Below are 57,536 nucleotides of genomic sequence, written 5' to 3'. Positions count from 1 at the left end.
GATTGATACAGCGGCGCTTTACTACAACGAGGAGGAAGTTGGCGAGGCGGTGCGCAATGCGAGTGTGCGACGAGATGAGCTATTCATTACGACGAAAGTGTGGAATGACGACCAAGGTTATGACGAAACGCTTCGAGCATTCGAAGTGTCGCTGAAAAAGCTCGATATGGAGTACGTCGATTTATATTTAACGCACTGGCCAGTTGAAGGGAAATTTACCGAAACGTACCGAGCGATTGAGCGTCTATATGATGAGAAATTAATTCGTGCAACGGGCGTATCGAATCACCACGTGCCGCATTTACAGCAGCTACTTGCAAAGGCGAACGTTCCGCCAATGGTCAATCAAATTGAGCTGCACCCTTATTTAACGCAGCAGCCACTTCGAGCGTTTTGTGAAGAAGAAGGCATTGCAGTAACGTCTTGGTCGCCGCTCGGTCGTGCCAACGTGCTAGGCGACGAAACGCTTCAGCAACTAGGCGAGCAATACGGCAAATCAGCAGCGCAAATCATTATTCGCTGGCACTTACAGCACGGCTTAGTCGTCATTCCGAAGTCTGTCACACCGTCGCGCATTGCCGAAAACTTCGACGTGTTTAATTTTGAATTAAGTGATGCACATATGGCGCAAATTGATGCGTTAAATCGCAACGAGCGCTTCGGGCAAAATCCAGATCACTTTAACTTTGACCATTTAAAATAAGGGGGACTACACATGATACCGACAATAACACTTGCAAATGGTGTACATATGCCGCAGTTAGGGTTTGGGGTTTTTCGTATGAAGGAGCACACAGCAGCATACGAGGCGACGCTTCAAGCATTGCAGCTAGGCTACCGCGCGATTGATACGGCGGCGATTTATGAAAATGAGGAAGCAGTTGGACAGGCGATTCGCGATTCAGGCATTGCGCGCGAGGAGCTGTTTATTACGACGAAAGTATGGAACGCAGACCAAGGCTATGACGAAACGTTGCGCGCATTTGACGTGTCGCAAAAAAAGCTAGGGCTTGAGTACGTCGATTTATATTTAACGCATTGGCCAAAGCCTCAGCTCGTTCACACGTACCGAGCAATTGAGCGTTTATACGACGAAAAGTTAATTTGTGCAACGGGCGTGTCGAACCACCATGAGCATCATTTAGAGCAAATTTTTGCCGTTGCAAACGTTGCGCCAATGGTTAATCAAATTGAATGTCATCCGTCGTTATCTCAAGATGCGTTACGTGCATTTTGTAAGGAGAAAAACATCGCGGTTACTGCGTGGGCGCCACTCGGTACGGGCATCGTATTTACACATCCGATTGTGAAGCAGCTTGCGGCAAAGTACGGCAAGACACCGGCGCAAATTGTGCTACGCTGGCATATTGAAATGGGCAACATCGCCATTCCGAAGTCGGCAAATAAAGAGCGTGCAGCGGAAAATTTACGCATTTTTGACTTTGCACTGCAAGTTGATGAAGTAGCAGCACTAACGGCGTTAAATACGTTCCACCGCACAGGCGCTGATCCAGATAACTTTGATTTTTAGTCAGTGTATCGTATGTGATTTCCGCTAAAGCTGGTTGTTTTTAGCCGCAATACGCTTCTGTGAATGAACATGCTTGTGAAAATAATATAAATTTACAGGTCTGTTGATACGCCACTTTTATACAGCTGAATCGGTTGTTTTTAGCAGCAAAACTGACATGAATGCAGCATCGTAGTGGCATGGAGCGTACGGCGAGACTCCTAGGGGAAAAGCTCGCGTCGAAAGACCCCGCAAACACGAGGAACGAGTGTTGAGGAAGCTCGAGGAAGGTGATAAATGCCACTACACGAGTCATCAACTTCATGATCAACATCGTGTTTGCCTACGCGCCTGCGGAAAGCCTGCTTCGATGTGGAAAGCAGCCCGATGTGATGACAAAGAACGTTATTTCGTTCCTCGCTATTATTTATACTGAATTTTGGAGTTTTTAGCCACGTCCTAATTAACACGCTTAATAAATTTATTTCAAATTTGTTATTTTTACGCTTCAAACACGGCATTTACGGGAAATAAGTAGTGAGGTGATACACATGCGACGAAGTATAATTCATTGGTTAAGATTAATAGCTGGTATGCTATGTATTTTTCCACTTTTGTACGATGTTGTCATAGTGCGCTTTTTTGAGCATGAGACGCGAATTGTTGCTGTGTTAAAAGCAGAGCCTTTCTCCCTTGGTGGCGAGTTTATTATGAACATCACATTTTTACTGTTTGTTGCGGGAGCAGGGATTTGTTATTTTGCGATGAAGGAGCTGCTACTATAGCGGTATAACATAAAAGACGATCGAGTTATGAGAGGGCACTGAAAAAGTCGATTTACGCTACATTTTTTAGTATAAATCGACGTTTATTATATGTGAAAACGCGGAATTCAAAGTTTATTACAATGAATTTCCGCGTTTTTTAGGACGTGTCTAAAAACTTTATAATTTTGCATAAAGGAGCGCTATAAACGAAAGAATGGGTTTATTCGTAGCGTTAGTCGATTTATGAGTGGCAACTGGATGCATAGTAGGTATGTTGATACGCCACTTGTATACAGCGAAGTCGGTTGTTTTAAAAGTTCGAAATCCATATGACATTGTCATGGCAGAGAGCGGGCGCCGAGCCCCAGGAACGCAAGCCGCAATACGTGCCCTGCCAATTTAATGGCTAATCAACACGCGTGTTCAATGTATATAGTTTTTCAGCAGCATTGCGTCATTAGCTCGCCTTTTTCGTTCGTTAGTTTGTGCGTGGCTCGTCTTTTACGGTAATGCGTTCGTTTAAAAACGGGTGATCGAACTCAAGCTGAATGGCGTGTAATGCGTACGTGCCTTCCTTTGTTTCGCGCGCGCCATATAGCGTGTCGCCTACGATTGGGTGACCTAAATATTCAAGGTGCACACGAATTTGGTGCGTGCGTCCCGTTTCAAGCACTAAGTTGACAACGCATGTACTTTTATAGCGTTGAATGACTTCGTAATGTGTGACTGCGTGCTGACCGCTATATGATACGACGCGACGGTTCGGGTGGTGGCGATCTTTGCCGATGTTTTCGCTAATCGTGCCAGATTCACCGCGAATATTGCCTTGCACTTCTGCTTGGTACGTACGAATGATTGATTTCTCTTCAATCATGCGGTCCATAATCGATTTTGCGAGCGGATGCTTTGCGACAAGCAGCAACCCTTCTGTTCCTTTATCTAAGCGGTGAACGTGCTCTGCGTAAACGCCACCATTTGCTTGAATGTGCGCCATGACATGGTTCATCGCTGTGTGCGTGTCGCGGTCGTCGTTCGGGTGCGTGCTCATTCCTTTTGGCTTTGAAATGATTAAGCAATGGTCGTCCTCATACATAATGTCGATCATGCACTCGGCAGTTGGCTTGTAGTTAGAAGCCGGTGTTTCGAATGCGACTTCGATCACTGTACCAACGTCGAGTGGTGTTTTCCATTGGATGAGCTCGCCGCCGACTGAAATTGCTTTTGCCATGCGTAGCTCGTGTACCGTTTTCTTTCCTAAGCGCCATTGGTCACGCAGTAGTTCGTCGACCGTTAAGCCTTGTTGTGGGATTGTATAGTTAAACATAGTTTCCTCCATATAAAAATGGGTGCCCAAACGAATTGGACGCCCATTTTTTCATTTGTTTTATTGTACCATAGCTTCGATAAATTCACGCGCGCTTGCTTCTGGTGCGTTACCGATTAAGCGGTTTACTTCCTTACCGTCCTTGAAGTAGATGAGCGTTGGCGTTGAGTTTACGTCATATTGTGACCATAAATCGAACTCTAGTAAGTTTAACTGATGGATTTCAACACCAGCTTCTTCTGCAAGTGGCATTAATACGGGTGTAAACGCTTGGCAATGTACGCATGTTGGACTGAAGAAGTATGCGAATGTACCTTCGCCAGAGTTAATTTTTTCTTCTAATTGATCAGGTAAAATGATATTTTGGTAGTTTTCATCGCCTAATTGGTCAATTGTTGCTTGATTTAAATCGTTTGTTCCGTACGGGTTGTTTTCGAGCTTCGTTTCGTTTGCTTTGTTTTGCAATAACATGATGGCAATAAATAGCACAACGATAATACCAGCGATGATATATAGCTTGTTCATATTCGAATTTTTCTTTTTGGCTGCTGCTTTACGCTTAGCGGCCGCTTTATTAGTTGCCACGAAATGTTTCCTCCATTTCAAAATAAGAAATAACCATACTGATTATATAAAATTTACAGTTATAAGTAAATGAAAGCGTATTAAAATGGTTGGAAAAAGAGCTGTCCGAAAAGTGAGGCACTTTCGGACAGCTCGCGTAGTTATATTATTCACCTGGAATAGAGTTGTATGACTCTTTATTCGTAAAGCTAGGCCCTGCATCTGTATGGTCGAGTACAGCGCCATCTCCTGTATGATGCTTTGCGACTGCTTTACTCGCATCACTTTCATAATTGGCACGATTTAATTGCGCATCGGCTAGCTCGTTCGGTGCTTTCGGATTGTATTTACTCATATATATTCCTCCTTCAATTGATCGTTACAATAGTGTATATACCCAAAATGATTTGTCGAAAACATTGTTTCAGCCAAAAGTATGAGCGGGCTTTTCGTAAAAAAACGTGTATCATAAAGAGCAGAAGGGGGCGACACGATGCATATAAATGATCCGTCTCATACGACATTATTAAAGGAAATTGCGGAGTTTTTAAACGAGGAAACCGAAATTGATGCGATGCTGCATGGTGCGCTTACGAAGCTGCTACAAGGCACGAAATTTGAAACAGGCTGGATTTTTTTCATTAACGAACGCGGACGCTCAAAGCTTGTGACGCATGTGAACTTACCGGAGGCGCTCGCACATAATAGCTGTCATCATTTAAATAAAGGAGGCTGCTGGTGTGTGTCGCGCTATCGTATGAACGAGTTGCAAAAGGCGTCAAACATTATAGAATGCCAGCGACTAGAAGCGGCCATCGATGCGAACGTTGGTGACCATCACGACATTACGCACCATGCGACTGTGCCGCTGCAATCTGGTTATGAGCGCTTCGGACTGTTAAATGTAGCGACACCGAACACTGTATTTTTTAGCGAGGAGGAGCTAGAGCTATTAGAGTCAGTGGCGTTTCAAATGGGCTCGGCGATCAAGCGCATTTTACTGACGAAGCAGGAGCAGGAAATGGCGCTTGTGCAGGAGCGCAATCGTTTAGCACGCGACTTGCACGATTCGGTTAATCAATTATTGTTTTCGGTGACGCTCACAGCCCGCGCAGGTGTTGAGCTCGCGCAAGAAGCGGAAGTGAAGGAGTTATTTCAAGATGTGCAAAGCTTGTCACAAGAAGCGTTAACGGAAATGCGTGCGCTTATTTGGCAGCTGCGTCCAAAAGGGCTAGAAGGTGGACTTGTGGACGGCATTAAAGGCTATGCGGAAATGCTCGGTTTAACGCTGCAAACGAACGTCATAGGTGTTATTCAGCTACCATCAAAAGTTGAGGAGGCGCTGTTTCGTGTCATGCAAGAAGGCTTAAACAACATTCGAAAGCATGCAGGCGTACAAAAGGCATACTTTTATTTAACGGTGACGGCAACGGATGTGCTATGTATTTTAAAGGATGATGGAAACGGTTTTTCAGCAGCGAGCGAGGTAAATATTCCATCGGTCGGTATGCAGTCGATTCGTACGAGGGTTGCGGCGCTGCAAGGGCAAGTCGAATGGGTGAGCGACATCGGAAAAGGAACGGAGCTATTTGTACGGCTACCGTATTAAAGGGGGAGCGACATGATTCGCGTATTAATTGCAGATGACCACCACGTTGTACGACGCGGCTTAATGGTCTTTTTAAAAACACAAAAAGATATTGAAGTAATTGGCGAGGCGAAAAACGGTGTCGAGGCAGTGGCGTTAGCAGAAAGCTTGCAGCCGGACATCATTTTAATGGATTTAGTCATGCCAGAGCTTGACGGCATTGGCGCAACAAAACGCATTACCGAAAAGTTTCCGAATATGCCAGTGCTCATGCTTACGAGCTTTTCAGACCGTGACCACGTCGTACCAGCGATGGAAGCAGGTGCAGTTGGGTATCAGTTAAAGGACATCGAGCCAGATGATTTAGTGCAAGCGATTCGTCAAATTATGCAAGGAGAGCGCATCGTCCATCCAGAGGTGACGACGCAGCTTGAGAAAAGCGAGGCGGAGGAACATAGTTTAGCACATAAGCTTCATCCGCTCACACCGCGCGAGCAAGACGTACTGGCGGAGCTGACGAAAGGTAAAAGCAACCGTGAAATTGCGGCATCGCTGTTCGTAACGGAGAAAACAGTGAAGACGCATATTTCAAACATTTTCGCGAAGCTTGAAGTGCAAGACCGTACGCAAGCAGCACTATATGCGGTGAAGCACGGGTTAACAGAAGGAAGCGGGCAGTAGAAACGGTTTAGTACATCATACGTTACTAAAATGTGCGCTGGAGCTTTTGGTTAAAGCGTGCGGCGAGACTCCTTAGGAACAGCTCGTGCCGAAACACCCCACAGCGACGCCCGCAAAAAGCAATTGATTCATAGAAAAACGACCATTCGCCGCATGATGCCGCAAATGGTCGTTTCGTTATTTTTGCTCGTTCAGTTCAGAAGCGGCTATACCGTCCTCTGTTATTTTGTCTTCTGGAAGCTTAGACACTTCTAGATATAAAATATGATGACCTTCGACTTCTTTTACAACGAATAAGAAGCCTTGTTCTTCTATTGAAGCACCTTGTATTACATCGAAATGCTTCGTCATGAACCAACCGCCAATTGTGTCGACTTCATCCTCTTCAAGCGTCGTACCGAGCACATCATTTACTTCTGCGATTAATAGTTTCGCATCAAATAAATAATGATTGTCGCTTACTTTACGCACTTCTGGTACTTCATCGTCGTCAAACTCGTCTTGAATATCGCCGACAATTTCCTCGATGATATCTTCAATTGTGACTAAACCAGATGTACCGCCGTATTCATCCATTAAAACTGCCATGTGAATACGCTCGCGTTGAATTTTTAGTAATAAGTCGTCAATTGCCGTCGTTTCAATTACTCGAATAATTGGCTGCATGTACTCAATGACTTTTTTGTCGCCGTTTGTCGTATCTTGTACAAACGCTGTAAGTAGATGCTTCATGTTGACAAGGCCGATGACATGGTCTTTATCGCCATCAATAATCGGGTAACGTGTGTATTGCTCAACACCCATTACTTCAAATACTTCTCTAATTGTTAGGTCCTTTTCAATACCGATGATCTCAGTACGTGGTACCATAATTTCTTTAGCAATACGTTCAGAAAACTCGAAAATACTATTTACATATTCGTATTCAGATTCGTTAATTTCGCCGCCTTTATAGCTATCTGATAACAGCATACGAATTTCTTCCTCTGAATGCGCAACTTCTGATTCACCCATCATTTTTAAGCCGAAAAGACCTGTTAACGCACGTGCAGAACCATTTAATAATTTAATGAATGGATACATAACGTTATGGAATAAAATGAGCGGGCCAGCTAAGTTTAATGTGACAGCTTCGGCTTTTTGAATTGCTAATGTTTTCGGCGCTAATTCTCCGACAACGACGTGAATAAACGTTACAAGTGCAAACGCAATAACAAATGATAGTAACGATGAAATGCTCGGTGTTAAATTTAAGCCGAGTACATCAAATAACGGATGTAAAATGAGCTCAAACGTCGGCTCACCTAACCAACCGAGTCCGAGCGCAGTAATCGTAATACCGAGCTGACATGCGGATAAATATTCGTCTAAGTCAGATGTTACTTTTTTTGCGCGTATTGCTTTTTTATTTCCTTCTGCCACGAGCTGATCGATGCGTGTATGTCGCACCTTCACGATGGCGAATTCTGTTGCAACGAAAAACGCTGTTGCGGCAATTAGGGCAGCAAACGCCGCCAGCCTTATGGTTAGTTCCACTATATCTACGTCCAAATATTATCTTTGCACTCGGCCCAAATGAGGGGAAAGCACAAAGAATACACCTCCTAGTTATGAAAAATAATTTAATGATTCTATCATAAAAGATTTAACTGGAAAATACAAATATTGTTTTCGGTTGAAGACGTCACGCTAAAAAAACATTCATCGTCGCTATGAATAGCAATAGTGGTGAGTCGATGTGCGATCGCAGGTGTGCCGATTTGCCATTTTTATATAGTGAAAGCCATAATGTTTAGAAAATATGAAATAAATGTTGTATATAGGTGGCCGCAATACGCGAACTGCTCATTCATTGGTTAAACAACACGTTTAGTACGAACATTCCCGTTGTAGAAAATTATTGCACGTTCGCATGAATAAAAGCTGAAAATTGAAAAATGATTGACCTGTAAAAATCGCTATGCTAGTATTTAGAAACACGAAATGAAACGGATTGAAGAAAGGAGGCGGACACTATGAACAAATTACGTATGAAGCGTTGCAGCAAATTTCATACTCGTAGTGGCACGTCTTCTTTTTGTTGTAAGTAAGTAAAAGAAGGGGTGCGACGTCATCACCTCTTTCAAAAAGGCATGTGCTCTTTTTTAGAGTGCGTGCCTTTTTTTGTCGTTTTTTCGTGTGAGCGATGAAGAGATGATGCACAGCATAAAGTAAAATAAGAAACTAGGTGAAAATATGTTTGATGTGTTAAAAAAGCTCGGCTGGTTTTTCAAGCAATATCGCAAGCAATATAGCATCGCCATCGTGCTGCTCATCGTCGCAAGCGTCATTGAAATTATTCCGCCGTGGCTGATCGGCGAAGCAATCGATGATATGACGACGAGCGCGTTAACTGAAGCGTCGCTGCGAAATTACGTTATCGCGTTCATCGCCATTATTGTTTCGAGCTATGCGCTCAACTTCATTTGGCAATACCAGCTGTTTGGCGGGGCGATTACGATTGATCGTATTTTACGCAAGCGCTTATTCCAACAATTTTTAAAAATGAAGCCGACGTTTTATGAGAAAAATCGTACGGGTGATTTAATGGCGCGCGCAACGAACGACTTAAACGCCGTGTCGCTAACAGCAGGCTTTGGCATTATGACGCTCGTTGACTCGACGCTGTACATGGCGTTTATCATTGCGGCAATGGCGATTACGATTTCGTGGAAGCTGACGCTATTTGCGATGCTGCCGGTGCCGATTATGGCGTTTATTATTCAGTACTTAGGCAAAATTGTGCATAAACGTTATATCGTGTCGCAGCAAGCATTCGGTGAGCTAAACGATAACGTGCTTGAGTCGGTAGCGGGCGTTCGTGTCGTGCGTGCATACGTGCAAGAGACGCTTGAGCAGCAGCGCTTTTTCGACAAAAGTGAAGAAGTTGTTGAAAAAAATATGGCCGTTGTGAACATTAACGCGCTATTCGTACCGATTACGCGCATCGGCATGGGGCTTTGCTACGTCATTGCGTTCGGCTATGGTGCCGTGCTCGTGTCGCGCGGTGAGCTAACGGTCGGGCAGCTCGTGTCGTTTAACGTCTATTTAGGGCTTGCGACGTGGCCGATGTTTGCGATTGGCGAACTCATTAACGTCATGCAGCAAGGAAACGCCTCACTCGACCGCGTGCAGGAGACGCTATCGTATGAAGAGGACGTGCGAGATGGCAAGCAGCTTACGTTAACGACACCTTCATCGATGAACGTGCAAAAGTATTCGTTCCAATATCCGCTCTCACAAGTGAAAAACTTATCGCGCATTTCACTGCATTTGCAAAAAGGGCAAACGCTCGGAATCGTCGGTAAAACAGGTGCGGGGAAGACGACGTTCGTTCGTCAGCTGCTGCGTGAATATCCGCTCGGCGAAGGACAGTTTATGATTGGCGACGTCGATTTAAGCAAGCAGTCGAAGGAGCAAGTATTAAGTTGGATCGGCTACGTACCACAGGAGCACGTGCTGTTTTCACGTACGATTCGTGAAAACATTTTATTTGGCAAAGAGGATGCGACCGACGAGGAGCTACACGAGGCGATTCGTCTTGCCTATTTTGAAAGCGACTTGCAAAACTTACCGATGGGGCTTGAAACGCTCGTCGGGGAAAAAGGGGTGTCGCTATCGGGTGGGCAAAAGCAGCGCGTATCGATTGCGCGAGCGCTCATTAAAAACCCAGACATTTTACTGCTCGATGATTCGTTATCAGCAGTCGATGCGAAAACAGAGACGAACATCATTCAAAACATTCAGCGAGCGCGTCAAGGGAAAACGACAATCATTACAACGCACCGCTTATCAGGCATTCAGCACGCAGATCACATTATCGTGCTTGATGATGGCAAAATCGTCCAGCAAGGCACGCACGCACAGCTCATTGTGCAAAACGGCTGGTATAAGGAACAATTTGACCGCCAGCAACTAGAGGAGGCGAGCTCATGAGTCCGATGAAACGATTAACTGACTATGCGATGCGCTACAAACGATTTATCATTAGTGGGCTGTTTCTTTTAGCACTTTCAGTAGCGACTGAGCTAGCCGCGCCGTACATCGCAAAGCATATTATTGATAATTACATGACGGTCGGCAAGTTACATGTTCAGCCGCTCGTATTGCTGCTTTCGATTTATTTCACACTCGCGATTGTAACAGGTATATTGCGCTACATTAGCACAGTATGGCTACAGCGCGGGGCAAACCGCATCGTCCAAAATATGCGCATCGAAACGTTTAACAAAATTCAAACGATGCCGATTGCGTATTTTGATAATTCACCAGCAGGCAAAATTGTTGCGCGCGTCACGAACGATACGGAGGCAGTGCGCAACTTATACGTAACGGTGCTATCGCAGTTTGCGGTAAGCTTCCTGTCGATGTTTGGTGTGTACATTGCGCTCTTTACGTTAAACGCACAAGTGGCGGCGATTGCGCTCATTATTATACCGATTTTATATGCGTGGATGGTGCTGTACCGCAAATACGCACAAGCATACAACAACGTCATTCGCACGAAAATTGCCGACTTAAACGGCATGATTAACGAATCGATTAATGGCATGACGATCGTGCAAGCGTTCCGTCGTGAAAAGCAAATGGAGGAGGAATTTACGGAGCTAAACGATACGCATTACGACTATCACCGTAAATTACTCGTGCTCGATTCGGCGACGTCACATAACTTAGTCAACTTTTTACGCGTCACAATGTTTTTAGTGTTCATTTATGTTTTCGGTACGAACTCGATGACGACGAACGATTACGTAACAGCAGGAACGCTCTATGCATTCGTCGATTACGTGACGCGTTTATTCAATCCGATGACGGCGATTGTGAGCCAGTTTTCACAGCTAGAGCGCTCACTCGTTGCGGCAAATCGCGTGTTCGAGCTGCTGGATGAAAAAGGTGAGGACGTAGCGACGACAACAGTTCCACGCTATGACGGCAACGTGTCATTTGAAGACGTGTCGTTTGCGTATAAAGAAAATGAATACGTGCTGAAAAATTTAACGTTTGAAGCAAAGCGCGGCGAGACGATTGCGCTTGTCGGGCATACAGGCTCAGGCAAAAGCTCGATTATGAATTTGCTGTTTCGCTTTTACGATCCGTCAAAAGGGCGCATTACGATTGATGGCATCGATATTACATCATTGCCACGCCAAACGATTCGCGCGCATATGGGCATCGTGCTGCAAGACCCGTATTTATTTACTGGTACGATTGCATCAAACGTTAGCTTAAACGACCCGCGCATTTCACGTGAAGCGGTCGAAGCGGCATTAAAAGCAGTTGGGGCAGGCTCGGTACTAACGAATTTACAGCACGGCATTGATGAGGAAGTCATTGAAAAAGGTAGCACGCTTTCAGCTGGGCAGCGTCAGCTCATTTCGTTTGCGCGCGCACTTGCATTCAATCCGGCGATTTTAATATTAGATGAAGCGACGTCGAATATTGATACGGAAACAGAGGAGCTTATTCAGCACGCGATGGACGTATTAAAGGAAGGGCGCACGACATTTATTATTGCGCATCGTCTTTCTACGATTAAGCATGCGGACAAAATCATCGTGCTCGACCGCGGGGAAATTCAAGAAATCGGCAATCACGAGGAATTGATCGCACGCGGAGGCACGTATGCGAAAATGTATGAAATGCAGGCGAAGTCGCTGAAGCAATAGAAAAAAATGAAAAGCAGTGTTCAACGTCCGGGTAGACTTGAACACTGTTTTTTCATTTACTGCGTCAGTAAATGCATTGTAATTGTCATTTTGCTACGACATGCGTATATTTAGTGTATCGAAATAAAAGGAGAACACGCATGAAAGAATGGTGGCACACAATTCAACGTTTTAATCGCAACATTCGTTTATTTATGTTAGCGAACGTATTTATACAAATTGGCATGGGTGTCTTTTCGGTCATGTATAACTTATATATTCGCGAACTCGGCATGCCCGAAACGATCAACGGCAGCGTCATTGCGATAATGTCACTCGCGACTGCAATCATTCTCGTTCCAGCAGGCATTATTAGCGACAAAATTGGACGCAAATCGGTGCTTGTCGTCGGCACGGTGCTAACGGCATTTACATTAGCAGCACGCAGCGTTGTAAGCGATGACACGTCGATGCTTGTTTTCGCATTTATAACAGGCTTCATTTGGGCGTTCGTACAAGTGTCGGGCATTCCGTTTTTAGCGGAAAATTCCTCATCGAAAGAGCGCGTTCATTTGTTTAGCGTGCACTTCTCGCTCGTTACGGTCGCAAGTGTTGTCGGTAATTTACTCGGCGGCGTATTTGCGGACGGCTTCATGTGGTTAACGTCGATGAATAGCGTCGAAAGCATTCGAGCATCGCTGCTGATCGGTGTCGTGCTATTTGCGCTCGGCGTATTTCCGTTGCTGAAATTACAGCGAGCCGAGGAAAGAGAAACGGTACAGCTCGGCGAACAGAAGCGGCAAGAGACGCAATCAGCTGCGTTTGCCGACAACGTGAAGCTCATCGCATTGTTTGCGTTCGCGCAGCTATTAATCGGCACAGGTTCGGGGCTCGTCATTCCGTATTTAAATTTATATTTTGCGAACCGCTTTGATGCATCGAACTCGTACGTCGGGCTCATTTTAGCGCTCGGCTCGGCGATGACCGCAGTCGCAATGCTTATCGGCCCAGCCGTTGTGAAGCGTGTCGGTAAAGTGAACGCGCTCATTTTATTTCAGCTGCTGTCGATTCCGTTTTTATTTTTAACGGCATTTACGACGTCGCTTTTTTGGGCATCGGTTGGCTTTTTGTTGCGGCAGGCACTGATGAATGCGGGCAACCCGATTCAAAGTGCGATTGCGATGGACATCGTGTCAGACCGCTATAAAGGCTTGGCAAACTCGGTCAATCAAATGGTGTTTAATTTAGGGTGGGCAACGATGGGCTTGCCGGCTGCGTGGCTCGTCACAAACTTCGGCTCGTATTGGGGCTATGCGTATGCGTTTTCGATTACGGGTGGACTGTACTTAACGGCGTCGATTTATTTTTACATCGTGTTTGGGCGACGTTGGCAAAGAAAGCGTGGAGCAATTTAAAAAAGACGGTTCGCGCAGGCGAATCGTCTTTTTGCATTATTCATATACGTGAAACAGCATAAGCTCATGAATCATTTTTTTAACGTTTTCCTCGTTCGGTGGTATGCCATCGATCCAGCGAATGTCACCGTCTTTTTCGTATGCGGCTTTGTAACGCACGCGCTCGTAAAAAAATGTTACGACCCAGCCTGGTAGCTCATCGCTATACATCGGTTTGAAGCTAAAATGTTGAATCATGTTATTCCCTCCATCTCATTATGTACATATTCGTGCAAGGGGTGTTATTTCCTCTTTTTTTCGTCACTCTGTTATAATAATGAAATCTAAATAAGGAAAGGACATGACATATGGTAGATGCACTTATTACAATTTTATTTATGGTCGTCGTCGGCTCAGTCATTGGCGGATTTACGAACCATATTGCAATTAAAATGCTATTTCACCCGTACGAGGCGAAATATATCGGTAAATGGCGTGTACCGTTCACACCAGGGTTAATTCCGAAGCGTCGTGAAGACTTAGCGATTCAGCTAGGGCGTACGGTATCGAACTATTTATTAACACCGGACATGTTCCGTACGAAAATTTTATCGCCAGAAGTTCGCCAAATGGCATCGGACTTTGCGGCGAAAAAGATTGAAGAAACGATTTTCCGCGACGACCGCACGTTAGCACAATGGTTGGACGTAGCAGGATTTTCTCATTTACCGCGCACGGTGGAGGAAAAAGTGGACGCGGTTATTCAATCACAGTTTGCGAGCATTCAAAATACGCTAGCGACAAAAACGCTACGTGAGCTAATTCCAAATGACTTTGAAGCAACACTTGATCAAAAAGTACCGGAGTTTGTTGAGTATTTAGTCGAAAAAGGTGAAGCGTATTTAAAATCATACGACGGGCAAATTACGATTCAAAAAATGTTAAATGACTTTTTACAATCAAAAGGCTCGCTCGGTGGCATGGTGCAAATGTTTTTAGGCGGTGACACGACGTCGCTCGCTGAGACGGTGCAGCGTGAGCTAGTAAATATGATGAAGTCAGACAATATTTACAACATGCTCCATGAAGTGATTCAGCGCGAGTATGAAAAAGTGAAAGATCGACCTGTAACAGACTTTACAGCAGACATCGACTTTAACCGCATTGAAACGTCGGTGAAAGATTATGCGAAAAAGCAGTTAAACTTAGATGAGCGTCTGAACTACACAATCAATCATTACTGGCCACAAGGAAAGGCGTGGGCGACAGACGAGCTTTTACCGAAGTTGCTTGACAGAGGCTTTGCGGAAGCTGAAAATAAAATTGAAGATGTCGTAAAGAAGCTAAACTTACAAGAGGTTGTACGTCAGCAAGTCAATACATTCCCTGTTCAAAAGTTAGAGGATCTTATTTTAGGCATTTCAAAGCGCGAATTTAAAATGATTACGTACTTAGGCTTCGTACTCGGTGGTTTAATCGGGGTTGTCCAAGGGCTATTCGCCGTATTCGTGTAACCACATAATAGAAGGGAATTAACATGATGCAACAATTAACAGCACAACTACAACAAAAAATAAAAGAGACGGAGCAATTCGTCGCATTAGAGCGCGCCATTGAAGCAGTAAAAGAAGACGCACAAGCATTAGCGTTATTTACGAACTTCCGCGACGTGCAAGTGAAGCTACAAGAAAAGCAAATGCAAGGTGAGCAATTACTAGAAGACGAGCTACTATACGCACAGCAAGTAGCACAGCTTGCTCAGCAAAACGAAAAAATTTTATACATGCTTGATACAGAAATGGAATTAAGCCGCATTATCGAGTCGATTACACGCGAATTAGTACAGCCGATTCAAGCGATGTATGAAAGTATGTAATAGTAGTACTAATGGCTAGATACGGCTCGCGTTCTACGTTAAGTTAGGCGACGAGAGCATTGAATGTTATTTATATGAAACACCGTTCGAAATTATTTGTTTCGAGCGGTGTTTTTTATGTGTTAGGGACTTTGTGTGCTCGAAGCAAGAGGCGGACTCCAGCGGGAAAAGCGTGAGACTTGAGACCCCGCAGACACGACGTAGGAGTGTTGAGGAGGCTCAAGCCACGCCCGCGGAAAGCCTGCCTCGATAGCGTATAGCACGCGCGATGCAAAATGCACGCATCACTTTTTACAATTCACGCAAACCATGCTATAGTGAAAATTTGAAAAACGTCTTAAAACTTTTGTAGAAAGCTGGACTGAAACGATGAAAACTATAAACATTCGACAAGCGTTTCCAGAAGATTGGATTCGCGTTTTACACAATATCGCAAACCTTTTTTATGAAGATACAACGATTGTACACGGTGATGCTGAAGCAGACATCGTGTTCGATTTAGCATACGAGCAGCTCGACAACTTTGAAGTGAAAACGTCTGCAACGATGACCGTTGATGGGCAAACGTTCACAAACGCTTACAGTAAGCAGTACGACGAAGTAGGCACGGACAAGGAGCAACGCATTCGCTTAAAGCGCGCGCTATCTCACGTCATGCTTGACTGCTTAGAGCAATATACAGGTGTTACGCAGGAGTGGGGCATTTTAACAGGGGTGCGCCCAACAAAATTGTTCCATAAATACCGTAAAGCCGGCATGCCAGAAGCTGAAATTTTTGCGGCGCTGCAAGCAGACTACCGCATTTCAGATGGCAAAATTGAGCTGATGAAAGAAATCGTTGAGCGTCAGTTAAAGACGATTCCTGATTTAGATACGATCGGACGCGAAATTTCAGTGTATATCGGCATTCCGTTTTGTCCGACAAAATGCGCGTACTGCACGTTCCCAGCGTATGCGATTCAAAGCAACCGCAAAGTCGGGCGCGTTGACACGTTCCTTGACGGCTTGCATATTGAAATTCGTGAAATGGGCAAATGGCTTACAGCAAACAACATGAAAATTACGTCGATTTATTGGGGTGGCGGTACACCGACGTCGATCGAAGCGGATGAAATGGACGCGCTCTATAAAACGATGTTCGAGTCGTTCCCGAACCCGGAGACGATTCGTGAAATTACAGTTGAAGCAGGTCGCCCAGATACGATCACACCGGAAAAAATCGAAGTGCTAAAAAAATGGGGCATTGACCGCATTTCGGTAAACCCACAAAGCTACACGGACGAAACGTTAAAAGCAATCGGTCGCCATCATACAGTGCAGGAGACGATTGATAAGTTTTGGCTGTCACGTAACTCAGGCATGAACAACATTAACATGGACTTAATTATCGGCTTGCCGAATGAAGGGATCGAGGAGTTCGAAAATTCACTTGTCGAGTCGGCGAAAATGCAGCCGGAGTCGTTAACGGTGCATACGTTATCGTTTAAGCGTGCATCGGAAATGACGCGCAACAAAGATAAATATAAAGTTGCAGACCGTGATACCGTTGCCGAAATGATGCGTATGGCACAAGTATGGACGAAAGAAAACGACTACGTACCATACTACTTATACCGCCAAAAAAATATTTTAGGTAACTTAGAAAACGTCGGCTACTCGAAAATAGGTGAGGAATCGATTTACAACATCGTCATTATGGAAGAAGTGCAAACGATTTTAGGGATCGGCTGTGGTGCGTCATCGAAGTTCGTCAACCCAGAGACAGGCAAGATTTGGCAATTCCACAACCCGAAAGACCCTGCGGCGTACATTATGACGTTTGCAGAGTCGATTGATAAAAAAATCGAGCATTTAGATGAGCTGTATAATAAGCAGTTAGTGAAGAAATAGATGCGTGCTTCCGGCGGCTCGCGTTCCTAGGGTGTGGCTTGAGCCTCCTCATCGTTCGTACCTCACGCTTATCCCTAAGGAGTTTCGCCGCAGCGCTCGCATCACGAAATACTATTTAGCAATGATAAGGTATGTGCTACAGTCAATATGACTTCAGTACATACCTTATTTGTCTTTTCATCTTTTAAGCCGCTGTAACGTGCATGTATTTGATACAATAAAAACAAAAAACGAAAGTAGAAAGGACGAGCGCAGCGTGAAAAAGTGGATAGTAGGAGCGGCTGTAGCGGCAACAATGCTTGCGGGCTGTACAAATGTGACGACGAGCGAAGTAGGCGAGGACATGCGCGTGCATTTTTTAGACGTCGGGCAAGGTGACTCGATTTTAATTGAATCACCAAACGACGAGTACATGTTAATTGACGGAGGTGACAAAGGCTCGGGTGACGAAATTGTCGCGTATTTACAGCAGCAAGGCATCGACACGCTTGACGTCGTTGTTGCCACGCACCCGGACGCGGATCATATTGGTGGCTTAATCGACGTGCTTGAAAACGTGACGATTGAGCGCTGGGTTGATTCGGGCAAGGCGCATACGTCGCAAACGTATATTGAAATGTTGTCGCTCATCGATGAGAAGGACATTGATTTTACCGTTGCGCAAATGGGCGAGTACATTCCGTTTGATGATGCGTTAACAGTCGACGTCGTATACGCAGATGAAACATCAAACGATAATAACGAAGCGTCGGTCGTGCTGAAAATGACGTACAATGAGCGCTCATTTTTATTCGCAGCTGATGCTGGCGTGAAAGAAGAAGCGAAAATGTTAAAAAGCGACATTGATGCGGACGTATTAAAGGCAGGGCATCATGGATCGAACACGAGCAGCTCGGAGCAGTTCATCGATGCGGTGTCACCAGAAATTACGGTGCTTAGCTACGGTGAAGGTAACAAATACGGGCACCCACATAAAGAAGTGACGGACTTGCTAGCGAAATACAACTCGCTCGTATATGCGACGGCGGAATCTGGCACAATCGTTATTGAAACGGACGGTGTGAACATGTCGGTCGTTGATGCGGACGTCTTTAGCGGAAGCGGTGCAGCACAAACGAACGATGTGAACGCACAAGTTGCGATTACTGCAAAAGATATGTTAAGCGAATTTGTGACGATTCAAAATAACGGCAAAGCAGCAGTCGACATGACGAATTGGACGCTCGTTTCGGTGCAAGGCGACCAGCGCTTTACGTTCCCAAGCTTCACGTTACAGCCAGGGCAAGCGGTGTATGTGACGAGCGGTGACAATAAGCAAGACGGCGGCGATTATATGCATTGGTCAGGTTGTCAAATGTGGGCAAACGATGGCGACGCCGCACAGCTATTAAATGCAAAAGGGGAGATTGTTCATGCAATCGATTAAATACGTATTAGACCGTTATGAAAATGATTACGGCATTTTTTTAAAGCTGCCGAACGAAACAGACCAACTGCTCGTGCATAAAACAGAAATGATTGGCGAGGCGCATGAAGGGGACATTTGCGCCGTACAGCAGCACGAGGGCAAGTTTCAAATTGATGTGCTCACTGACGACACAGCGCGCGCACGCGAAACGGCACAAAGCTTGCTTGAGAAGCTAAAACAAAAGGGGAAACAGTAAAGTCAGACCGCTAACTTGTCAGAAAATATGATAAACTACGAACAGCGGAGTATATGTGTTAGTGAAAGAAGGCATTCTTCAGAGCGTTATGTTGCTTTTCGCATCGAGGCAGGCTTTCCGCGGGCTTGGCTTGAGCCTCCTCATCGTTCGTACCTCACGATTGCGGGGTCTCAAGTCTCAAGCTTTTCCCGCAGGAGTCCGCCTCTTGCTTCAAGCAACACATATTTCGCTAGCTATTATGTTGAATGAAACAGTAACGAACACATTGTAGTAAATAACATTTTAGGAGCTAAAACAATGAGCATTAATACAGTAATTTTCGACTTAGACGACACGCTTTTATTCGACAAACAAAGCATTCAATCAGCGTTCGACAAAACGTGTGAATACGCAGCGACGAAAGTAGACGTTGACGCAAAAGCGCTAGAGGAAGCAACGCGTGAAGCAGCGCGTGCATTATATAGCAGCTACCCGACGTATGATTATACAGTAATGATTGGCATTAACCCGTTTGAAGGGATGTGGGGAACGTTTGATGACCCGACGCCGCAGTTCCAACAAATGAAAGATATCGTACCAAGCTACCGTCGTGATGCATGGACGCAAGGTTTAGCGAAGCTTGGTATTGACGACGCTGCATTTGGCGCAGAGCTAGGTGAACGTTTCGTTGAGGAGCGCAAAAAGCACCCGTATTTATATGAAGATACATACGAAGTGTTAAACAAGCTAAAAGGCAACTACAAGCTTGTATTACTGACGAACGGTGCACCAAGCTTACAAAACTTAAAGCTTGAAATTACGCCAGAGCTAGTACCGTACTTCGATCACATCATCATTTCAGGTGACTTCGGTAAAGGGAAGCCAGACGCATCAATTTTTGAACACGTTTGCGAAGTAGCGGGCATTACAGCAGAAGAAGGCATCATGGTTGGCGACAACTTAATGACAGACATTTTAGGTTCTTCACGCATTAATATGAAAAACGTATGGATTAACCGCGAAGACAAAGTGAACGACACAGACGTAACACCAGTGTACGAAGTGACGTCGTTAACAGCGTTTTACGAGTTATTAGAGACATTAAAATAATAAAAGGTGAGCAGTCTGCAATTACGCAGCTGCTCATTTTTGTGTACTATGTAAAAAAACCTCCAACGCGAAAAAATCGGCTGGGGGGAATGTATTAACGAGATGTGTAACCTGCGTCTGCGTGAATCACTGTACCTGTAATGTATGATGATAAATCAGATGCTAACCATAACGTTGCTTGAGCAATTTCATCTGGCTGACCGAAGCGGTTTAATAAAGAAAGCTGTGGTGCGTACGTTTCTTCATTTAAGCCAAACTGTTCAATTGCGCCGCGCAGCATCGGTGTATCGATCGCACCTGGTGCAACAGAATTTACGCGAATGTTGTATTGACCATTTTCGACAGCTGCTACTTTCGTTAAGCCGATAACACCGTGCTTCGCTGCTACGTATGCGATTGTGTCAGGCTGTGGACGGAAGCCACTTACTGAAGAAATGTTAATGATTGAGCCACCGTGACCTTGTGCTTTCATTTGTTGAAGCGCGTACTTTTGGCATAGCGCGACACCTTTTAAGTCAACAGCCATTAAGCGATTCCAATAGTTTTCGTCAAACGAATCAGCTGGTTTGTCGTCTGGCGTTAACGCTGCATTGTTAACGATAACGTCTAATTTACCGAACGTATCAACCGCGAATTTTACCATCGCTTGTACTTGCTCGCTATTTGACACATCTACTTTTACGAATGCCGCTTGTCCGCCGTTTGCGTTAATCGCTTCAGCAACAGCTTGCCCTTTTTCTTCGTTAAAATCAGCTACGACAACTTGCGCTTTTGCAGCAGCGAATAATTTGGCAGTTGCTTCACCCATACCCATTGCTGAGCCTGTAACGATTGCAACTTTACCTTCTAAAACTGGAAATGTCATATGTGATGCCTCCTTGTGATATGCTCCTTATTCTATGTCGTGCATCATGTATCGACAATCATCAATGTGTTGCGATCTGTTCGATAACAAACAAATGAGCGCATTTTGTACGTTAAAATTTGGTTCCTCACCGTAAGCTGGGGTTGACGTATAAAAGTTGCTTGAGCCGCGCCCGCGGAAAGCCTACATCGACGTGAAAAGCAACCCCAAGTTATGGTGAAGAGCCTAAAATTTGCAATTCATTTCATCGTAGTCGATACTAGCATGAAGAGGTGATCGTTATCGAGACGTACGTAGACAAGCGCATTATACGCTCTCAAAAAGCAATCAAATCAGCATTTTTACATTGTTTAGCGAAAAAGCCATTTCATGAAATTACGATTTCGGAAATTGTGCGTCTTGCGGAATACAATCGCAGCACATTTTATGCACATTTCGAATCGACAGAGCATTTAGTACAAAGCATTATTGATGAAGCATTACAGCAAATGATTGTCCATATACGAGCGCCGTACGAGCATATGAAGGAAGTCGACATGCGTCAGCTAGATGCAAATGCCATTACGGTGTTTGATTATTTTTTACAAAACGAAACGCTATTTAAAACGTTGCTGAGCAATCATTTACAAGTAGACATTCGTCATAAAATCGCAAGCGCCATTGAAAACTTATTCATTGAACAATATGAATATGAGTTATCGACGAGCGATATCGATGTGAAGTGGTTATACATTTACCGCGCACACGGCTTAGCAGGCATGATTATTCGTTGGATTGAAGAGGATTTTGCAACGCCAGCGCACGTCATGGCGGAGCAAGTGTTAAAGCTCATGACAGTGACGACGTATAAATTTACGGTAACAGAATAATTGTAATGAGCCGATATGGACGATGCGTACAGCTGGTAGGTAAATGAGCAATAGGAAAAGAAAAAAGCCCCGATGATTTCGATTACCGAAATCATCGGGGCTTTCAAAAAATTATAGGCTAATTGCTTTTACTTCGTCAATATTGTCAAGCTCTGTTACGTATTGAATTTCTTCAGTTGTAACGGCGTTGTCGATTGATAATAACATTACTGCTTGTCCACCAACGTCTGCGCGACCAACTTGCATCGTTGCGATGTTGATATCTTTTTCAGCAAGCTTTGTAGCTAAGCGACCGATTGCACCTGGCTTGTCTGTGTTTTTCACGTATAAAATGTTGCCTTCAGGTTTTAAGTCAACGCCGAAGCCTTCCACTTTTACGATGCGAGCGCCTAAGCCGTTTAATAACGTACCAGCGATTGTGTGTACTTCGTTTTCTGTTTTCACTTCAACTGTAATTAAAGATGTGAAACCTTTAGCAGTTGTCGTTTTGTGCTCGTTAATTTTAATGCCGATTTGCTCAGCTAAGTAACGTGCGTTTACGTCGTTTACGTGTGTACCTTGTTTTGTTGAGAATAAACCTTTAATTGCGCTTGCTGTTAATGGGCGCACGTCGTAGTTTGCTACTTCACCAGCGTAAGATACGTTTAATTCTGTTACTGCTTCACCAGTTACTTGTACTAAGAACTTACCTAATTTTTCTGCTAATGCGAAGAATGGCTCAACTTGTGCAAGCTTTTCTTTCGGAATAGAAGGCATGTTTACTGGGTTTGTTACCGTACCAGTGTTGAAGAATTTAATAATATCGTTAGACACGTCAACTGCTACAGACTCTTGTGCTTCGATTGTAGATGCACCTAAGTGTGGAGTAGCGATTACTTGTGGTAACGTTAATAATTTGTTGTCTGTTGCTGGCTCTTCGATGAATACGTCAAGTGCAGCACCTGCTACTTTACCTGAAACGATTGCATCATATAAGTCGTCTTCGTTAATAATACCGCCGCGTGCACAGTTAATTAAGCGAACGCCGTCTTTCATCATTGCGAATTTTTCTTTGTTAAATAAGTTGCGTGTTTCTGGTAATAATGGTGTGTGAACAGTAATGAAGTCTGCTTGCTCGCAAATTTCTTCTACCGTTGCTTTTGTTACACCAAGTTCTTGTGCGCGCTCTTCAGTTAAGAATGGGTCATACGCTAATACGTTCATGCGAGAACCTTTTGCACGGTGAGCTACTTCTACGCCGATACGACCGAAACCAACAACACCTAACGTTTTGTTTTTCAGCTCAACACCAACGTACGTTTTACGATCCCATTTGCCGTTTAATAAAGAGTTGTAAGCTTGTGGAATGTAACGAGCTAAAGATGTCATCATAGCGATTGTATGCTCAGCAGCTGAGTTTGTGTTACCGTCTGGAGCGTTAACAACGATAATACCGCGTTCAGTTGCAGCTGTTAAATCGATGTTATCAACACCAACACCAGCACGACCGATTAATTTTAAGTTTGTTGCAGCAGCGATTACTTCACGTGTTACAGTTGTTTGAGAACGTACTAATAATACGTCTACATCTGCAATTTTAGAAATTAGCTCTTCTTGAGAAAGACCTGTATCGACGATGATGTTTAAATCTAAATCTGTTGCTGCGCGTAATGGTGCGATACCATCTTCGCTTAATGGATCTGCGATGAAAATGTTAATAGCTTTTGTTGCGACTGTCATAATGAATAAACTCCTTTATAATGAAATTAATTTTTTAATGTTACAAAACATGCAAACGTGGCAAAGTGTGTAAGTAGCAAAGTGCTTCGTGTAACGTGGGGATGCCTGTCGTTCTTCCGTCACGTCATTCATGAACGCTGCAATAAAAGTCCCTCTGTCTTTCACTGCATATGTACATATAAAAATAAAAGCCTTCCACTCCTTATAACACAAATACATACCGGTTGTGTCATAAGGGGCGAAAAGCTAAACATTCAGCATTACGCGGTGCCACCCTTGTTCACTGCATTGAAGCAGTCTTCATTCGCTTACGTAACGGGTAAGAGCCGGATTAAGTTACTCAAAGTTCGCCTAATCTATTCAGGAGTGGAACTATATTACGTTTACTGCTGATTTACACCAACCATCAGCTCTCTTAAAGTAAAGAATAATAAGCATGTCTCCGTCGTCATAATTTGCTTGATTAAATTTGTAACTATCATAAAGCCTAATGTTCACCTTTGTCAACGTAATTTTCAAAAAAATGCGTCAAAAAGAACTTTTCAACAAAAAAAGTGCTTAAAAAACGAATTATGAATCGTTTTTTAATACGTATTGTTCGCTTTATTTTTTCGGGTGTATCATTTCAATTTCTCGAAAACACTTCAATTAAGTTGAAAAAGCAGAAAATTTAGAGTTTTCAGCATGTGTATAATAAAATGGAGAAGAAGCTTAAAATATGGAAAAATGTACGAGAACGCGAACATTGGTGTTTTTTCATACGATTCGGTCTAGAGGGGGCGGAAACTTTTTCATCGCATTTACGTGTTCATTTATAGGAAGATTGACGACGTGCTTCATTTTAAGTAAAAAAGGGAAAACAACAAGCGTGCTGTAGCAACATGTTCGCAGTAAAGGGGGAGTGAATGATGATCTTTACGTATGTAGAATGGTTTATTCAAATTGGAATTGTTGGCTTCATCGTATATTTTGTAACTGGGCGTTTAATGGGGGCGCAAGTGAATTTTATTCGCAAAGTCATTTCCGTTGCAGCGAGCGTCATTTTAACGTCCGTTGTGTATTGGTATACATATTTGCGTTTTACAAACTTTAGCGATGAATCGACGCTGCATATTGCGATGGATCCGAGTGCGCTTTTATGGGTCGGCTGTATGCTGTTACTGTCGATGCTATTTTATTTAATTTCAGAGCTTGTCGATCCGCTACAATTAAACGGCTCTGTTGACAACACGCAGCAAAAATCATGGTGGCGACGCATTCGCAATCATTGGCGACATCAAAAGCGACTGCGCTATATTTTGAAAATGGCGGTGACGAACGGCTTGTCGCGCACGATTAAATATGCACGTCAGCCAGAAAGTCAGCGCGAGCTTGCGATTGGCTTGCGCGATACGCTCGAAAAAAGCGGCGGCATGTTCATTAAGTTCGGGCAAGTGTTATCGACGCGCAAGGAGCTATTTTCGCCAGTATTTATCGACGAGCTAGAGAAGCTTCAGCACAACGTCGACCCGCTAGCGCCAGAGAAAGTACATCACATTTTATACAACGAGCTACCGTATGATGTATCGACTGTATTTTCATACATCGACCCGACACCACTTGCGGCGGCATCGATTGGACAAGTGCATAAGGCAGTATTACATAACGGTGAGCGCGTCATTATCAAATTACTGCGGCCGGAAGTAAAGGAAGTGCTGCGTGATGATTTAGGACTGCTTGTTGATTTCTCAACGTGGCTTACGAGCAAATCAGCGTGGGCGGAAAGCTTGAGTTTCCGTGAGCTAGCGCATGGCTTTGCCGAGACGATTCGTGAAGAGATGGATTTCTCGCTTGAAGTGCGCAACATGATGCAAATGGGCAAGTCGCTTGAAAATAACATTTATCACATTCATGTGCCGAAAGTGTATCCGCAATATAGCGCACATAACATTTTAGTAATGGAATATATCGACGGGGAAAGCGTATCAGATGCTGCAAATATTTTCAGTGCGCACGGGACGAACCGCAAAGATTTCGCACGCGACATTTTGTATTCGTTTTTTGAGCAGCTATTGTTTGCTGGCGTTTTTCATGCAGATCCGCACCCAGGTAATATCCATGTCGAGCGTGCATCAGGTGAGCCGGTATTACTCGACTTTGGCTCGGTTGGCCGACTTGCGGTGCAGCAACAGGAAGGCTTGAAGTTATTTTTCATGGGCGTTCAACAAGAGGATGCAGACATTTTGTTCGATGGCATCGTATTACTCGTTGATGACATCGATATTACGAAGCGAGAGAAGATGGAGCAATCGATTTCGCAAGTGTTAATGCGCATCTCGTATTTAGATAACATTCCAGCAGAGGAGCTCGTCGGTATGATTTTTGAAGTCGTGCGCCATTACGGCTTAAAGTTCCGTTCATCTGTTGCGGCGGCACTGCGCTCACTCGTTACACTAGAAGGCACGCTTCACGTCATTGATCCGACGTTTGATTTTTTTGACGAGGCGAAAGCATTTTCAGCAGAATATATGCGTGCATCGATTACGAAGCCATTTCGTGAGCCGATGGAGACGAAAAAGCGTTTAGAGGAAGAATTTTCGACGCTATTGCCACAGCTGCGCAAGCTACCGAGACGTTTAGACCGACTTGTGCAGCTAGTCGAAGCGGGGAAAGTAACGCTACATCATGATTTGTTTTCAGATCCGACGAGTGCGAATTTTGTGCGCATGTTATTTTCACGCATCATTTTGCTTGCAGTCGGCGTGACGTTTGGCATTATTTCGGTCGCATTGCTCGCCATTGCGCAGTTTATCGATGAAATGTATGCGGTATATTTAAATACGGCGTCGTACATGGGGCTATTTTTATGTGCGATTTTACTCGTACGTGTGTCGGTACAGGCGCTGCGAGACGAAAAAGATACGAAATGAAAAAGTCATTCGAGGTGTGCGCCTCGAATGACTTTTTTATGCTTGTACCGTTTGTGCTGCGGCGATTTTTTCAATTTGTGCTTCCACTTGCTCATCGCTCCAGCCGTGCTGCTCAACGAAATAGTTCGGCTTCGCGCGGCGGCATTCATCTGAACAGCTGCGCATGTAAAATGCCTCGTGCTCTTCTTTACAAAGCATCAGCTTATGGCATTTTGGGTTCGCGCAGTTCGTGTAGCGCTCAGTCGGCTCACCTGTGAAGAAATCGCGCCCGACAATCTGCTTATCGACTTTATTAATTTCAACGCTGCGACGCTCATCAAAGACGTACATTTGACCGTCCCACATTTGCCCTTGTACTTCCGCATCTTTGCCGTACGTCGCAATACCACCGTGCAATTGTCCAACTGATTCACCGATGCCTTCACGTTTTAACCAGCCTGAAAACTTTTCACAGCGAATGCCGCCTGTGCAATACGTTAGCACGCGCTTTCCTTCAAATAAGTGCATGTTGTCGCGCACCCATTGCGGCGTATCGCGGAACGTTTCGACTTCTGGCTTCACAGCGCCGCGGAAATGACCTAAATCATATTCGTAATCGTTACGCACGTCTAAAACGATCGTGTTATCGTCTTGCATTTGTTCTAAAAATTGTTTCGGTGATAAGTAGTCACCTGTAATTTCATGTGGGTTTACATCTTCTTCGTGTAAGCCTAAATGCACAATTTCACGACGCGGGCGCACGTGCATTTTTTTAAACGCATGCCCATCTGCTTCGTCAATTTTCCACATAATATCGGCAAATTGCGGGTTGTTGTTCATGTATTCCATATATGCATTTGTTTGTTCAACTGTGCCGGATACAGTGCCGTTAATGCCCTCTGATCCGACTAAAATACGTCCGAGCAGTCCAAGCTCCTTACAAAACGCTAAATGCTCTGCTGCGAACGTTTCTGGGTCTTCAATTGTTGTATATTTATAATAAAGTAATACGCGGTAATCTTTCATTTATTGTCCCTACCTTTATGTGTTGTTCGATTATCTAATATAGCATATTTTGTGTATTTCGGCTTGTTGAAAACGTAATGTGTAAATTTGCTCGATAAAGCAGGGATTTTGTTTTATTTGGCGAAATAAATTGGTAACGGTGATGAAAGCATGTATAAAGCCGTTTCATCATCGCTTCATTTGAATATAAATGGAGCGAACATCGAAAAAGGGGTGGCGACAATGACGTATGAAACATTAGTAGTAGAAAAACAAGACCGCAAAGTGACGGTAACGCTTAATCGACCAGATGCAGTCAATGCGATGAACGGACAAATGCTAGAAGACTTAGCACACTGCTTCGAGGAGCTGTCGCGTGATAAGTCGCTGCAAGTTCTCGTGCTTCGCGGGGCAGGACGTGTATTTTCAGCAGGTGGTGACGTGCGTGCAATGGCGGCAGGTGGCAATTTAATTTCACCGACGATTATGGATACGATTAAGCGTCTAGTGCTCGCGTTTTATCATTTACCAATGGTGACAGTTGGCGTTGTGCACGGCGCAGCAGCAGGGTTAGGCTTTTCGCTTGCACTCGCGTGTGACATTGTCATCGCTGAAGAATCGTCGAAGCTTGCGATGAACTTTATTGGCATTGCGCTCATTCCAGACGGTGGCGGACATTTCTTTATGAAGCAGCGCGTCGGTACAGTGAAGGCGAAACAAATGATTTGGCAAGGCGATGTACTAAATGGTGAGCAGGCATTATCGCTCGGGTTAATTGATTATAACGCTGCAGACGGTACGCTCGATGCAGTAGCAGATCAAGTGATCGGTAAGCTACTCGGTGCGCCGCTGCTTGCAATGATTGAAACGAAGCGCATTTTGCATAGCACGCATGCAGCAGAGCTTGAGGCAGTGCTTAATGCGGAGGCAGATGGGCAAGTGCGCATGCATGCGACAACTGATCATGCAGAAGGGCTGCGTGCTTTTTTAGGAAAGCGCACACCACAGTTTAACGGGCAATAAAAACTCATCGTGGCATGTTCATGACGTAGTGTATAAAGCAGCGACGGTTAGAGAAAAAGAGCGTGCCAAGAAACGGGCATTTGCAAAGCGAAAGTAGCGGCGGTTGCGTCAAAATACGCGCCACCGCCCGCATGATTAAGCTGCCATTTTCTAGCAAGCGTTCGCGTAACGAAGTGCAGTCGAAAAGCAGAAAAGTGCCATCAGGAAATGATAAATCTCCTGATGGCACTTGTTTTGTTCTAGTCTCATTCTGTTTAGACGTGGAATAAAATAAGTTTTCCGGCGTTATTTACGAGACGGTGTGTTTTTTCAGTTACACCTTTTTCCTCGATTTGACGCTGCCCTTCTTTTTTCGCTACGTCGTCGTTGTCGAACTCCCACGTTTCATCAAATAACGTTTCTCCTGTTTTTTCGAATGCTGTGAATCGATATTGTGCCATACGTAATTCCCCCCTTGCTTATGTATACCATTATTATACATGGAAAATTGTTTGAATTCACAAAAAATATTACATGAGCGCATAAAGTTGCTGAGCAAAACAATGATTTTTCCGAGAGTTTTCGACATGACAATGGTACAATAAAGGCGAACAAAATTGAACGAAAGAGGTGAATGGGTGTTGGCAGCGATTACAACATTACAACCAGGAGAAGCGGTTGACCATACATTATTTATTAAGCAATCAACGAAAAGTGTCACGACGGCAGGCAAACCGTTTATGACGCTCATTTTACAAGATAAAAGCGGTGATATTGAGGCGAAGCTTTGGGATACAAACGAGGAGCATGAACGAACGTATGCAGCCGAAACGATTGTACACGTTAGTGGCGAAATTCACGACTATCGCGGCAAAAATCAGCTGCGCATTAAAGCGATTCGTGTCGTCGGTCCAGAAGAAGGGATTAGCATTTCTGATTTAGTGCCATCATCAAGCGTTCCGAAAGAGGAATTATACGATGAGCTAACACAGTTTTTCTTTGAAATTCGAAATGCGAATATTGCGCGTATTACTCGCTACATTATGAAAGAGTTCAAAGAAGACATTTTAGTATTCCCAGCAGCGACGAAAAATCACCATGATTACATTTCGGGCTTACTCGATCATATGGTGTCGATGCTTCGTTTAGGGAAAGCAATTTGCGATTTATATCCGACGTTAAACCGCGACTTATTGTATGCAGGCATTATGCTGCATGATATTGGCAAAGTACGCGAATTATCTGGTCCGATTGCGACGACGTACACAGTAGAAGGAAACTTACTCGGACACATTTCGATTATGGTGACGGAGGTTGCAAAGGCAGCAGCGTCACTTAATATTGAAGGGGAAGAGGTTATGCTACTTCAGCACTTAGTGTTATCACATCACGGGCAAGAGGAATGGGGAAGCCCGAAGCGTCCGATGATTCAAGAGGCAGAAATTTTACATTATATCGATAACATCGATGCGAAAATGAATATGCTAACACGCGTATTAAATAAAACACAGCCAGGACAGTTTAGCGAGCGTGTTTTTGCACTGGATAATCGCGCCTTTTATAAGCCGACGATTGACTAATAAATAATGAAGCAACTAGACGCATGCAGTGAGATTTAAAAATGCGAGCCCGCAATCAGTTCACGGGTCATTTACTGGCTCATCAACATGCTTCATAAATGACAAAAGGCTAGAGGAACGTTGCATCCCTCTAGCCGTTTATTTTTCTATAGGTTGTGTATATTTATCAAGCACGTTTTGCAGCGCCTCGTCTTGTACTTGCACGTCATGTTCCTCTAGTAAATCATACATCAGCTCATCAAATGTTTTACCAGACTCTTTGACGGCCGTGTCACGAAGCAGGCTGAAATAAATGTTTTGGCGCAGTGACTCTTCCGTCATGCCATTTGCTTCAAGCGTTTGGTCAAACGTATCACCGTACGATTGCTTGAGCACATCTAACTCTTCTTCGACATCTTCATCACTGACACTGTACGTATCTTCTAACAACATTTTCGTTACGACTTGTTCAATCATTGATGGGCCGGCAATCGCGATCATTTCGTCGTAAAAGCTTTCCTTCGTAATATCGCCTAAGCTAGATGTGACGATGATTTCTTCTTCACGATCATTACATGCTGCTAATAAAAATAGCGATGAAGCGAACGCAATGTAGCGTAATTTTTTCATGTATGTCACCCTTTCATAAAAAAAACAAACGACCAAAGCCACGTTGACCTGTTCGTTTGTTGTATAGTTGCACTATAGCGAAATTAATACTTCGACATAAAAAGAAATTAATAAAATCGTAATGAGTATATTAATCGTTCGAAATACTTTTGGTTGATTTTCTTCAGGAATTTCACGTCGAGTACAAAGTGCATACGTGAGGCGGTTAATTTGAAATAAATAAAATACTGAGAATAGAACTACGATAAGTAAAAGCAAGTCTATTCCTCCCCTCTATTACTTACTCACAAGCATAACAAACTACAAATGGAAAATACAAGTTATACATCTTTACACATATGCGACTGACGAATACGTTTATGAAAGTGGTACTAGTATTTCATACCCGCGTGGCGTTTCTTCAATCAATGCATCTGTAGGGGAATGAATTAAATGTTTAATATAAATGTAATCAAACGCACAAAGAAGCGCATGTACACCGAGTAAAATCGAAGCGTAGTGCGTAATTGTCGGGAACATAACGGCGACGATCAGCAAAATCGTCGTCAGCACTAAAAACGGAAACAGCAGCGAAAAAATGTACAGCCTTTTTGGAATCGGCTCTTTAATGCGCATATGAATAGTTGGAATGCCGTATAAGCGTCTGCGCAACCGAATCGACATTTTATGACGATGGCGAAATAGCGGTAAAAAATGGAGCAGCTTATGTAGCGGATAAATAAGCAGTATGATGCACATAAAGTAAACGAAGTAACGATCGTCATACACCGCATAATTAAATAAATTTAAAAAGACGTAGCTAAACGAAAACGTTAGCACTGCATGAATGAGCGCAATTAAATACATTTTACGCGTACCGTATTCACGCTCGATGTTTAAAATTTTCCAGCAATGCAACGATAGCACCTCCATGAGAAATAGGCAAAGTAATGAACACACTTTGCCGATAAATACGTCTTAGTATAGAAGCTTAAGCGTTAATGTCTGTTTTATCTTCTAATGTATAGTTGAAATTTTGGAACGAACGCTCGAAAATGTCAATAAAATCTTCACCGTAAATGTTACGAATAACGGCCATTACATCTAAAAAATCAGGGAAGCGGCCATATAAATCTTTTAATGCAAGAGAGCCTTCTAAAATGGAGTGCTGCGTCTGATGGTAATTTTCGTTCATTTTTAAAATGAGCTCAACTCCATCTGTCGTAAGCTCGACGTATGTATTACGTTTATCGTCATTGCGCTTTGAAAACGTTAAATAACCGCGCTCCTCCAATTTTTTTGAAAAGTTAAAGGCGGTTGATACGTGCATGACACCAAATTTCGCAACATCGGAAATCGAGGCGCCCTTTAAGTGATAGGAAATCCATAAAATATGATGTTCATTAATATTTAAATCATAAGGCTTAATCCATTGCTGCCAATCTTTTTCAACAGCTTTCCATAATGCTTTCGAAAGCTGTGCAACACGTTGGCTATATAGCATCGCTTCTTTCGTCGTATACATTTGTTCTGACAATGCAATCACCTGCTTTTTTCGATTTAATAAAGAGTATGTTAATTATTATATCAATAAAAGAAAAAACTTTAAAGTTAGAAAAATGAAAAAATTAATGACGGAAAACATATTTCATCTGAACGAAAAAGAGAGCGAGCACTGCTCTTAAAATTAAGAGACAGGCTCGCTCGTTTCCTTCTGTTCTTTCTTGTCTTTTTTAAAATTTGCTGCTTCTTGTTGGAGCTCCTGCGCAATCGATTGCATTTGATTGGCATGATGCTGTAAGTTTGCAGCAACTGGTCGAATTTCCGTCGTGAATGTCGTCACCGATTCTTTTATATCATTTACTATGCTGGGAATATTATTTTTCGCCACGTCGTTAAAGTGTTGCACCGACTGTTTGAGCGCTGCGACGTGCGTGCTTACATCATCCTTTTTCGCCTTTAAGCTGTCCGATGTAGCCTTCAATGAAGAACGAACTTCTGTGCCTGATTTTGGCGTCGTTGCGATCGTCGCGAAAAAGCCACTCGCTAAACCAATCGCCACACCTTGCGCAATACGTTTTAATTTCATAAAAAATCCCTCCCTTTATTCATCTTATAGCCGACTTATGTAATATTAAACCATTGTATGAAAAAGAATACCACCATTCGCCAAAGCAAACGGTGGTATTTTTTCACGCTACACGTTAATTTAATGCCGTTTCAAATTTAGAACGCTTCACTAAATTTGTAATGATCGGGAAGATGATGAAAAATGCGATTGCATTGATCGCCATTGCAGGTAGTACGACGATGATGAACATTTCTGTAAATGCGCCTTCAAAGCCTGTTACGAAAATTGCTGCACCTAAAAAGATTGCACCAGAAATCGCAGTGCCGATGACCGTTAATACTGTGCCAGCTGCGACAGAGCGCGCCGCTTTACGCAGTGCAACGACCGCCGCAAAAAATAATAAGCCCGTTACGAATTTATCGATAATGTTCGGTACAAAGCCTGCTGGGAACGTCGTAAATAAACCAGATAATACGCCTGTCGTTAATGATAAAAGGAACGTATCACGAAGCGTCGTAAATAATAAAATTCCAATAAACATCATCGTTAACATGAAGTCCGGCTTCATACCATTGATCGGTGGCATAAATAAATAAAGCGCCGTTCCTACCCCAACTAACATCGCCATTAACACTAAATTTTTTGTGTTCATACTAAAACTCTCCTCTTGCTTTCTCAGCTCGTTTTATTCCCCTACTGTGCACTATTGCCAGCAGCGAGAACTTACATTGATTGTACACATGTCGTATGCACATTTCAACGCTTGTTGCTTTAATCGGAACGTGATGAGAAAAAATAAAGAGCAGCACTTCACTTTAACTTAATGGGCGACGGGCTGCGAGATGCGCTCGACCCGAAAATGAAAAATTGATGAATAAAGGGATGTGCGAGCTGTGCGCACATCCCTTTATTATTTATAAATGCTCGTTAATTTGTGCTGCAAGCTGCTGCATTTCTTCTGGTGCGAATTTGCCAGGCTGTGCACCCCACGTTACTTGTAGCCCGTCGTTTTCGTCGTAGCGCGGGATTAAATGCAAGTGGTAGTGGAACACGGTTTGACCAGCAAATGCGCCGTTGTTGTTTACTGTATTCATACCTTGTGGGTTGAATGCAGCTTTTAATGCGTTCGCAATTTTCGGAGCGCTCGCGTATAAGTTGCGCGCTACGTCCTCAGGCATATCAAAAAGGTCTGCTACGTGCTGCTTCGGAATAAGAAGCGTATGCCCTTTCGTTAAAGGAGCGATGTCCATGAATGCGAAAACGTGCTCGTCCTCATACACTTTCACGCTCGGAATATCGCCGTTAATGATTTTGCAAAAAATACAATCTGTCATATGTAAAACCTCCATCGATTATTTATTCACGTATAATACGTGTGTAGAAAGTAAGTTAAGATGTCATGTAGCTTGTTGCTCGTAACGAGAGGCGGACTTCAGCGGGAAAAGCGCGAGCCTCAAGACCCCGCAGCGTAGCGAGGAGGCTTGAGGAAGGCGATAAGCGCCACGTCCATGTGGCATCGCCTTCATGACCAACATCGTGTTCGCCTCCGCGCCCGCGGAAAGCCTGCCTCGAAAGTGAAGAGCAACTTTACACAAAGCTGACATTAAAGTATAGCATCTACAATGATTGTACCATCGAAAGCTGTATGAATACATATTTTTTGGTACACTAGAAACTAGATTGGAGTGGGAAACATGACAGTATTACAATTAAAAAACGTAACAGGCGGATACACACGAAAGCCCGTCATTCAAGATTTATCGTTTTCAATTAATGAAGGAGAGCTTGTCGGCTTAATTGGCTTAAACGGTGCAGGGAAAAGTACGACAATTAAACATATTATCGGCACGCTGCTTGCACAAAGCGGAGACATTTTCTTAAACGGCGTGACGATGCAGCAAAATATGAACAAATATCGCTCAAGCTTTTCGTACATTCCTGAAACGCCAGTATTGTACGAGGAATTAACGTTGCGCGAGCATTTAGAGCTAACGGCGATGGCTTACGGCTTAGATGAAAAGACGCTTGCGACACGTCAAGAAGCATTGTTAAAAGAGTTTCGCATGGAAAAGCGTTTAAACTGGTTCCCGTCGCATTTTTCAAAAGGGATGCGTCAAAAGGTGATGATCATGAGCGCATTTTTAGTGAATCCACCGCTGTACATTATTGACGAGCCGTTCGTTGGACTAGACCCGCTCGGCATTCAGTCGCTGCTGGATCAAATGCATGCGCGCAAACAAGACGGCGCGGCCATTTTAATGTCGACGCATATTTTATCGACAGCGGAGCGATATTGCGACCGCATCATTTTACTACATGACGGTCGTGTGCGCGCACAAGGAACGATGGACGATTTGCGTCGTGCGTTTAACATGCCGGATGCGACGCTTGACGACTTATACATTGCGATGACGAAGGAGCAGGACGCGAATGAACAGTCTAAATGATGTATGGACGAAGCGATTTACACATTATGTAAACGAGCTACAAAAGTATATGCGCTTTATTTTCACTGGACATATTGCAATCGTGCTCGTCTTCATCGTCGGGGCAGGTGGCTATTACTATAGCGAATGGTTAAAAACGGTGGATACGAGCTTTCCAGCTGAGTTGCTCGTCGCACTGCTCGTTGGTGTAATGCTAATGATGAGTAAGCCGGTGACGTTGCTGCGCGAGCCGGACCAAGTGTATTTATTGCCGCTCGAGGCGCACATGCCACAGTTTTTCAAATCGGCGCTGCGTTATACGTTTTTATCAAAAGTAGCGTTGTCAATCGTGCCGTACGTCGTGACAATTCCGATGCTAAAGGCGACGACCGATTTAACGACGCAGCAAATGTGGTTGATTGTACTTGCAATTGTTGTGCTGAAATGGTGTAACGTGCAAGGGGAGTTCGTATATCGTTACGCAAATCGTGGGGCAAACGTTTGGCTTGATTATGTCGTGCGCTTCGTCATTTCGGCGCTTTCCATGTATCACTTCTTAACTCAAGACGTCGTGTTTGGCGTGCTGTTTATGGCGATTGCGTTCGTTTATGTAACGTCGCTTGCGAAAAATATGAAAGGCAAGCCAGTACCGTATGAGCATTTCGTCAAAGTCGAGCAAGACCGCATGATGAGCTTTTATCGATTCGCAAATTATTTTACGGACGTGCCGCATTTACGTGGATCGGTGCGACGACGCGCGTATTTAAACTTCATGTACAAGCTCGCACCGTTTCAACAAAAAAACACGCACGTATATTTAGTGCTGCGTACGTTTATTCGTACAGATGACCATTTTTATTTATGGCTACGTTTAACGGCGATTTCAGCAGTGGCGGCGGCGTTCGTTGATTTATGGTGGGCAGCAACAATTATCGCGGGCGTCCTATCGTTTGCGACAGCTTATCAAATGAAAATTGCGCTGCTGACGATCAATTCATTTACGATGGATCAGCTATTCCCGGTGCCAGAGCAAATGCGTGAGGCGGCAGTGCGCAAAGTTATTTACGTATTTATGGCAGTACAGGCGTTGCTCGTACTATTATGTGCCATTTTCATCAATCCGTACTTTTACGCGCTCGGTATCATCGTCTTTGTCGTAGCGTTTATAACGGAGCGTATGACGAAGCGTCCGACAGAAATGTAGCGCATGCTCGTGACAAATGAGAAACAATGTATGTATACTAGTTGCATTGAATTGAAAAGTGAGTGAGTTGATATGACAGAGGTAGAGCAAAAACGCGCAGCAAGAAAGCGCATTAACTGTAAAGAGTGCGACGGCGTTATGATGGTCGATTTCAACGAGGCGGAGTTTGGACGCTTAATGAAAGTGAGCGGTCGACAAAAAATCGAGGAGCGTACGTTTTTTGAAAACTGTCCACATTGCGGTGTACGTAACGAAGTCGCAAGCACGAACAAAAATGAATGGGGCGACCGTAAAGCACCGAGCTTTGGGGCGATTTTATTTACAGGTGCGTTCTCATGTTTAATGATTGTCGGGGGAATGGCGGTCGTTGGCTTTTTCGCATGGCAAGGCATTAAAACGATTTTCGGCTTGTAATGATAAAACGAGTGTCACTGTGAATATTCACAGTGACACTCGTTTTTTTATGAAGCACTTTGATATTCAATCGCAGCTTGTAGCAACATTGCAGCTGCTACTTCCATACCGCGCTCATCGATATCAAACATCGGGTGGTGGTGCGGCACGTCATAGCCCGGGTAAGCGCCTGTGTAGAAAAACGTTCCAGGTACGTGCTGCAAGTAATATGCAAAATCTTCGCCGCCCATCGTTGGCACCATTTCAAATGCATTCGTCACGCAATCGAGCTGCTTCGCCACATCGCGCACAAATAACGTTTCGTGCTCGTGATTGACAACAGCAGGGTAGCCTTTAATGAAGTCGATTGTGTACGACGCATCGTGCGCAATCATCGTTCCTTCAAGCACACGGTAAAATTCCTGCTCCATAAGCTCGCGCGTTTCTTCAGTAAATGTGCGAATCGTGCCGCTAAGTTTCGCTGTATCTGCAATGACGTTTGATGCGTTATCGGCAACGAAGCCACCGATCGACAGCACGGCCGATTCAATCGGTGATACGCGACGAGACACGAGTTGCTGCAAGTTTAGCACGAGCTGTGAGCCGATGACGACCGCGTCTTTCGTTTGGTGTGGGTGAGCGCCGTGCCCACCGCGACCTTGAATTGTAATGTCAAAGCTGTCGCACGCTGCCATCATCGGACCGACGCGGTAGCCGATATGCCCAACGTCGTGATTTGACGATAAATGCGTGCCGAAGATGACGTCGACACCGTCTAGACAGCCGTCTTCAATCATCGACTTCGCGCCGCCTGGGTCAAGCTCCTCGGCGTGCTGATGAATGAGGACATATGTACCGCGCAGTTCGTCGCGCAGCTGCCATAAAATTTTGCCGACAATTAAAAGCGTTGCTGTATGCCCGTCATGTCCGCATGCATGCATGACACCAGGAATAGTCGATTTGTATGGCACGTCCTTTTCGTCTTGAATCGGCAGCGCATCAAAGTCAGCACGCAGCGCAACTGTTTTACCAGGAAGCGCACCAGTAATTGTTGCGACGACACCGTTACCGCCGACATTTGCGCGGTACGGTACGCCAAGCTCGTCGTAAAACGCTTGAATGTACTTTGCGGTGTTTTGTTCTTGAAACGATAGCTCTGGGTGCATGTGTAAGTAGCGGCGAATGTCGATGAGCTGTTGTTTTTGCTTAGCAACGAGTTCATAAACGTTCATATATTCACTCTCCAATCGGTTTTGCGACATATTTCGTAATGTACGGCTTTGAGACGAATAAGTTTTGCGTGCTAGACGTCGGCGCGTTGCCAAACAGCGTCTTATATGAATTGCTCTCTTGCCATAACTCAAATGACGCTGGCCCTGCCCATTGCGTTAAAATGATGTACGTGTCGTTTTTAATCGGGCGAAGGAGGCGGTAAGCAATTAAGCCAGCAGTGGAACTAATCATGTGCCCTTCATTTCGTAAACGCTGCTCAAGCAACGCATCTGCATCGTCTGTAATCGGAAAGTTGAGCATCGCAAAAAAACCGCGCTGCTCGATGTCGTTTGCACCTTCTACTACGTCAAAGCTTCGCGGCGTAGCAAACACCGATTTTTTCTCCGTTTCGTGTACGAGCAGCGTGTTTCCTTCTCCGTGCATAATGAATATCGTTTGTTTGTCATGTTTTTTTCGAATCGTTTCCATAAATTCCGGCGTGCCGGATGTAATGTGAATTTTCATAATATAGCCCTCCATTTGTCAAGTCGTCAATTATATTTTACCCTTTCTACTATGAACAAATGCAACAATGTTGTCAAAAAGGTGGCAACGGTTCAAGACAATTTTATGACATTTCGAGCGGAAAACTATACAATATGAAAGGGAGCGTTTATATTGATGGAGGATATCATTATAAGCGGGTTTTGACTACATTTTGAGAGGAAGCGTTCTACAAATGGGAACATTCAACGATACATTATTACGTGCTGCACGAGGTGAGGCAGTCGAGCATACACCAGTATGGTACATGCGCCAAGCCGGACGTTCACAGCCAGAATACCGCGCAATTAAAGAAAAATACTCATTAGAAGAAATTACGCAGCAGCCAGAGCTATGTGCGTATGTAACGCGCTTACCAGTAGAGAACTACAACGTAGACGCAGCAATTTTATATAAAGACATCGTAACACCTTTACCTGGCATCGGTGTGGACGTAAAAATTAAAGCAGGCGTAGGTCCTGTCATTTCAAATCCGATTCGTACAGCAGCTGATGTAGAGCGCCTTGGCGAATTTAACGCAAAAGAGCATACACCGTTCGTACTTGAAACGATTGAAATGTTAACGAAGGAGCAGCTGAACGTACCGCTTATCGGCTTCGGCGGTGCACCGTTTACGCTAGCAAGCTACATGATCGAAGGCGGACCATCTCGCAGCTACAACAAAACGAAATCATTCATGGTGTCACAGCCGCAAGTTTGGTTTATGTTAATGGATAAGCTTGCCGATATGATCATTGCCGACATTACAGCGCAAGTAGAAGCAGGCGCTAAAGCGATTCAAATTTTCGATTCATGGGTAGGTGCTTTAAATGTAGAGGATTACCGCGTATTCATTAAGCCGGTCATGACGCGCATTTTTGGCGAGCTACGCAAATTAAACGTGCCGCTCATTCAGTTCGGCGTAGGTGCATCTCACTTAGCGAACGAATGGCACGACTTACCGATTGACGTTGTCGGTCTTGATTGGCGCTTACCGATTAAAGATGCGATTGCGCGCGGCATTACGAAGCCAGTGCAAGGTAACTTAGACCCATCGTTTTTACTTGCGGATTGGTCAGTGATCGAAAAGCGTGCAAAAGACATTATTGACCAAGGTGTTCACGCAAGCGGGCACATTTTCAACTTAGGTCACGGTGTATTCCCAGAAGTAAACCCAGACGTATTAAAACGTTTAACGACATTTGTACACGAATATAGCGCACAAGTACGCGCACAACAACAATAGAGGTGAATGAATATGAAACCAGTACGTGGATTATTAGTGATGGCATACGGTACGCCGTATAAAGAAGAAGACATCGAGCGCTACTACACACACATTCGTCACGGACGTAAACCTTTGCAGGAGCATATTGATGACTTAACAGAGCGCTACCGTGCAATCGGCGGCATTTCACCACTTGCGAAAATGACAGAGGCGCAAGCGAACACATTATGTGCGCGTTTAAACGAAGTGCAAGATGAAGTAGAATATAAAGTATTTATCGGCTTAAAGCATATCGAGCCGTTTGTAGAAGATGCAGTGGAGGCGATGGTCGCAGAAGGCATTACAGAAGCGGTATCTATCGTACTTGCCCCGCACTTCTCGACGTTCTCAATCAAATCTTACAACGGTCGTGCACAAGCGCATATCGAAAAGCTTGGCGCGAACCTGTCATTAACGTCGGTAGAATCTTGGTACAAGCAGCCGAAGTTTATCGAGTTTTGGAAAGATGCAGTAAACGGTGAGCTTGCGAAAATCGAAGACAAAGACAAAGCATGCTTAATCGTATCGAACCACTCGTTACCAGAAAAAATTAAGCTAGCAGGCGACCCGTACGAGGAACAATTAATCGAAACAGCTCGCTTAATTGAAGAAGCGTCAGACATCGTTAACGTCGAAGTTGGCTGGCAATCAGCTGGTCAAACGCCAGAGCCGTGGCTAGGACCAGACGTGCAAGACTTAACGCGCGAGCTATTTGAGCAAAAAGGCTACACGTCATTTATTTACACGCCAGTTGGCTTCGTAACAGAGCATTTAGAAGTGCTATACGATAACGACATTGAATGTAAAGTAGTGTGCGATGACATCGGTGCGGCTTATTACCGTCCAACGATGCCAAACACACACCCATTATTTATTGATGCAATGGTAGATGCCATTCATGACAAATTAAACGCATAAACATAAGATGAGGAGCTATGTAATACAGTTGGATATGTCACGTTATATTCAATAGCTCAATGTAAATAAGGAAGTAGCGAATTATTGTTCGGACGTGTAGGCGGCGACTCCAGCAGGAACAGCACGAGCAGAAAATCCATTTTTGGCGGCTTGCCCGACAAAAATTAGTTGAAGCCGCGCCTGCGGAAAGCGTCCGCCGAAACAAAAGAACAAGTGGCGGTTTCCTATGAGCATGTGACATGTAGACGACATACCTCCTCTGTTTCTGTGATTCGTCGACATTCGTCGAAAAGTGACAGAAGCAAAATAATTACGTGCGAAACAGAAAGTGATGATGAGAGTGACAAATAAACAGAGGAAGGTTGTTATTATTGGTGCAGGGATTACTGGGCTAACGACCGCGTTTTATATGCAAAAGCAAGTGCGCGAAGAGAAGCTGCCGGTAGAAGTGTTGCTGCTTGATGCGTCATTACGTACAGGTGGTAAAATTGAAACGCTGCGCCAAGATGGATACATTATCGAGCGCGGCCCTGAATCATTTTACGATCAGCACGGTGATGTTGAGCGCTTAGCACAAGATTTATACATTCGCTCAAAAATGATGTATAACAATATCGGTGATTCGTATATCGCTGTTCATGGAGAGCTACATCCAGTGCCGAATCATTTTACAGTGAGCCGCACGAGCAATGACAATCCATCGTTTATGACGACGAATTTATTGTCACTCGGTGGGAAGTTACGAGCGATGCGAGACATTGTACTACCGCGTGGCGAGCAGCAAGATGAATCCGTTGCGCAGTTTTTCAAGCGTCGCGTCGGTACAGAAGTCGTTGAAAACTTCATTGAGCCATTGCTTGCAGGTACGTTTGCAGGTGATATTGACCAATTAAGCATGCGCTCGATGTTCCCGGAGCTATACGACCTAGAAGCAGAGCATCGAAGTTTATTAAAAGGTTTAAAGAAGACAGAAATTTTATTTTTACCAAACGAGGTGCGTCATCAGCGCGGCGTATATCAAACGTTCGAGCGTGGCTTACAAACGTTAGTGGAATCGCTTGAGGAAAGCTTAGCACCAAATACGCTGCGTAAAGGTGTGCGTGTGGAGCAAGTTGAATCAACAGGAAGCGGTGTCGTGTTGCATTTAAATAACGGTGAGAAGCTAACGGCAGACGAGTTGATTGTCGCAACGCCATTTGCGGCAGCGAAAAAAATGCTGCAATGTGAACGGATTTTTGATGATATTCAGCCGGTGAAAAGCGCGACGATTGCGACCGTGACGTTAGCGTTTAAAAAGGAACAAATTCAAAAGTACGAGGAAGCAATCAACTTTTTCGTATCGCGTAACTCAAGCTATGCGATTACGTCTTGTACATTTTCACATAATAAATGGGACGGTGTAGCGCCGGACGATCAAGCGTTACTGCGCGTTTATTTAGGGCGCGTCGGCGATGAAACAATGGTTGAGCTATCGGACTCTGAAATTGAAAAGATTGTACTGCGTGATTTAGAGGAAGCGATTGGTTTAACAGGCCAGCCGCTGCTAACGATCGTATCGCGTTGGAAAGAAGCGATGCCGCAATACGTCGTTGGGCATGAAGAAGCAGTCCAAGCGATTCAACAAAATTTAGCGAAGTTATTGCCGACTGTACATGTGACAGGTAGTTCGTACGAAGGTGTCAGCATTCCGAGCTGCGTTGCACAAGGACGAGCGATGGCCAAGCGTATTTTAACGAAGCTGTTACAGGCAGATTATACAGATGCATAATTCATTCCCCGTAAACGAAATTGTTTACGGGTTTTTTACTATTGTCACAGTAATATTACAAATAAGAAAAATACGTTTTTTTATAGGAAATATCGTGTAAAAGCGGTGTATTCATCGTACACTTAAGGAAATGAAGCATATGGAGGAGATGACATGAAACGTAAATGGAGTGGATTATTATTAGCGACGTGGTTACTTGCGGCATGCGGTGATTCCGAAGCGGTATCTTCCTCGTATACAGAGCAAATGGAAATGATTGATGTGACATTTTTAACGCCGCTTGAAGTACCAGTAGGCGATGTGACATTATCAGTTGCACTTACGCAGGCAGAGGACATTGTGGAGGATGCCGATAGCGTCGTATTTGAAGTATGGCAGGCGGGGAAATCAACGGAATCTATACATATCGATGCACAGTATGTAGAAGATGGCATTTACGAAGTAGCGCACACGTTTGATGAAGCAGGTGTATATTACATGTTTGCGCACACGACAGCGCGAGGCTTACACGTCATGCCGAAGCAGCAACTTATCGTAGGCGATGTTGATCTGCAAAGCGCAAATGTAGATGACGATTATAAAGGCTCGATGACGGAGCGAAAGTAGTTGCATGCATTTCATAAAAAGCGTACAATTGTGACCGAAATGAAAGTTTGGTCAGAGGGGGTCTGTACATGGACCGCAAGCAAGAAATTATTCGTGCTGCTACAAGCTGCTTTACGATGTTTGGCTACAAGGCGACGACGATGGAGCAAGTAGCGAAAATTGCAAACGTCGGTAAAGGAACGATTTATACGTTTTTTAACAATAAAGAAGAGCTGTTTAACGACATCGTGCTAACGCTCATTCGTGAAATGAAAGTCGAGGCAGATGCAGTGCTTGACCCGGCGCTTTCATTAATGGACAATGCACAGCGCGCGATGATGAAAATGCTACAATTTCGCGAGCAGCATTTGCTGTTTGCGAAACTCGTAGAAGAAGAAAAGGCGCTGCGCACACCAGCTGTAAAGCAAATGATCATGGCAATCGAAGAAGAAATTGTATCGTACGTAGCAAGCCGCATTGAAGCCGGCGTTGCAAAAGGCGAAGTGCGCGAATGCGATGCGCAAATGGTTGCGTACTTGTTATTAAAATCGTATTTAGCATTCGTCGTCGATTGGCAAGAAGTACACGACGAGCCGTTGCCGGAGGAGCGCATTTGGCAGCTATTTAAAGAAACGATTTTTAGAGGATTAGCGATTGAAAAGTAACTTGTCACGTGCAAGTTTCTTTTTTACAGTAAAATGACCAATTGAACATTTTGGTCATCCGGTATACGAAATGGAAGAGGGCGAGTACGTTGTTCAAATCTGAATGGAAAAACATATTGAGTACGCCAAAAGGGATCGCTGCTATTTTAGCGATTATGGTGCTACCGATTGTGTATACGGGCTTATTTTTATGGGCGTTTTGGGACCCGTACAGCAATTTAAATGCATTGCCAGTTGCGATTGTTAATGATGATGTTGCCTATAGCTTTGAAGGAGAAACGTTACATTTAGGCGATGATCTCGTTGAAAAGTTGATGGAGAGCGAAACGTTTCATTTTGAGGAAGTGTCGTCTGAGCAGGCGCAGGCAGGATTAAATAAAGGGGATTATTATTTAATTATTGAAATTCCTCAAACGTTTTCAAAGCACGCGACGACACTTTTAGATGATCATCCTCAAAAGCTAACGATTAACTATATCGCAAACGAAGGGCAAAACTTTTTAGGCGGTCAAATTGGGGAGACAGCGGTTAACAAAATTCGTGATGAAGTGAATGAGCAAGTCGCACGCACGTATGCCGAGCAGCTATTTAACGCAATCGTGCAGCTCGGGGACGGTGTAGAGGAAGCGACGAATGGTGCTGTTGAGTTAAACGACGGCGCGTTAACTGTCGTAAATGGCGCAACCGATTTAAAAGGCTATTTACAGCAGCTTGCATCGAGCACAGTGACGTTAGCAGAAGGTACGCTAACGTTACAAGACGGCGCGAAAAAAGCTGCAGACGGTGCGGTTAGCTTAGTGAGCGGCTTAACAGAGCTTATGATAGGTAGCTCGCAGCTGCAAGACGGCGTAATAGATGCATCAACAGGAGCAGCTTCATTGAACGACGGCGTTACAACGTATACAAATGGTGTCAGCGAAGTAGCAGCAGGCTATAATACGCTACAGCAAAAGCAACAGCAGTTTCATGACGGCGTACAAACGATTGCCGATTCGACAACAGCGCTGCAAGACGGTGCGACACAAGTTGTTGACGGTGTTGCACAAGTAGCAACGGGCGCAACCGATTTATCAGCAGGAGCAGCAGAAGCATCTACAGGTGTTGCACAGTTAGCAGACGGTGCAGCAAACTTACAAGCAGGTGCGACAAATTTAGCGCAAGGTGCAAGCGGTGTAGCAGCAGGTGCAACAGATGTCACAACTAGTGCAGTACAAGTGCAAGACGGCTTAGTAGCGCTACAGCAGCAAATCGCACAGCTTGAAGCGGCATTGCCACCAGCGCAATACGGCACACTCGCGGCGACAGTGGAACAGCTAGTAGCGGGCAGTAAAGCAGTTGCGCAAGGTGCATCACAGTTACAAACAGGCGCAAGCACAGTCGCACAAGGCGCACAACATGTAACAGACGGCGCTACTGAGCTAGCAGCAGGTGCAGCAAAAGCAGCAGACGGTGTAAACGAGCTAGCAACTAGTGCAAGCAGCTTAGCAGAAGGTGCTGCAACTGTACAAACAGGAGCTGCTAGTTTAGCAGATGGTACCGCGCGCTTAGCAACCGGTACAGAGGAGCTTGCAGCGAACGCAATGCAATTAACGGCAAGTTATACAGATGCGTTTAACGGTTTGCAGCAAGTTGTGCAAAACTCCAATACGTTAGCGAGCGGTGCGAACGATTTAGCAGCAGGGCTTGCGACGATGAGCAGCAAAATGGGTGAATTCGTAAACGGCGTCGTTTCCGCAAAAACAGGTGCGACCGATTTAACGAGCGGGTTAACGGATTTAGCAAGCGGCACGACCGAGCTCGTAAACGGCACGAGCGAATTAACGTCGAAATCAGGCGACTTAGCACAAGGTGGCGCGGACTTAGCGAGCGGTGCAGCGAAATTGGCAGAAGGAACAACGACGTTCTCAGACGAATTGACGACCGCAAAAGAAGAAGCAGGCAGCATCAATCCGACTGACAATACGTACGATATGATGGCGTCACCTGTTGAAGTGTCGAAAACGGTATATAACGAAGTGCCAAACTACGGTACAGGCTTTGCACCGTACTTCATTTCACTCGGGCTCGCAGTTGGTGGCTTGCTCATCGCTCAAATTTACGATTACGTAAAAGCATATCGACGCCCGACGAGTGGTACAGCTTGGTTCGTTAGTAAAATGAGCGTGCTGCTGCTCATTACTTTAGCGCAATCAGCGTTCGTGACGATTGTCGTGATTGCAATCGGAGTAGACGTCGAGCATCCGTGGCTCATATTCGGTTTAAGTACACTTGCAAGTATGGCGTTTATTTCAATCGTGCAAATGCTCGTAACGTGGCTTGGCGATGTCGGCAAATTTATGGCGCTCGTCGTGTTAATTATTCAGCTCGTTACAAGTGCGGGGACATTCCCGATTGAATTAATTCCGTCGGCGCTGCAAAAGTTTTACGGCGCATTGCCGATGACGTATTCAGTAGAAGCGTTCCGAGCGGTAATTTCAACAGGGGATATGACGGTGCTCGCAAACAGTGCACTCATCATTACATTGTTTACGCTTCCGTGTATCGTCTTAACGTACGTATACTTTATCGTGAAGTTCAAACAGTTACAAAAGCATGAGCAGACGATCGGTGAGACGTTCGTTGAAGCGTAAACGTGCTACACATAAAAAAGTGCTATCAAGGACGAATTTCTTGATAGCACTTTTTTATGTCTCTGTTAGTTAAATAGCTTATTCGAAAACGCATAGACGACAGCTTGTGTGCGGTCTTGGACGCCGAGCTTGCTTAAAATATTGCTTACATGCGTTTTCACCGTTTTCAGTGCGATGAATAGCTCATCGGCAATTTCTTGGTTCGTGCGCCCTTTGCAAAGAAGCTCGAGCACTTCGATTTCGCGCTCTGTCAAATGCTCGTGCAGTGCAGGTTCAGCAGGTCGTCGCATACGCTGCATCATTTTTTGTGTCACTTCTGGCTCGACGACTGATTGCCCTTGTACCGTTTGACGAATCGCCTCTGCAATTTGTTTTGCGTTTGACGTTTTTAAAATGTAGCTAATGACACCTGCTTCAAGCGCAGGGTACACTTTATCATCATCTAAAAAGCTCGTTACCATCATAATGCGCGCATTTGGCCATGCTGCTAAAATTTCGGTTGATGCCTCGGCACCGTTTAGCTCGGGCATGACGTAATCCATTAAAATGCAATCGGGGCGGTGAAGCAATGCTTGTTCAACCGCTTCACGTCCGTTTGTCGCCTCTGCGATGACTTCCATATCCGGCTGCGCATTTAAATAGGCACAGACGCCGATGCGCACCATTTCGTGATCATCAGCAACTACTATTTTTATCATGACATCACCTCTAGCGGAATTTGAACTTCTACAATTGTACCATCTCCAGGTACCGAAACAATTTTACAGACGCATCCAATTTCAATGGCGCGGTCGACCATATTTTGCAGCCCGTACGACGTCGATTTTTGTGCGCGATCCTCATGTTTAAAGCCGACACCGTTATCTTGAATACGCAAAATAGCACGCTCATCTCGCTGTATAAACAGCAGTTCAATTTCCGTTGCCTTTGCGTGGCGTAGCGTATTTGAAATCGCCTCTTGTGCAATGCGAAATAAATGGTCTTCCTGCGCCTTTGAGAGTGGGATTTCCTCAAGTTGATAGCCTATTAAGACGTTCACTTTTTGCTCTAGCTCGACGATCAGTTCACGAAGTCCTTGTGCGAGCGTTTTATCGCGTAGTGCGACCGGACGTAAATGAAGGAGCAACGCGCGCATTTCGAGCTGTGCTTGCTGGACGATGTTTTCAATTTGTGCGACCGTTTTTGGCTGTGGTACGTGCTGCTCGCTCAACGCTGACAACATCATCGACGCGGCGAATAGTTGCTGCGACACTGAATCGTGCAGCTCGCGTGCTAAACGCTGACGCTCGATAATAATTTTTTCTTGAATTTGCTCATCTTCAAGCTGAATGCGCTCATTCGCTAAACGATGCAAGCTTTTTCGCTGCGTACTAAGTGTATCCTCTAGCTGAAGAAGCGGCTTGCGCAATGATTTTGGCAGGCGTTTAGCAGCAAGCGGCTTCGTCGGATCGAGCACTTTTTTGACGTTACGTGCAGCCGAAGTGTCGCGCATTTTAATTTGAATCGTCATCCAACTTGCCATTACGAATATAAACGACACGAGCGTACCGGCGAATGCAACGGACATTGTAGGATTGTTTGCCCAAAATGACTCGACAATCCGAAGTACCGTTTCCCAATGCGGATATGTGCTATCACCAAAAAGCGTTAAGGCGAGGGCGAGTAAAAAGATGACCGTTAAACAGCCGACGATCAATAGGCGATTGAAAAATGCGATCATTGGCGAATCACCTCAATTTCACCTGTTAGACTAAGTATATGCAGCAAGACGACGCGTTGTAAATGGAGCCCTTCCTCATACATAACGCTTTCGTTCATTGTTTTGCGCGGCTCATCTAAAATGGCGGTCGATCCAATACATGTAGATGCTTGAATGCGCAGCCCGATTTCAAATGGCACGACGACCGTCACTTTCCCGACGCCGTGACGCACCGACAGAAACGACGTGCCAACCGGTAAAATCGTTTTCGTTAAGTCGATGTGCACGTTGCCAAATGCTCGTTGCACCGCATAGTCTTGCCATTGATAATCGTCCGTTGCGGTTGCAAGTTGAGTGTGCTTTGTGTAATGCAAACTCGTAAGCTTCGTTTTGGATTGTGCGCGGTAATATGACATGGCGCTATAGACGACGATACCGAGTGCAATCGTATAGCCGATGACGCGCACGACTGGCATCGACATAAACGCAACGATCATACAAAACGCCGCGAACCAAATAAGGAAGCGCTTATTATTCGTAAGTCCGATGTAGCCAACGAATACTGCAATGATAAGCGAGCCGTTGAAGCCATAGTCAAATAAGTTGTTTACCGATGTAATGAGCAGCGTTATTGCGGCAATAACCGTAACAGGCTTTTGCAAAAATTTCTTCATACGTACACTCCTTTCGTTCGTATTGTAAAAAAGATGTGCTAAGCCAATACGGACTTGTAGCACACCTTATAATTCATTTCTTATATGATTGTACAACTATTTCGAAAGCGCGGCATCCTTTGCTAACTGCTCGAGGCGATGCTCAAACGTCGTTACTGAATAATTTGCTTCGATGTTGTCGCCTAGTCGGTCGATGTAGTTTTCCATTTCAGCAAAGCTTTCATCACCTGCTGTATGTGTGCTCATGACAGTGTTCATTTTATGATGCGCACGCACGACGTTTTCTTTCCCCATGAGTTGAAGTTGACGCACTTGCATATCTTTTAGCTTATGTTTCATTTGCTCGTATTTTTGTTCAAGCTCAAAGTAATCGTGCTCCGCTTGTGCTAATGATTGTGCTAACGTATTCGCACGCGCCTCATATGCTGCGACTTCCTGTTGTGCAAACGCCAGTAAGTCCGCTTCACTAGCAAGCTCGACTAACGCTAGCTGCTCACGACGTTTTTGTAATAAGCGCTCGTTGTCTTTTAGCTGCGCAGCGAATTGTTCCTTTAATTGCTGTTGACGTTGTAAACATTGCTCCGTTTCTTTCGTTTGCGCCTCTGCTTGACGTAAAAAGTGTTGCAGTAGTGCGACTGGATTTTTGCGTTCGCGGCGTTCTAAAAAGCTCGCGATATCTGCCTCAATTGTATAGCGTAATCGTTTGAAAAATTTCATTGTGAATGTCTCCTTAGTTGTTCATTTTTGCCCATTCGCGTTCGAAGTTATCGAATGGATCGTTCGTTTGCGTAAATGTGAATGAATCGTTTTTGTAGGCGTAATATAGTGCGGCGATGATAGCGGCAATGACAAGCCCTGGAATGTTGCTTATTGCAGCGAGTGCGCCGACTGCAGCGACAGATCCCCAAATAATTTGCCCGAAAATGGATTTGCTTTTCGTGAAGTAGTGGATGCCGATTGCTGTAATTGCCCCGCATAGTAGCAATGCCGCAAGTACCGGACCTGCAACGGCGAGAACGCACAATGTAATGAAGCTAAACGTTGTAACTTTTAACAATGTTGCCATGCTCATTTCTCCCTTCGTTATGTGTTGCTCTTATCATATCGAGTTTTGTAAGCGAGCTAAACGGGCGCAAATTGTAAATTGTTCTACGTCTTAAGTCTGAGATCATGTAAGGCGGAGGGGATGAAGTAGAAAAAATCTGTACTAATACAGAAGAATGGAATAGCTGTATTAGTACACAAAAAAAACACTTACCGAGAGCAGCTGGTAAGTGTGTGTGTAAGCAATTAAATTTTCATGTGAAGATGAAAAGTATAAATGTCGAGATTCCCGGACAAATAGCAGTCTACTACGATTGGAGCTTAAATGCAGTTACATTTGTCACAAGTGTTGTGGTAGCACTCGCTTTGCTCGTCGATTTTTTCGCCACACTCAGTGCATACTTTTGCTGGTAAGTTTTTGAAAAATTCTACTACGTTTTCTAACATCTTGTTTGCCTCCTTTAAGTACCAATCTGTACTATAAACTGTTTTTGTTGTTCTTAGTGTATTATAACAGTTTGCAAACGTCAACAATAAAAACAAAAAAACTTAATAAATTTTTCAGTTAATTCTGAAAATAAGCTTTCGCAGTAGTGAGAATGAGCAAAGTAGAGTAAGATAAATAAGGGAAGAAAGCTTGCTATAGCAACGTTTTTTTAGCAAAGTGAGCGAGCATAAAAATGTGAACAAATGTTGAAGGGATGAACGTTATGTATTTTATTGATAACAAAGGAATTACCGATCCACGCGTCAATTTAGCGATTGAAGAATACGTGCTGCGCAATATGGATATTGAAAAGGACGACTATTTACTATTTTATATTAACGAGCCATCAATCATTATCGGTAAAAATCAAAACACAATTGAAGAAATTAATACGGACTACGTCGAGGAGCACGGCATTAAAGTAGTGCGTCGCCTATCTGGTGGTGGTGCAGTGTATCACGATTTAAACAATTTAAACTTCAGTTTTTTAACGAAGGACGACGGCAACAGCTTCTCAAACTATAAAAAGTTCACGCAGCCAGTTGTTGATGCTTTAGAAAAAATGGGCGTTAAGGCGGAGCTATCAGGGCGTAACGACATTTTAGCAGAAGGACGTAAAGTGTCAGGCAACGCGCAATACTCAACGCGCGGACGCATGTTTAGCCACGGCACGCTCATGTTCAACTTAAATATCGATGCGGTCGTAAACTCGTTGAAGGTGAAGCAGGACAAAATCGAATCAAAAGGAATTAAGTCGGTGCGCTCACGTGTTGCGAACATTTTAGACTTATTGCCAGAGGATAAAAAAATTACGGTTGAGCAGTTCCGTGCAGAAATTTTAAATTCGATTTTCGGTGGCGAAGAAAACATTCAATATTACGAGCTGACGGAAGAGGACTGGGCGAACATTCATGAAATTTCGAAGGAGCGCTATCAAACGTGGGAGTGGAACTACGGACGTTCACCGCGCTTTAACATTCAAAAGACGCATCGTTTCCCATCAGGCGGCATCGACATTCGTCTTGAAGTGAGCAAAGGAATGGTAATCGAAGAGGCAACAATTTTCGGTGACTTTTTCGGTGTTGGCGACGTAGCGGAAATTGCGAGCGCATTACAAGGTGTGAAATATAACCGTGAAGCGATCGCGGAGGCGTTAGCTGCGTACGATATTCCGACATATTTCGGTGGCATTACAATCGAGGACTTTTTAAAAGTTATTTATTAAATAGATGCGAAATGTTACGAGCGTTTTACAGCTTCGTGACATTTCGCTCTTTTTGTTTTAGCGCTTCATGAATCGTGGTAATGTGTAAACAATATGAAGGAGCGTGAAGTACATGAAATGGAGGAATGCCATCGTCGCCATTGCTGCGACCATTATAATAGGAGCAAGCAGTCAGCCAACAAGTGCAGCATTTACAGACGTTGATTCGTCTCAGTGGTACGCCACACCGATTGAAAAATTAGCAAGACATAACATTATTAACGGCTATGCGGACGGTTCGTTTAAGCCACAACAGCAAGTAACGCGTGCTCAAGCTGCAACGATTATTGCGAATGCGCTACGCTTAAATAAAACGAATGTGACGCCGCCGCTTTATCGTGACGTCACAAAATCAAACGGACATTATGGTGCGATTGCCGCATTGACGAACAAAGAGGTGTTTGAAAACGGCACGCAATTTAAACCAGCTGAGCCGTTAACACGTCAGCAAATGGCGAAAATTTTAGTCGAAGCATTTCACTTAAAAAGCAGTGGCATCGTGACATTTACAGACGTTTCGTCGAGCAACTGGAGCTACCGTTATATCGGAACGCTTGGGGCACTCGGCATTACGACGACAAAAGGAGAATTCGCACCAAGCGCCCCGATTACGCGTGCCCAGCTTGCCGCATTTATCGAACGTACAATTGATTACAAGCGTAAAGATAACGACCAAGATATTTGGGATCGTTGGCAAAATTGGTGACGAGTGTTTTATGCGTCGGTGCTTTCTTTTCTGAAAATCCCCTCGTATAATAAACGAGAATGAATTTAGTAGAGGGGGTCGACGTATTTTGAAGTTCGTCATTTATTTTTTCTTTATTATATGTGCGATTACAGTTGGTGATGTCGTACAAAGACCGATGGCAGATTTAGTGAAAATTATTATCGGAGAGGGACGTCAATTGCCGCAGTCATTTAGCACTGTTGTGACGGCACTTGTTGTGGCATTAATGCTAGTCGGCTTAGAAAAACTAAAAGCTAAATAGCGTGCATGTACGAAGAACTTTTTCGATAGATGCGCGTCATGTTTCATACAAAGAGGAGCATCTGTAATGGACAATACGTCTGCTGTTACAGATGCTTTTTTGTATGTCAAAAACATACAGACCATTTGCGACATAGTGTACAATAGAAGAAGAACTAGGAAGGAGTGAGGACATGGAACAGCATCGTATTTTCATCGTAGAAGACGATCATAAAATTGCCTCGCTGTTAGCCGATACACTACGTAAGTACCAGTATCAAGTCGAGGTTATAGAAGATTTTGAGCAATTGCTGCAAGAAGTAATTGCCTTTCAACCACATTTAATTTTATTAGATATTAATTTACCAGCATATGATGGCTATTATTGGTGTCGTCAGCTGCGTCAGCAAACGACGTGCCCGATTATTTTCATCTCCGCACGTTCTGGTGAGATGGATCAAATTTTCGCGCTTGAAAATGGGGGCGATGATTTTATTACGAAGCCATTTAACTATGAAATTGTGTTGGCGAAAATTCGCAGTCATTTACGTCGCACGTATGGCGAATACGCACCGAAGCAGGAGGAGCGCACTGTGCAAGCGGGGCAGCTGCAGCTGTTACTAGAGCGCATGGAGCTACATAAAGGCGATTTAATCGTGCCGCTGCAAAAGAAGGAATGTATCGTCTTAAGTTTGCTAATGAGCAATGCACAAAAGGTTGTTAGTCGCGAACAGCTTTTAGAGGAGTTATGGGATGACCAATCGTTCGTCGATGAAAACACACTAAACGTCAACATGACGCGCGTGCGCAAAAAGCTGCTCGATTATGACGTGCGCTCAAGCATCGAAACAGTGCGTGGGGCAGGGTATCGCTTCATGCTGCATGAGGATGAGCTGTAATGAATGTGCAGTTATTTTTACGTGAGCATATGATGTACATCATTTTGCAAATTATGATTGCGTGCTTTATGCTGACGATTTATTGGTTAGAAGGCTTTCGAGATTTATCGACGGCGTTTTATGCGCTCGGTATGTCGCTGCTGCTTATGACGTCGTTTTTAGCTACGCGTTATGTGTTGCGTTTACGTTATTACACTAAAATGACGACACCGCCGACAAAAATGGAGGATGCGCTACATAAAAGTGCACGTACACCGGAGTCGCAGCAAGTCGAGCAATACGTGCAGCAGTTATATCGCATTTACCAGTTTGAGGTGCAAGCGTTGTATGCGAATAAAGACCGCCACGACCAGTTTATGAATCAATGGGTACATCAAATGAAAACGCCAATTTCGGTCATTGAGCTACTATTGCAGGAGGAAGAGGTCGATCGCCAGTCGATGCGCGAGGAAGTAGAGCGTTTAAAAAACGGGCTAGAAATGGTGCTTATGAATGCACGTCTTGAAAAATTCGAGGAAGATTTACAAGTAGAAATGGTCGATTTAAAGTCAATCGTTAGCGCAGTAGTAAACGAGCATAAACGTTTATTCATTACGAAACGCATTTTCCCGCAAGTCGACATAGAAGAGTCACTCATCGTTACAACAGATTCAAAGTGGCTAAAGTTTATCGTCGGGCAGTTCATTACGAATGCGGTGAAATATACGTTTGAGCCGCAAAAGAAAGTGTACATATTCGCTGTCGAACATGAAAGCGGCATCGATTTAATCGTGCGAGATGAAGGGATCGGTATTCCGAAATCGGATTTATCGCGCGTTACGAAAGCGTTTTTCACGGGTGAAAATGGGCGTAAAACGGGCGAATCAACAGGAATGGGGCTTTATTTAGCACATGAGGTGGCGCTAAAGCTAGGGCATGAACTTATTATCGAGTCGGAAGTGAACGTAGGAACGAGCGTCACGTTACGATTTCAAACGTAATAATGAAACGTACTATGGCGAACTTAAAAAGGGGGCAGTATATGGAGGAATTACAAGTAGAGCAATGGTATTTGCTCGTAGATGAAGTAACGACCGCGAAAATTTACGAGGAATTGCCGCCTTTGCATGAAGATGATGCGGCATTAAGTAACTTCATCCAAGTGCTAAAATACGAAGCGGCCGATATGCAGACGCTTTTGCAGCGACTCGGCGTTGATAATCGCAAGCCGTTTCAATTTAGTGCGTTGCCAGTCGAGAACAATACAAAAATGTTGTACACCGGCATGTTTTACGTGCAAGGAGCAGTCATGATGGGCGACTTTGACGCGTGGGACGTCGTGCTCGATATGTTTTGCTTGTCGTTAACAGCAGATTTTAGTGACATGCCACGACAAATGGGGGATATGGTTATTGAAATTAGCTTTGAAGCAGTGATGCCATGGATTTTAACAGAAAGTATGTGAAGCAGTTGGCAATTTTACAATTAAAGGACGTTACGAAAGTGTATGAAGGGAAAGTGACGCACCGAGCGATTAGCCAGTTAAATTTAGAAGTGGAAAAAGGCGAGTTTTTAGCGATTATGGGGCCGTCTGGTAGCGGGAAGACGACGCTATTAAATATGATTTCGACGATCGACACAGCAACAGCAGGCGACATTATGATCGAAGGTATTCGTCCGGCAACATTGACGAAAAATGAACTCGCGTATTTACGTCGACGTAAGCTCGGCTTCATCTTTCAAGATTTTCATTTATTGCAAATGCTCACGGTCGAAGAAAATATTGTCGTGCCATTGACGCTTGATGATTACGACGTCGACGAAATGCAAAAACGTGTCGATGCGCTCGCAATAAGCTTAGGATTAACGGAGCTATTACATAAGCGTCCGAATGAAATTTCAGGTGGACAGGCGCAGCGTACAGCGATTGCACGCGCGCTCATTCATCGCCCATCGATTATTTTAGCGGATGAGCCAACAGGTAATTTAGATTCGAATATGTCGCGTGAGGTGTTAGAGTTGCTAAGTCACGTCAACGAGCAGCAGCAGGCGACAATTATTATGGTAACGCACGACCCGATTGCAGCGAGCTATTGCGATCGTGTGTTGTTTATTAAAGATGGACAGTTTTTTAATGAAATTTATAAGGATGAGCGTCGACAAACGTTTTTCCAGCGCATTTTAAATGTGCTTAGTTTACTTGGAGGTGGCGTCGGTGACCTTTCGTCAGTTCGCGTATCGCAACGTCATCCGCAATAGCCGAATTTACGCGGCGTTTTTTATGGCGAGCTGCTTTTCAGTGCTCGTCTTCTTTATGTATTCGATGCTGCTGTTTCATCCAAATATTGATGAAAGTATACTCGGCTTTATGTCGCTATTTGGCATGGTTGTAGCGGAGGCAGTACTCATCATTTTCAGCTTGTTCTTTTTATTTTATTCAATGAGTGCATTTTTAGAGGCGCGGGCGAAGGAGTTCGGCGTGCTGTTTCATTTAGGGATGGATGAGAAGCAGTTCGGGCGGCTCGTCTTTTTAGAAACGATGCTAATTGGTATTGCATCAATTGTCGTCGGCATTGGCTTTGGTTTTGCGTTTACGCGCTTTTTCTTTATGATTGTGCGCGAAATTTTGCGCTTAGATGAGCTGAATATGTACTTTGCATGGCAGCCATTTTTATTGACGGTTGGCGTGTTTTTAGCGGCGTTTATCGTCGTGGCGTATGTAAGCATTGCAACGCAGCGTAAACGACGCACAATTGATTTATTAAAAGAGCGCGATGAGAAGCTGCAAGAAGTGACGTTGCTTCGTGCGCTGTACGGCATTGGGCTTATCGTATTTAGCTACGGAGGTTTAATTGTTAGTGCGCTGACGGAAAGTGGCGCGCTCCTTATACTTGTGCCGATCGTTGGCATACTTGGTACGTATTATTTATTTAGTGATACGCTGCCGTACGTGCTGGAACGTTTTCGTTTAAATAAGCGGCGATATTGGCGCAGCTCATTTGTCGTTTCATTGTCTGAAATGATTCATACAATTCGTACGAACGTGCGTATGTTTTTCGTCATTACACTTGTGTCGACGCTGACGTTTTTAACGATTGGTGTGCTCGCGGCGGTCGCCTCGTACACGACGCAATATGAGCGCTTAAATCCACTCGGCATGGTGTACAAAAGTACGATCGATAATCCGTATGAAGGGCAACATATCGCGTCGCTGCGCAATCAGCTAGAAGCGGAAGGGCTGTCATACAATTTATCGCGCTTTACGGTCATTCAGCAAACGTCATCGTACACGAAATATGAAGTGGAAGTGTTTCGTGAATCAGAAATTAACCATTTGCTATTTGCACTCGGCTATCCACTCGTCACGCTCGATACAGGTGAGGCAATGTTTATTCCGTATTCAGAAGATGCGATTGCAAAGCTGAGCAATCATACGGTGCGTACTGTGCTAAAGGAAAACGGTATTCCGCTCGTCATTGACAGCGTGTACCCGCAGTTTATTTTCCCAGGAAACTTCGTCAGCAACAACTCGATTATCGTAAGCGATGAAGATTTTATGAAAATACATTATCCACTCATTGGCACAACATTTGAGCAATCGGCATATCGTTTGTACACGTTTGATGTGCCACAATGGATGGAACTTGAGGACGTCGGTGTTGTGATCGATGCGATGGTCGATGAGGAGGATAGCAATCCGTATGGCTATGAACTGCCATTTTATTTCGAAAACGCAGGACTCAATTATTCGTTCGTTCTTGCGACATATTCGTTATTTACATTAATTGTGCTGCTCGTGGCGGCGGTATTTTTACTCGCAGCCGGAAGCTTCGTCTACTTTAAAATGTATGCGGATTTAGAGCGCAGCCAAAAGCATTTCGATGTTTTGCAGCGCATGGGCTTAACGGAGCAGGAGATGCATCGTTTAGTCGATCGTCATTTAATGCCGCAGTTTTTCTTACCGTGGATTGTCGCCTTTGCGCATAGTAGCATCGTGCTCATTAGCTTTAACATATTGCTTGAGCATTTTGTGAACATCTCGATTGTCGATGAAGTAATGATTGGATTTATATCGTTAATCGTCATTCAAGTCATTTACTACTATTTAATTCGCTGGCGTTACATTGCGCATTTAAAACAAAATTAAATACAAGAACAGGTCTATTCATTAGCCACTCGTATACAGCTGCATCGGTTGCTTTCAGCGGCAAAATGAAAATAAATAGGTTCATCACCGTAAGCTGGGGTTGACGTATAAAAGTTGCTTGAAACGAGAGGCGGACTCCAGCGA

Annotated in this window: 59 protein-coding genes and 1 other annotated feature (1 of these 60 running past the window's edge); of the genes, 35 read left to right on the top strand and 24 right to left on the bottom strand. The window is 44.3% G+C overall.

Annotated features, from left to right (window positions below; all coding sequences use genetic code 11):
- The 3 genes from A6K76_RS14230 to A6K76_RS16840 all read left to right on the top strand — a co-directional run.
- On the top strand, window positions 1-703 hold the 3' portion of the coding sequence (locus A6K76_RS14230; protein WP_066466251.1) for an aldo/keto reductase. Its footprint begins 122 nt before the window's first position; only the last 703 of its 825 coding nucleotides appear in the window; its start codon lies beyond the left edge, outside the window; the stop codon is at window positions 701-703.
- Window positions 704-715: 12 nt separating this feature from the next.
- A complete protein-coding gene (locus tag A6K76_RS14225; RefSeq protein WP_066466248.1) occupies window positions 716-1,531 on the top strand; it encodes an aldo/keto reductase in 816 nt (271 codons plus the stop codon).
- A 611-nt stretch (window positions 1,532-2,142) separates the two neighbouring features.
- Window positions 2,143-2,295, top strand: coding sequence for a hypothetical protein (locus tag A6K76_RS16840; protein ID WP_169818031.1), 153 nt, complete (start codon window positions 2,143-2,145; stop codon window positions 2,293-2,295).
- A gap of 460 nt (window positions 2,296-2,755) precedes the next feature.
- Here the strand turns inward: A6K76_RS16840 and A6K76_RS14215 are convergent, their stop codons facing one another.
- The 3 genes from A6K76_RS14215 to A6K76_RS14205 all read right to left on the bottom strand — a co-directional run bounded on the left by A6K76_RS14215 (window position 2,756) and on the right by A6K76_RS14205 (window position 4,520).
- Entirely contained in the window at window positions 2,756-3,601 is an 846-nt protein-coding gene (locus A6K76_RS14215) for an RluA family pseudouridine synthase (RefSeq protein WP_066466244.1), read from the bottom strand.
- 60 nt (window positions 3,602-3,661) lie between these two features.
- Window positions 3,662-4,126 (bottom strand): thioredoxin family protein, encoded by a 465-nt coding sequence (locus tag A6K76_RS14210; RefSeq protein WP_066466268.1) that lies wholly within the window; start codon window positions 4,124-4,126, stop codon window positions 3,662-3,664.
- Between the two features lie 205 nt (window positions 4,127-4,331).
- Window positions 4,332-4,520 carry a hypothetical protein gene (locus A6K76_RS14205; protein WP_066466243.1) on the bottom strand — a complete coding sequence of 63 codons (189 nt, stop codon included), beginning with the start codon at window positions 4,518-4,520 and terminating at the stop codon, window positions 4,332-4,334.
- A 138-nt stretch (window positions 4,521-4,658) separates the two neighbouring features.
- On the opposite strand from A6K76_RS14205, the gene A6K76_RS14200 reads away from it, so the two are divergent.
- Both A6K76_RS14200 and A6K76_RS14195 read left to right on the top strand, forming a co-directional pair.
- Window positions 4,659-5,774, top strand: a complete 1,116-nt coding sequence (locus A6K76_RS14200) for a GAF domain-containing sensor histidine kinase (protein WP_066466241.1) — start codon at window positions 4,659-4,661, stop codon at window positions 5,772-5,774.
- A 12-nt stretch (window positions 5,775-5,786) separates the two neighbouring features.
- Window positions 5,787-6,434, top strand: a complete 648-nt coding sequence (locus A6K76_RS14195; RefSeq protein ID WP_066466239.1) for a response regulator — start codon at window positions 5,787-5,789, stop codon at window positions 6,432-6,434.
- 177 nt (window positions 6,435-6,611) lie between these two features.
- Here the strand turns inward: A6K76_RS14195 and A6K76_RS14190 are convergent, their stop codons facing one another.
- Window positions 6,612-7,970, bottom strand: coding sequence for a hemolysin family protein (locus A6K76_RS14190; RefSeq protein WP_245672003.1), 1,359 nt, complete (start codon window positions 7,968-7,970; stop codon window positions 6,612-6,614).
- Window positions 7,971-8,669: 699 nt separating this feature from the next.
- Here A6K76_RS14190 and A6K76_RS14185 point away from each other — a divergent pair.
- The 3 genes from A6K76_RS14185 to A6K76_RS14175 all read left to right on the top strand — a co-directional run bounded on the left by A6K76_RS14185 (window position 8,670) and on the right by A6K76_RS14175 (window position 13,536).
- Window positions 8,670-10,409, top strand: coding sequence for an ABC transporter ATP-binding protein (locus A6K76_RS14185; protein WP_066466235.1), 1,740 nt, complete (start codon window positions 8,670-8,672; stop codon window positions 10,407-10,409).
- A complete protein-coding gene (locus A6K76_RS14180) occupies window positions 10,406-12,142 on the top strand; it encodes an ABC transporter ATP-binding protein (RefSeq protein ID WP_066466233.1) in 1,737 nt (578 codons plus the stop codon). Before A6K76_RS14185 ends, A6K76_RS14180 begins: the two co-directional genes overlap by 4 nt.
- A 140-nt stretch (window positions 12,143-12,282) precedes the next feature.
- Window positions 12,283-13,536 carry an MFS transporter gene (locus A6K76_RS14175; protein WP_066466231.1) on the top strand — a complete coding sequence of 418 codons (1,254 nt, stop codon included), beginning with the start codon at window positions 12,283-12,285 and terminating at the stop codon, window positions 13,534-13,536.
- A gap of 36 nt (window positions 13,537-13,572) precedes the next feature.
- Here A6K76_RS14175 and A6K76_RS14170 read toward each other — a convergent pair whose 3' ends face one another.
- On the bottom strand, window positions 13,573-13,773 hold the full coding sequence (locus A6K76_RS14170; protein ID WP_066466229.1) for a DUF5342 family protein: 201 nt from the start codon (window positions 13,771-13,773) through the stop codon (window positions 13,573-13,575).
- Window positions 13,774-13,883: 110 nt separating this feature from the next.
- Between A6K76_RS14170 and A6K76_RS14165 the strand changes: the two genes are divergently transcribed.
- From A6K76_RS14165 to A6K76_RS14140, 6 genes are all read left to right on the top strand, one after another.
- A complete protein-coding gene (locus tag A6K76_RS14165) occupies window positions 13,884-15,029 on the top strand; it encodes a DUF445 domain-containing protein (RefSeq protein ID WP_066466226.1) in 1,146 nt (381 codons plus the stop codon).
- A 23-nt stretch (window positions 15,030-15,052) separates the two neighbouring features.
- A complete protein-coding gene (locus tag A6K76_RS14160) occupies window positions 15,053-15,391 on the top strand; it encodes a YlbF family regulator (RefSeq protein ID WP_066466224.1) in 339 nt (112 codons plus the stop codon).
- 369 nt (window positions 15,392-15,760) lie between these two features.
- Window positions 15,761-17,281 carry a coproporphyrinogen III oxidase gene (locus A6K76_RS14155; protein WP_066466221.1) on the top strand — a complete coding sequence of 507 codons (1,521 nt, stop codon included), beginning with the start codon at window positions 15,761-15,763 and terminating at the stop codon, window positions 17,279-17,281.
- A gap of 256 nt (window positions 17,282-17,537) precedes the next feature.
- Window positions 17,538-18,707, top strand: coding sequence for an MBL fold metallo-hydrolase (locus tag A6K76_RS14150; RefSeq protein ID WP_066466219.1), 1,170 nt, complete (start codon window positions 17,538-17,540; stop codon window positions 18,705-18,707).
- Window positions 18,694-18,945 (top strand): DUF3006 domain-containing protein, encoded by a 252-nt coding sequence (locus tag A6K76_RS14145; RefSeq protein ID WP_066466214.1) that lies wholly within the window; start codon window positions 18,694-18,696, stop codon window positions 18,943-18,945. Before A6K76_RS14150 ends, A6K76_RS14145 begins: the two co-directional genes overlap by 14 nt.
- Window positions 18,946-19,242: 297 nt before the next feature.
- Complete coding sequence (locus tag A6K76_RS14140; protein ID WP_066466212.1) at window positions 19,243-20,034, top strand: HAD family hydrolase; 792 nt, start codon at window positions 19,243-19,245, stop codon at window positions 20,032-20,034.
- A gap of 94 nt (window positions 20,035-20,128) precedes the next feature.
- Here the strand turns inward: A6K76_RS14140 and A6K76_RS14135 are convergent, their stop codons facing one another.
- On the bottom strand, window positions 20,129-20,899 hold the full coding sequence (locus A6K76_RS14135) for an SDR family NAD(P)-dependent oxidoreductase (RefSeq protein WP_066466210.1): 771 nt from the start codon (window positions 20,897-20,899) through the stop codon (window positions 20,129-20,131).
- Between the two features lie 272 nt (window positions 20,900-21,171).
- Here A6K76_RS14135 and A6K76_RS14130 point away from each other — a divergent pair, with 272 nt between their 5' ends.
- On the top strand, window positions 21,172-21,768 hold the full coding sequence (locus tag A6K76_RS14130; RefSeq protein WP_245672002.1) for a TetR/AcrR family transcriptional regulator: 597 nt from the start codon (window positions 21,172-21,174) through the stop codon (window positions 21,766-21,768).
- Window positions 21,769-21,879: 111 nt separating this feature from the next.
- Here the strand turns inward: A6K76_RS14130 and serA are convergent, their stop codons facing one another.
- The gene (serA, locus tag A6K76_RS14125; protein ID WP_066466208.1) at window positions 21,880-23,487 is read right to left on the bottom strand and encodes a phosphoglycerate dehydrogenase; all 1,608 of its coding nucleotides are present in this window, start codon (window positions 23,485-23,487) and stop codon (window positions 21,880-21,882) included.
- A 231-nt stretch (window positions 23,488-23,718) separates the two neighbouring features.
- Window positions 23,719-23,945, bottom strand: a binding site (T-box leader).
- 447 nt (window positions 23,946-24,392) lie between these two features.
- On the opposite strand from serA, the gene A6K76_RS14120 reads away from it, so the two are divergent.
- On the top strand, window positions 24,393-26,396 hold the full coding sequence (locus A6K76_RS14120; RefSeq protein ID WP_342669515.1) for an ABC1 kinase family protein: 2,004 nt from the start codon (window positions 24,393-24,395) through the stop codon (window positions 26,394-26,396).
- A 36-nt stretch (window positions 26,397-26,432) separates the two neighbouring features.
- Here A6K76_RS14120 and trhO read toward each other — a convergent pair whose 3' ends face one another.
- A complete protein-coding gene (gene trhO / locus A6K76_RS14115; RefSeq protein ID WP_066466204.1) occupies window positions 26,433-27,401 on the bottom strand; it encodes an oxygen-dependent tRNA uridine(34) hydroxylase TrhO in 969 nt (322 codons plus the stop codon).
- Between the two features lie 222 nt (window positions 27,402-27,623).
- Between trhO and A6K76_RS14110 the strand changes: the two genes are divergently transcribed.
- Window positions 27,624-28,403 carry an enoyl-CoA hydratase gene (locus A6K76_RS14110; RefSeq protein ID WP_066466266.1) on the top strand — a complete coding sequence of 260 codons (780 nt, stop codon included), beginning with the start codon at window positions 27,624-27,626 and terminating at the stop codon, window positions 28,401-28,403.
- Window positions 28,404-28,657: 254 nt separating this feature from the next.
- Here A6K76_RS14110 and A6K76_RS14105 read toward each other — a convergent pair whose 3' ends face one another.
- Window positions 28,658-28,843 (bottom strand): YhzD family protein, encoded by a 186-nt coding sequence (locus A6K76_RS14105; RefSeq protein ID WP_066466203.1) that lies wholly within the window; start codon window positions 28,841-28,843, stop codon window positions 28,658-28,660.
- A gap of 180 nt (window positions 28,844-29,023) precedes the next feature.
- Between A6K76_RS14105 and yhaM the strand changes: the two genes are divergently transcribed.
- Window positions 29,024-29,962, top strand: coding sequence for a 3'-5' exoribonuclease YhaM (yhaM, locus tag A6K76_RS14100; protein WP_066466262.1), 939 nt, complete (start codon window positions 29,024-29,026; stop codon window positions 29,960-29,962).
- A 138-nt stretch (window positions 29,963-30,100) separates the two neighbouring features.
- Here yhaM and A6K76_RS14095 read toward each other — a convergent pair whose 3' ends face one another.
- The 7 genes from A6K76_RS14095 to A6K76_RS14065 all read right to left on the bottom strand — a co-directional run bounded on the left by A6K76_RS14095 (window position 30,101) and on the right by A6K76_RS14065 (window position 33,955).
- Window positions 30,101-30,571, bottom strand: coding sequence for a peptidylprolyl isomerase (locus A6K76_RS14095; protein ID WP_066466202.1), 471 nt, complete (start codon window positions 30,569-30,571; stop codon window positions 30,101-30,103).
- A gap of 72 nt (window positions 30,572-30,643) precedes the next feature.
- Window positions 30,644-30,829, bottom strand: a complete 186-nt coding sequence (locus tag A6K76_RS14090) for a hypothetical protein (RefSeq protein WP_066466201.1) — start codon at window positions 30,827-30,829, stop codon at window positions 30,644-30,646.
- Window positions 30,830-30,928: 99 nt separating this feature from the next.
- A complete protein-coding gene (locus A6K76_RS14085; RefSeq protein ID WP_066466199.1) occupies window positions 30,929-31,468 on the bottom strand; it encodes a DUF3267 domain-containing protein in 540 nt (179 codons plus the stop codon).
- Window positions 31,469-31,541: 73 nt separating this feature from the next.
- A complete protein-coding gene (locus A6K76_RS14080; protein WP_211271772.1) occupies window positions 31,542-32,093 on the bottom strand; it encodes an HTH-type transcriptional regulator Hpr in 552 nt (183 codons plus the stop codon).
- A 144-nt stretch (window positions 32,094-32,237) separates the two neighbouring features.
- Entirely contained in the window at window positions 32,238-32,639 is a 402-nt protein-coding gene (locus tag A6K76_RS14075; RefSeq protein WP_066466195.1) for a YtxH domain-containing protein, read from the bottom strand.
- A gap of 115 nt (window positions 32,640-32,754) precedes the next feature.
- Complete coding sequence (locus tag A6K76_RS14070) at window positions 32,755-33,273, bottom strand: tryptophan transporter (RefSeq protein WP_066466192.1); 519 nt, start codon at window positions 33,271-33,273, stop codon at window positions 32,755-32,757.
- 262 nt (window positions 33,274-33,535) lie between these two features.
- Window positions 33,536-33,955, bottom strand: coding sequence for an HIT family protein (locus A6K76_RS14065; protein WP_066466191.1), 420 nt, complete (start codon window positions 33,953-33,955; stop codon window positions 33,536-33,538).
- A gap of 360 nt (window positions 33,956-34,315) precedes the next feature.
- Between A6K76_RS14065 and A6K76_RS14060 the strand changes: the two genes are divergently transcribed.
- The 3 genes from A6K76_RS14060 to A6K76_RS14050 all read left to right on the top strand — a co-directional run bounded on the left by A6K76_RS14060 (window position 34,316) and on the right by A6K76_RS14050 (window position 36,665).
- Window positions 34,316-35,068 carry an ABC transporter ATP-binding protein gene (locus A6K76_RS14060; protein WP_066466190.1) on the top strand — a complete coding sequence of 251 codons (753 nt, stop codon included), beginning with the start codon at window positions 34,316-34,318 and terminating at the stop codon, window positions 35,066-35,068.
- Window positions 35,052-36,251, top strand: coding sequence for an ABC transporter permease (locus A6K76_RS14055; RefSeq protein ID WP_066466189.1), 1,200 nt, complete (start codon window positions 35,052-35,054; stop codon window positions 36,249-36,251). Before A6K76_RS14060 ends, A6K76_RS14055 begins: the two co-directional genes overlap by 17 nt.
- A 72-nt stretch (window positions 36,252-36,323) precedes the next feature.
- Entirely contained in the window at window positions 36,324-36,665 is a 342-nt protein-coding gene (locus A6K76_RS14050; protein WP_066466187.1) for a hypothetical protein, read from the top strand.
- Window positions 36,666-36,712: 47 nt separating this feature from the next.
- On the opposite strand, the gene A6K76_RS14045 is transcribed toward A6K76_RS14050, so the two are convergent.
- Together A6K76_RS14045 and A6K76_RS14040 are read right to left on the bottom strand one after the other, a co-directional pair.
- Complete coding sequence (locus A6K76_RS14045) at window positions 36,713-37,876, bottom strand: M20 metallopeptidase family protein (RefSeq protein WP_066466185.1); 1,164 nt, start codon at window positions 37,874-37,876, stop codon at window positions 36,713-36,715.
- Between the two features lie 4 nt (window positions 37,877-37,880).
- The gene (locus A6K76_RS14040) at window positions 37,881-38,381 is read right to left on the bottom strand and encodes an antibiotic biosynthesis monooxygenase family protein (protein WP_066466184.1); all 501 of its coding nucleotides are present in this window, start codon (window positions 38,379-38,381) and stop codon (window positions 37,881-37,883) included.
- 214 nt (window positions 38,382-38,595) lie between these two features.
- Here A6K76_RS14040 and hemE point away from each other — a divergent pair, with 214 nt between their 5' ends.
- From hemE to A6K76_RS14010, 6 genes are all read left to right on the top strand, one after another.
- The gene (gene hemE / locus A6K76_RS14035; RefSeq protein ID WP_066466183.1) at window positions 38,596-39,645 is read left to right on the top strand and encodes a uroporphyrinogen decarboxylase; all 1,050 of its coding nucleotides are present in this window, start codon (window positions 38,596-38,598) and stop codon (window positions 39,643-39,645) included.
- Between the two features lie 12 nt (window positions 39,646-39,657).
- Window positions 39,658-40,584 (top strand): ferrochelatase, encoded by a 927-nt coding sequence (gene hemH / locus A6K76_RS14030; RefSeq protein ID WP_066466182.1) that lies wholly within the window; start codon window positions 39,658-39,660, stop codon window positions 40,582-40,584.
- 334 nt (window positions 40,585-40,918) lie between these two features.
- A complete protein-coding gene (gene hemG / locus A6K76_RS14025; RefSeq protein ID WP_342669514.1) occupies window positions 40,919-42,352 on the top strand; it encodes a protoporphyrinogen oxidase in 1,434 nt (477 codons plus the stop codon).
- 153 nt (window positions 42,353-42,505) lie between these two features.
- Window positions 42,506-42,958: a FixH family protein gene (locus A6K76_RS14020; protein ID WP_066466179.1), complete on the top strand. Its 453-nt coding sequence runs from the start codon at window positions 42,506-42,508 to the stop codon at window positions 42,956-42,958.
- 68 nt (window positions 42,959-43,026) lie between these two features.
- Window positions 43,027-43,602: a TetR/AcrR family transcriptional regulator gene (locus A6K76_RS14015; RefSeq protein ID WP_066466178.1), complete on the top strand. Its 576-nt coding sequence runs from the start codon at window positions 43,027-43,029 to the stop codon at window positions 43,600-43,602.
- Between the two features lie 89 nt (window positions 43,603-43,691).
- On the top strand, window positions 43,692-46,232 hold the full coding sequence (locus tag A6K76_RS14010; protein ID WP_066466177.1) for a YhgE/Pip domain-containing protein: 2,541 nt from the start codon (window positions 43,692-43,694) through the stop codon (window positions 46,230-46,232).
- Between the two features lie 65 nt (window positions 46,233-46,297).
- On the opposite strand, the gene A6K76_RS14005 is transcribed toward A6K76_RS14010, so the two are convergent.
- The 6 genes from A6K76_RS14005 to yhfH form a co-directional block, all read right to left on the bottom strand.
- Window positions 46,298-46,930: a LuxR C-terminal-related transcriptional regulator gene (locus tag A6K76_RS14005; protein ID WP_066466176.1), complete on the bottom strand. Its 633-nt coding sequence runs from the start codon at window positions 46,928-46,930 to the stop codon at window positions 46,298-46,300.
- Window positions 46,927-47,952 carry a sensor histidine kinase gene (locus A6K76_RS14000; protein WP_066466175.1) on the bottom strand — a complete coding sequence of 342 codons (1,026 nt, stop codon included), beginning with the start codon at window positions 47,950-47,952 and terminating at the stop codon, window positions 46,927-46,929. Before A6K76_RS14000 ends, A6K76_RS14005 begins: the two co-directional genes overlap by 4 nt.
- The gene (gene liaF, locus A6K76_RS13995) at window positions 47,949-48,605 is read right to left on the bottom strand and encodes a cell wall-active antibiotics response protein LiaF (RefSeq protein WP_066466174.1); all 657 of its coding nucleotides are present in this window, start codon (window positions 48,603-48,605) and stop codon (window positions 47,949-47,951) included. Before liaF ends, A6K76_RS14000 begins: the two co-directional genes overlap by 4 nt.
- A 96-nt stretch (window positions 48,606-48,701) precedes the next feature.
- On the bottom strand, window positions 48,702-49,322 hold the full coding sequence (locus tag A6K76_RS13990) for a PspA/IM30 family protein (RefSeq protein WP_066466172.1): 621 nt from the start codon (window positions 49,320-49,322) through the stop codon (window positions 48,702-48,704).
- A 13-nt stretch (window positions 49,323-49,335) separates the two neighbouring features.
- Window positions 49,336-49,671: a lmo0954 family membrane protein gene (locus A6K76_RS13985; RefSeq protein ID WP_066466170.1), complete on the bottom strand. Its 336-nt coding sequence runs from the start codon at window positions 49,669-49,671 to the stop codon at window positions 49,336-49,338.
- A 299-nt stretch (window positions 49,672-49,970) separates the two neighbouring features.
- The gene (gene yhfH, locus A6K76_RS13980; protein WP_066466168.1) at window positions 49,971-50,096 is read right to left on the bottom strand and encodes a protein YhfH; all 126 of its coding nucleotides are present in this window, start codon (window positions 50,094-50,096) and stop codon (window positions 49,971-49,973) included.
- 263 nt (window positions 50,097-50,359) lie between these two features.
- Between yhfH and lplA the strand changes: the two genes are divergently transcribed.
- The 8 genes from lplA (at window position 50,360) to A6K76_RS13940 (ending at window position 57,392) form a co-directional block, all read left to right on the top strand.
- Entirely contained in the window at window positions 50,360-51,361 is a 1,002-nt protein-coding gene (gene lplA, locus A6K76_RS13975; protein WP_066466166.1) for a lipoate--protein ligase, read from the top strand.
- Window positions 51,362-51,473: 112 nt separating this feature from the next.
- On the top strand, window positions 51,474-52,106 hold the full coding sequence (locus A6K76_RS13970; protein ID WP_066466161.1) for an S-layer homology domain-containing protein: 633 nt from the start codon (window positions 51,474-51,476) through the stop codon (window positions 52,104-52,106).
- 88 nt (window positions 52,107-52,194) lie between these two features.
- Window positions 52,195-52,389: a hypothetical protein gene (locus tag A6K76_RS13965; protein ID WP_066466159.1), complete on the top strand. Its 195-nt coding sequence runs from the start codon at window positions 52,195-52,197 to the stop codon at window positions 52,387-52,389.
- A gap of 172 nt (window positions 52,390-52,561) precedes the next feature.
- Complete coding sequence (locus A6K76_RS13960; RefSeq protein WP_066466158.1) at window positions 52,562-53,266, top strand: response regulator transcription factor; 705 nt, start codon at window positions 52,562-52,564, stop codon at window positions 53,264-53,266.
- Window positions 53,266-54,246, top strand: coding sequence for a sensor histidine kinase (locus tag A6K76_RS13955; protein ID WP_066466156.1), 981 nt, complete (start codon window positions 53,266-53,268; stop codon window positions 54,244-54,246). Before A6K76_RS13960 ends, A6K76_RS13955 begins: the two co-directional genes overlap by 1 nt.
- A gap of 41 nt (window positions 54,247-54,287) precedes the next feature.
- A complete protein-coding gene (locus tag A6K76_RS13950; protein WP_066466154.1) occupies window positions 54,288-54,710 on the top strand; it encodes a hypothetical protein in 423 nt (140 codons plus the stop codon).
- A 5-nt stretch (window positions 54,711-54,715) separates the two neighbouring features.
- Window positions 54,716-55,504: an ABC transporter ATP-binding protein gene (locus A6K76_RS13945; protein WP_066466261.1), complete on the top strand. Its 789-nt coding sequence runs from the start codon at window positions 54,716-54,718 to the stop codon at window positions 55,502-55,504.
- Window positions 55,461-57,392, top strand: a complete 1,932-nt coding sequence (locus A6K76_RS13940) for an FtsX-like permease family protein (RefSeq protein ID WP_066466153.1) — start codon at window positions 55,461-55,463, stop codon at window positions 57,390-57,392. The genes A6K76_RS13945 and A6K76_RS13940 overlap by 44 nt, the downstream gene beginning before the upstream one ends.
- Window positions 57,393-57,536 lie beyond the last annotated feature (144 nt).

Source organism: Caryophanon latum, from assembly GCF_001700325.1.
GTDB classification, from domain to species: Bacteria; Bacillota; Bacilli; order Bacillales_A; family Planococcaceae; genus Caryophanon; species Caryophanon latum.
Note: the sequence above shows the minus strand (reverse complement) of the source record. Positions and strands in the feature narration are given on the sequence as shown.

Excerpts from the sequence above, each read along its gene's own strand:
- A6K76_RS14225 (WP_066466248.1), top strand. The coding sequence starts at position 716 with ATGATACCGACAATAACACTTGCAAATGGTGTACATATGCCGCAGTTA.
- A6K76_RS14215 (WP_066466244.1), bottom strand. The coding sequence starts at position 3,601 with ATGTTTAACTATACAATCCCACAACAAGGCTTAACGGTCGACGAACTA.
- A6K76_RS14210 (WP_066466268.1), bottom strand. The coding sequence starts at position 4,126 with ATGAACAAGCTATATATCATCGCTGGTATTATCGTTGTGCTATTTATT.
- A6K76_RS14205 (WP_066466243.1), bottom strand. The coding sequence starts at position 4,520 with ATGAGTAAATACAATCCGAAAGCACCGAACGAGCTAGCCGATGCGCAA.
- A6K76_RS14200 (WP_066466241.1), top strand. The coding sequence starts at position 4,659 with ATGCATATAAATGATCCGTCTCATACGACATTATTAAAGGAAATTGCG.
- A6K76_RS14195 (WP_066466239.1), top strand. The coding sequence starts at position 5,787 with ATGATTCGCGTATTAATTGCAGATGACCACCACGTTGTACGACGCGGC.
- A6K76_RS14185 (WP_066466235.1), top strand. The coding sequence starts at position 8,670 with ATGTTTGATGTGTTAAAAAAGCTCGGCTGGTTTTTCAAGCAATATCGC.
- A6K76_RS14180 (WP_066466233.1), top strand. The coding sequence starts at position 10,406 with ATGAGTCCGATGAAACGATTAACTGACTATGCGATGCGCTACAAACGA.
- A6K76_RS14175 (WP_066466231.1), top strand. The coding sequence starts at position 12,283 with ATGAAAGAATGGTGGCACACAATTCAACGTTTTAATCGCAACATTCGT.
- A6K76_RS14170 (WP_066466229.1), bottom strand. The coding sequence starts at position 13,773 with ATGATTCAACATTTTAGCTTCAAACCGATGTATAGCGATGAGCTACCA.
- A6K76_RS14165 (WP_066466226.1), top strand. The coding sequence starts at position 13,884 with ATGGTAGATGCACTTATTACAATTTTATTTATGGTCGTCGTCGGCTCA.
- A6K76_RS14160 (WP_066466224.1), top strand. The coding sequence starts at position 15,053 with ATGATGCAACAATTAACAGCACAACTACAACAAAAAATAAAAGAGACG.
- A6K76_RS14155 (WP_066466221.1), top strand. The coding sequence starts at position 15,761 with ATGAAAACTATAAACATTCGACAAGCGTTTCCAGAAGATTGGATTCGC.
- A6K76_RS14145 (WP_066466214.1), top strand. The coding sequence starts at position 18,694 with ATGCAATCGATTAAATACGTATTAGACCGTTATGAAAATGATTACGGC.
- A6K76_RS14140 (WP_066466212.1), top strand. The coding sequence starts at position 19,243 with ATGAGCATTAATACAGTAATTTTCGACTTAGACGACACGCTTTTATTC.
- A6K76_RS14135 (WP_066466210.1), bottom strand. The coding sequence starts at position 20,899 with ATGACATTTCCAGTTTTAGAAGGTAAAGTTGCAATCGTTACAGGCTCA.
- serA (WP_066466208.1), bottom strand. The coding sequence starts at position 23,487 with ATGACAGTCGCAACAAAAGCTATTAACATTTTCATCGCAGATCCATTA.
- A6K76_RS14120 (WP_342669515.1), top strand. The coding sequence starts at position 24,393 with ATGATGATCTTTACGTATGTAGAATGGTTTATTCAAATTGGAATTGTT.
- trhO (WP_066466204.1), bottom strand. The coding sequence starts at position 27,401 with ATGAAAGATTACCGCGTATTACTTTATTATAAATATACAACAATTGAA.
- A6K76_RS14110 (WP_066466266.1), top strand. The coding sequence starts at position 27,624 with ATGACGTATGAAACATTAGTAGTAGAAAAACAAGACCGCAAAGTGACG.
- A6K76_RS14105 (WP_066466203.1), bottom strand. The coding sequence starts at position 28,843 with ATGGCACAATATCGATTCACAGCATTCGAAAAAACAGGAGAAACGTTA.
- A6K76_RS14095 (WP_066466202.1), bottom strand. The coding sequence starts at position 30,571 with ATGAAAAAATTACGCTACATTGCGTTCGCTTCATCGCTATTTTTATTA.
- A6K76_RS14075 (WP_066466195.1), bottom strand. The coding sequence starts at position 32,639 with ATGAAATTAAAACGTATTGCGCAAGGTGTGGCGATTGGTTTAGCGAGT.
- A6K76_RS14070 (WP_066466192.1), bottom strand. The coding sequence starts at position 33,273 with ATGAACACAAAAAATTTAGTGTTAATGGCGATGTTAGTTGGGGTAGGA.
- A6K76_RS14065 (WP_066466191.1), bottom strand. The coding sequence starts at position 33,955 with ATGACAGATTGTATTTTTTGCAAAATCATTAACGGCGATATTCCGAGC.
- A6K76_RS14060 (WP_066466190.1), top strand. The coding sequence starts at position 34,316 with ATGACAGTATTACAATTAAAAAACGTAACAGGCGGATACACACGAAAG.
- A6K76_RS14055 (WP_066466189.1), top strand. The coding sequence starts at position 35,052 with ATGAACAGTCTAAATGATGTATGGACGAAGCGATTTACACATTATGTA.
- A6K76_RS14050 (WP_066466187.1), top strand. The coding sequence starts at position 36,324 with ATGACAGAGGTAGAGCAAAAACGCGCAGCAAGAAAGCGCATTAACTGT.
- A6K76_RS14045 (WP_066466185.1), bottom strand. The coding sequence starts at position 37,876 with ATGAACGTTTATGAACTCGTTGCTAAGCAAAAACAACAGCTCATCGAC.
- A6K76_RS14040 (WP_066466184.1), bottom strand. The coding sequence starts at position 38,381 with ATGAAAATTCACATTACATCCGGCACGCCGGAATTTATGGAAACGATT.
- hemE (WP_066466183.1), top strand. The coding sequence starts at position 38,596 with ATGGGAACATTCAACGATACATTATTACGTGCTGCACGAGGTGAGGCA.
- hemH (WP_066466182.1), top strand. The coding sequence starts at position 39,658 with ATGAAACCAGTACGTGGATTATTAGTGATGGCATACGGTACGCCGTAT.
- hemG (WP_342669514.1), top strand. The coding sequence starts at position 40,919 with ATGAGAGTGACAAATAAACAGAGGAAGGTTGTTATTATTGGTGCAGGG.
- A6K76_RS14020 (WP_066466179.1), top strand. The coding sequence starts at position 42,506 with ATGAAACGTAAATGGAGTGGATTATTATTAGCGACGTGGTTACTTGCG.
- A6K76_RS14015 (WP_066466178.1), top strand. The coding sequence starts at position 43,027 with ATGGACCGCAAGCAAGAAATTATTCGTGCTGCTACAAGCTGCTTTACG.
- A6K76_RS14005 (WP_066466176.1), bottom strand. The coding sequence starts at position 46,930 with ATGATAAAAATAGTAGTTGCTGATGATCACGAAATGGTGCGCATCGGC.
- A6K76_RS14000 (WP_066466175.1), bottom strand. The coding sequence starts at position 47,952 with ATGATCGCATTTTTCAATCGCCTATTGATCGTCGGCTGTTTAACGGTC.
- liaF (WP_066466174.1), bottom strand. The coding sequence starts at position 48,605 with ATGAAGAAATTTTTGCAAAAGCCTGTTACGGTTATTGCCGCAATAACG.
- A6K76_RS13990 (WP_066466172.1), bottom strand. The coding sequence starts at position 49,322 with ATGAAATTTTTCAAACGATTACGCTATACAATTGAGGCAGATATCGCG.
- A6K76_RS13985 (WP_066466170.1), bottom strand. The coding sequence starts at position 49,671 with ATGGCAACATTGTTAAAAGTTACAACGTTTAGCTTCATTACATTGTGC.
- yhfH (WP_066466168.1), bottom strand. The coding sequence starts at position 50,096 with ATGTTAGAAAACGTAGTAGAATTTTTCAAAAACTTACCAGCAAAAGTA.
- lplA (WP_066466166.1), top strand. The coding sequence starts at position 50,360 with ATGTATTTTATTGATAACAAAGGAATTACCGATCCACGCGTCAATTTA.
- A6K76_RS13970 (WP_066466161.1), top strand. The coding sequence starts at position 51,474 with ATGAAATGGAGGAATGCCATCGTCGCCATTGCTGCGACCATTATAATA.
- A6K76_RS13960 (WP_066466158.1), top strand. The coding sequence starts at position 52,562 with ATGGAACAGCATCGTATTTTCATCGTAGAAGACGATCATAAAATTGCC.
- A6K76_RS13955 (WP_066466156.1), top strand. The coding sequence starts at position 53,266 with ATGAATGTGCAGTTATTTTTACGTGAGCATATGATGTACATCATTTTG.
- A6K76_RS13950 (WP_066466154.1), top strand. The coding sequence starts at position 54,288 with ATGGAGGAATTACAAGTAGAGCAATGGTATTTGCTCGTAGATGAAGTA.